Source organism: Fulvivirga sp. (genome assembly GCF_040218215.1).
Taxonomy (GTDB): Bacteria; Bacteroidota; Bacteroidia; order Cytophagales; family Cyclobacteriaceae; genus Fulvivirga.
Genome location: NZ_JAVJQL010000020.1, coordinates 1 through 57,196, shown reverse-complemented (window position 1 = coordinate 57,196; position 57,196 = coordinate 1). Strand labels below are relative to the sequence as shown.

Annotated in this window: 63 protein-coding genes; 31 read left to right on the top strand and 32 right to left on the bottom strand. The window is 38.9% G+C overall.

Annotated elements, in window-relative coordinates; all coding sequences use genetic code 11:
- Positions 1–39 precede the first annotated feature (39 nt).
- From RIB54_RS14830 to RIB54_RS14815, 4 genes are read left to right on the top strand one after another with little or no spacing between them, the layout of a single operon-like run.
- A complete protein-coding gene (locus RIB54_RS14830) occupies positions 40–1,146 on the top strand; it encodes an efflux RND transporter periplasmic adaptor subunit (protein ID WP_350101624.1) in 1,107 nt (368 codons plus the stop codon).
- A 3-nt stretch (positions 1,147–1,149) separates the two neighbouring features.
- Positions 1,150–2,409, top strand: coding sequence for an ABC transporter permease (locus tag RIB54_RS14825; RefSeq protein ID WP_350101623.1), 1,260 nt, complete (start codon positions 1,150–1,152; stop codon positions 2,407–2,409).
- Positions 2,409–3,098: an ABC transporter ATP-binding protein gene (locus tag RIB54_RS14820; RefSeq protein ID WP_350101622.1), complete on the top strand. Its 690-nt coding sequence runs from the start codon at positions 2,409–2,411 to the stop codon at positions 3,096–3,098. The genes RIB54_RS14825 and RIB54_RS14820 overlap by 1 nt, the downstream gene beginning before the upstream one ends.
- A 27-nt stretch (positions 3,099–3,125) precedes the next feature.
- On the top strand, positions 3,126–3,863 hold the full coding sequence (locus tag RIB54_RS14815) for an SDR family NAD(P)-dependent oxidoreductase (protein WP_350101621.1): 738 nt from the start codon (positions 3,126–3,128) through the stop codon (positions 3,861–3,863).
- 45 nt (positions 3,864–3,908) lie between these two features.
- Here the strand turns inward: RIB54_RS14815 and chrA are convergent, their stop codons facing one another.
- The 8 genes from chrA to RIB54_RS14775 form a co-directional block, all read right to left on the bottom strand.
- Complete coding sequence (chrA, locus tag RIB54_RS14810) at positions 3,909–5,225, bottom strand: chromate efflux transporter (protein WP_350101620.1); 1,317 nt, start codon at positions 5,223–5,225, stop codon at positions 3,909–3,911.
- 330 nt (positions 5,226–5,555) lie between these two features.
- Positions 5,556–6,380: a helix-turn-helix domain-containing protein gene (locus RIB54_RS14805; protein WP_350101619.1), complete on the bottom strand. Its 825-nt coding sequence runs from the start codon at positions 6,378–6,380 to the stop codon at positions 5,556–5,558.
- Positions 6,381–6,383: 3 nt separating this feature from the next.
- Positions 6,384–6,704 (bottom strand): YdeI/OmpD-associated family protein, encoded by a 321-nt coding sequence (locus RIB54_RS14800; protein ID WP_350101618.1) that lies wholly within the window; start codon positions 6,702–6,704, stop codon positions 6,384–6,386.
- Complete coding sequence (locus RIB54_RS14795; RefSeq protein ID WP_350101617.1) at positions 6,697–6,999, bottom strand: DUF1801 domain-containing protein; 303 nt, start codon at positions 6,997–6,999, stop codon at positions 6,697–6,699. Before RIB54_RS14795 ends, RIB54_RS14800 begins: the two co-directional genes overlap by 8 nt.
- Entirely contained in the window at positions 7,000–7,581 is a 582-nt protein-coding gene (locus tag RIB54_RS14790) for a YdeI/OmpD-associated family protein (protein WP_350101616.1), read from the bottom strand. It lies immediately after the preceding gene.
- Between the two features lie 5 nt (positions 7,582–7,586).
- Positions 7,587–7,973: a DoxX family protein gene (locus RIB54_RS14785; RefSeq protein WP_350101615.1), complete on the bottom strand. Its 387-nt coding sequence runs from the start codon at positions 7,971–7,973 to the stop codon at positions 7,587–7,589.
- A gap of 6 nt (positions 7,974–7,979) precedes the next feature.
- Complete coding sequence (locus RIB54_RS14780; protein WP_350101614.1) at positions 7,980–8,444, bottom strand: SRPBCC domain-containing protein; 465 nt, start codon at positions 8,442–8,444, stop codon at positions 7,980–7,982.
- A 1-nt stretch (position 8,445) separates the two neighbouring features.
- Entirely contained in the window at positions 8,446–8,769 is a 324-nt protein-coding gene (locus RIB54_RS14775) for an ArsR/SmtB family transcription factor (RefSeq protein ID WP_350101613.1), read from the bottom strand.
- A 181-nt stretch (positions 8,770–8,950) separates the two neighbouring features.
- On the opposite strand from RIB54_RS14775, the gene RIB54_RS14770 reads away from it, so the two are divergent.
- The 4 genes from RIB54_RS14770 to RIB54_RS14755 all read left to right on the top strand — a co-directional run bounded on the left by RIB54_RS14770 (position 8,951) and on the right by RIB54_RS14755 (position 12,745).
- Complete coding sequence (locus RIB54_RS14770; RefSeq protein WP_350101612.1) at positions 8,951–10,183, top strand: alpha/beta hydrolase; 1,233 nt, start codon at positions 8,951–8,953, stop codon at positions 10,181–10,183.
- A gap of 46 nt (positions 10,184–10,229) precedes the next feature.
- The gene (locus RIB54_RS14765; protein ID WP_350101611.1) at positions 10,230–10,484 is read left to right on the top strand and encodes a hypothetical protein; all 255 of its coding nucleotides are present in this window, start codon (positions 10,230–10,232) and stop codon (positions 10,482–10,484) included.
- Positions 10,485–10,564: 80 nt separating this feature from the next.
- Positions 10,565–11,857 (top strand): amino acid permease, encoded by a 1,293-nt coding sequence (locus RIB54_RS14760; protein WP_350101610.1) that lies wholly within the window; start codon positions 10,565–10,567, stop codon positions 11,855–11,857.
- A gap of 3 nt (positions 11,858–11,860) precedes the next feature.
- Positions 11,861–12,745, top strand: coding sequence for a dimethylarginine dimethylaminohydrolase family protein (locus tag RIB54_RS14755; protein ID WP_350101609.1), 885 nt, complete (start codon positions 11,861–11,863; stop codon positions 12,743–12,745).
- A gap of 4 nt (positions 12,746–12,749) precedes the next feature.
- On the opposite strand, the gene RIB54_RS14750 is transcribed toward RIB54_RS14755, so the two are convergent.
- From RIB54_RS14750 to RIB54_RS14740, 3 genes are all read right to left on the bottom strand, one after another.
- Positions 12,750–13,430, bottom strand: a complete 681-nt coding sequence (locus tag RIB54_RS14750; RefSeq protein WP_350101608.1) for a porin family protein — start codon at positions 13,428–13,430, stop codon at positions 12,750–12,752.
- 6 nt (positions 13,431–13,436) lie between these two features.
- Positions 13,437–14,930: a caspase family protein gene (locus RIB54_RS14745; RefSeq protein ID WP_350101607.1), complete on the bottom strand. Its 1,494-nt coding sequence runs from the start codon at positions 14,928–14,930 to the stop codon at positions 13,437–13,439.
- Positions 14,931–15,116: 186 nt separating this feature from the next.
- Complete coding sequence (locus tag RIB54_RS14740) at positions 15,117–16,178, bottom strand: bestrophin family protein (RefSeq protein ID WP_350101606.1); 1,062 nt, start codon at positions 16,176–16,178, stop codon at positions 15,117–15,119.
- Positions 16,179–16,294: 116 nt separating this feature from the next.
- Between RIB54_RS14740 and RIB54_RS14735 the strand changes: the two genes are divergently transcribed.
- Together RIB54_RS14735 and RIB54_RS14730 are read left to right on the top strand one after the other, a co-directional pair.
- A complete protein-coding gene (locus RIB54_RS14735) occupies positions 16,295–17,704 on the top strand; it encodes a DUF4403 family protein (RefSeq protein WP_350101605.1) in 1,410 nt (469 codons plus the stop codon).
- Between the two features lie 104 nt (positions 17,705–17,808).
- Entirely contained in the window at positions 17,809–18,537 is a 729-nt protein-coding gene (locus RIB54_RS14730) for a head GIN domain-containing protein (protein ID WP_350101604.1), read from the top strand.
- Positions 18,538–18,584: 47 nt separating this feature from the next.
- Here the strand turns inward: RIB54_RS14730 and RIB54_RS14725 are convergent, their stop codons facing one another.
- Genes RIB54_RS14725 through RIB54_RS14710 form a run of 4 tightly spaced genes read right to left on the bottom strand, consistent with a single transcriptional unit; the run spans position 18,585 to position 21,736 of the window.
- The gene (locus RIB54_RS14725; protein WP_350101603.1) at positions 18,585–19,613 is read right to left on the bottom strand and encodes an alpha/beta fold hydrolase; all 1,029 of its coding nucleotides are present in this window, start codon (positions 19,611–19,613) and stop codon (positions 18,585–18,587) included.
- Between the two features lie 3 nt (positions 19,614–19,616).
- A complete protein-coding gene (locus RIB54_RS14720) occupies positions 19,617–20,414 on the bottom strand; it encodes a hypothetical protein (RefSeq protein WP_350101602.1) in 798 nt (265 codons plus the stop codon).
- Positions 20,401–20,832, bottom strand: coding sequence for a hypothetical protein (locus RIB54_RS14715; RefSeq protein ID WP_350101601.1), 432 nt, complete (start codon positions 20,830–20,832; stop codon positions 20,401–20,403). Before RIB54_RS14715 ends, RIB54_RS14720 begins: the two co-directional genes overlap by 14 nt.
- A 1-nt stretch (position 20,833) precedes the next feature.
- Entirely contained in the window at positions 20,834–21,736 is a 903-nt protein-coding gene (locus RIB54_RS14710) for a hypothetical protein (protein ID WP_350101600.1), read from the bottom strand.
- Between the two features lie 134 nt (positions 21,737–21,870).
- On the opposite strand from RIB54_RS14710, the gene RIB54_RS14705 reads away from it, so the two are divergent.
- The 3 genes from RIB54_RS14705 (at position 21,871) to RIB54_RS14695 (ending at position 24,651) form a co-directional block, all read left to right on the top strand.
- Positions 21,871–22,740 carry a hypothetical protein gene (locus RIB54_RS14705; RefSeq protein WP_350101599.1) on the top strand — a complete coding sequence of 290 codons (870 nt, stop codon included), beginning with the start codon at positions 21,871–21,873 and terminating at the stop codon, positions 22,738–22,740.
- A gap of 61 nt (positions 22,741–22,801) precedes the next feature.
- Positions 22,802–23,767: a phosphotransferase gene (locus RIB54_RS14700; protein WP_350101598.1), complete on the top strand. Its 966-nt coding sequence runs from the start codon at positions 22,802–22,804 to the stop codon at positions 23,765–23,767.
- Positions 23,764–24,651 carry a 3'(2'),5'-bisphosphate nucleotidase CysQ family protein gene (locus tag RIB54_RS14695; protein ID WP_350101597.1) on the top strand — a complete coding sequence of 296 codons (888 nt, stop codon included), beginning with the start codon at positions 23,764–23,766 and terminating at the stop codon, positions 24,649–24,651. The genes RIB54_RS14700 and RIB54_RS14695 overlap by 4 nt, the downstream gene beginning before the upstream one ends.
- 135 nt (positions 24,652–24,786) lie before the next feature.
- Here the strand turns inward: RIB54_RS14695 and RIB54_RS14690 are convergent, their stop codons facing one another.
- From RIB54_RS14690 to RIB54_RS14680, 3 genes are read right to left on the bottom strand one after another with little or no spacing between them, the layout of a single operon-like run.
- Positions 24,787–25,749 (bottom strand): MlaD family protein, encoded by a 963-nt coding sequence (locus RIB54_RS14690; protein WP_350101596.1) that lies wholly within the window; start codon positions 25,747–25,749, stop codon positions 24,787–24,789.
- A gap of 7 nt (positions 25,750–25,756) precedes the next feature.
- Positions 25,757–26,551, bottom strand: a complete 795-nt coding sequence (locus RIB54_RS14685) for an ABC transporter ATP-binding protein (RefSeq protein WP_350101595.1) — start codon at positions 26,549–26,551, stop codon at positions 25,757–25,759.
- The gene (locus RIB54_RS14680; RefSeq protein WP_350101594.1) at positions 26,541–27,323 is read right to left on the bottom strand and encodes an MlaE family ABC transporter permease; all 783 of its coding nucleotides are present in this window, start codon (positions 27,321–27,323) and stop codon (positions 26,541–26,543) included. The genes RIB54_RS14685 and RIB54_RS14680 overlap by 11 nt, the downstream gene beginning before the upstream one ends.
- Positions 27,324–27,500: 177 nt before the next feature.
- Here RIB54_RS14680 and RIB54_RS14675 point away from each other — a divergent pair, with 177 nt between their 5' ends.
- Positions 27,501–28,121: an HD domain-containing protein gene (locus tag RIB54_RS14675; protein ID WP_350101593.1), complete on the top strand. Its 621-nt coding sequence runs from the start codon at positions 27,501–27,503 to the stop codon at positions 28,119–28,121.
- 107 nt (positions 28,122–28,228) lie between these two features.
- Here RIB54_RS14675 and RIB54_RS14670 read toward each other — a convergent pair whose 3' ends face one another.
- Complete coding sequence (locus RIB54_RS14670; RefSeq protein ID WP_350101592.1) at positions 28,229–28,696, bottom strand: OsmC family protein; 468 nt, start codon at positions 28,694–28,696, stop codon at positions 28,229–28,231.
- A 191-nt stretch (positions 28,697–28,887) separates the two neighbouring features.
- Between RIB54_RS14670 and RIB54_RS14665 the strand changes: the two genes are divergently transcribed.
- Positions 28,888–29,382, top strand: coding sequence for a hypothetical protein (locus RIB54_RS14665; RefSeq protein WP_350101590.1), 495 nt, complete (start codon positions 28,888–28,890; stop codon positions 29,380–29,382).
- Positions 29,383–29,431: 49 nt separating this feature from the next.
- Here RIB54_RS14665 and RIB54_RS14660 read toward each other — a convergent pair whose 3' ends face one another.
- The 3 genes from RIB54_RS14660 to RIB54_RS14650 form a co-directional block, all read right to left on the bottom strand.
- On the bottom strand, positions 29,432–30,130 hold the full coding sequence (locus RIB54_RS14660; RefSeq protein ID WP_350101589.1) for a LytR/AlgR family response regulator transcription factor: 699 nt from the start codon (positions 30,128–30,130) through the stop codon (positions 29,432–29,434).
- A gap of 4 nt (positions 30,131–30,134) precedes the next feature.
- Positions 30,135–31,820 (bottom strand): histidine kinase, encoded by a 1,686-nt coding sequence (locus RIB54_RS14655; protein ID WP_350101588.1) that lies wholly within the window; start codon positions 31,818–31,820, stop codon positions 30,135–30,137.
- A 241-nt stretch (positions 31,821–32,061) separates the two neighbouring features.
- On the bottom strand, positions 32,062–32,490 hold the full coding sequence (locus RIB54_RS14650; protein ID WP_350101587.1) for an endonuclease domain-containing protein: 429 nt from the start codon (positions 32,488–32,490) through the stop codon (positions 32,062–32,064).
- Between the two features lie 600 nt (positions 32,491–33,090).
- On the opposite strand from RIB54_RS14650, the gene RIB54_RS14645 reads away from it, so the two are divergent.
- Positions 33,091–35,589 carry a TolB family protein gene (locus RIB54_RS14645; protein ID WP_350101586.1) on the top strand — a complete coding sequence of 833 codons (2,499 nt, stop codon included), beginning with the start codon at positions 33,091–33,093 and terminating at the stop codon, positions 35,587–35,589.
- Positions 35,590–35,594: 5 nt separating this feature from the next.
- On the top strand, positions 35,595–36,479 hold the full coding sequence (locus RIB54_RS14640) for an alpha/beta hydrolase (protein WP_350101585.1): 885 nt from the start codon (positions 35,595–35,597) through the stop codon (positions 36,477–36,479).
- Here RIB54_RS14640 and RIB54_RS14635 read toward each other — a convergent pair.
- Positions 36,459–36,740, bottom strand: a complete 282-nt coding sequence (locus tag RIB54_RS14635) for a putative universal stress family protein (protein WP_350101584.1) — start codon at positions 36,738–36,740, stop codon at positions 36,459–36,461. The two genes, RIB54_RS14640 and RIB54_RS14635, sit on opposite strands and share 21 nt — an antisense overlap.
- Positions 36,741–36,813: 73 nt before the next feature.
- Positions 36,814–37,296 (bottom strand): universal stress protein, encoded by a 483-nt coding sequence (locus RIB54_RS14630; protein WP_350101583.1) that lies wholly within the window; start codon positions 37,294–37,296, stop codon positions 36,814–36,816.
- 219 nt (positions 37,297–37,515) lie between these two features.
- Between RIB54_RS14630 and RIB54_RS14625 the strand changes: the two genes are divergently transcribed.
- Genes RIB54_RS14625 through RIB54_RS14600 form a run of 6 tightly spaced genes read left to right on the top strand, consistent with a single transcriptional unit; the run spans position 37,516 to position 41,153 of the window.
- On the top strand, positions 37,516–37,755 hold the full coding sequence (locus tag RIB54_RS14625) for a hypothetical protein (RefSeq protein ID WP_350101582.1): 240 nt from the start codon (positions 37,516–37,518) through the stop codon (positions 37,753–37,755).
- Complete coding sequence (locus RIB54_RS14620) at positions 37,700–37,963, top strand: arsenate reductase family protein (protein ID WP_350101581.1); 264 nt, start codon at positions 37,700–37,702, stop codon at positions 37,961–37,963. Before RIB54_RS14625 ends, RIB54_RS14620 begins: the two co-directional genes overlap by 56 nt.
- Before the next feature lie 29 nt (positions 37,964–37,992).
- Positions 37,993–38,292, top strand: a complete 300-nt coding sequence (locus RIB54_RS14615) for a Clp protease/crotonase-like domain-containing protein (protein WP_350101580.1) — start codon at positions 37,993–37,995, stop codon at positions 38,290–38,292.
- Between the two features lie 55 nt (positions 38,293–38,347).
- Positions 38,348–38,887, top strand: a complete 540-nt coding sequence (locus tag RIB54_RS14610; RefSeq protein WP_350101579.1) for a YceI family protein — start codon at positions 38,348–38,350, stop codon at positions 38,885–38,887.
- 55 nt (positions 38,888–38,942) lie between these two features.
- Positions 38,943–39,314 (top strand): SpoIIAA family protein, encoded by a 372-nt coding sequence (locus tag RIB54_RS14605; RefSeq protein ID WP_350101578.1) that lies wholly within the window; start codon positions 38,943–38,945, stop codon positions 39,312–39,314.
- Between the two features lie 60 nt (positions 39,315–39,374).
- Positions 39,375–41,153, top strand: coding sequence for a sodium:proton antiporter (locus tag RIB54_RS14600; protein WP_350101577.1), 1,779 nt, complete (start codon positions 39,375–39,377; stop codon positions 41,151–41,153).
- Here the strand turns inward: RIB54_RS14600 and RIB54_RS14595 are convergent.
- Positions 41,128–41,493: a DUF202 domain-containing protein gene (locus tag RIB54_RS14595; RefSeq protein WP_350101576.1), complete on the bottom strand. Its 366-nt coding sequence runs from the start codon at positions 41,491–41,493 to the stop codon at positions 41,128–41,130. The two genes, RIB54_RS14600 and RIB54_RS14595, sit on opposite strands and share 26 nt — an antisense overlap.
- Before the next feature lie 31 nt (positions 41,494–41,524).
- Between RIB54_RS14595 and RIB54_RS14590 the strand changes: the two genes are divergently transcribed.
- Positions 41,525–42,382 (top strand): bile acid:sodium symporter family protein, encoded by an 858-nt coding sequence (locus tag RIB54_RS14590; protein ID WP_350101575.1) that lies wholly within the window; start codon positions 41,525–41,527, stop codon positions 42,380–42,382.
- A 12-nt stretch (positions 42,383–42,394) separates the two neighbouring features.
- Here RIB54_RS14590 and RIB54_RS14585 read toward each other — a convergent pair whose 3' ends face one another.
- Both RIB54_RS14585 and RIB54_RS14580 read right to left on the bottom strand, forming a co-directional pair.
- A complete protein-coding gene (locus RIB54_RS14585) occupies positions 42,395–42,721 on the bottom strand; it encodes a GNAT family N-acetyltransferase (RefSeq protein WP_350101574.1) in 327 nt (108 codons plus the stop codon).
- Positions 42,722–42,946: 225 nt separating this feature from the next.
- Entirely contained in the window at positions 42,947–43,786 is an 840-nt protein-coding gene (locus RIB54_RS14580; RefSeq protein WP_350101573.1) for a universal stress protein, read from the bottom strand.
- A gap of 499 nt (positions 43,787–44,285) precedes the next feature.
- On the opposite strand from RIB54_RS14580, the gene RIB54_RS14575 reads away from it, so the two are divergent.
- Both RIB54_RS14575 and RIB54_RS14570 read left to right on the top strand, forming a co-directional pair.
- Positions 44,286–44,705: a ferritin family protein gene (locus RIB54_RS14575; protein WP_350101572.1), complete on the top strand. Its 420-nt coding sequence runs from the start codon at positions 44,286–44,288 to the stop codon at positions 44,703–44,705.
- A 300-nt stretch (positions 44,706–45,005) separates the two neighbouring features.
- Complete coding sequence (locus RIB54_RS14570; protein WP_350101571.1) at positions 45,006–46,403, top strand: sigma-54-dependent transcriptional regulator; 1,398 nt, start codon at positions 45,006–45,008, stop codon at positions 46,401–46,403.
- 7 nt (positions 46,404–46,410) lie between these two features.
- On the opposite strand, the gene RIB54_RS14565 is transcribed toward RIB54_RS14570, so the two are convergent.
- The 5 genes from RIB54_RS14565 to RIB54_RS14545 all read right to left on the bottom strand — a co-directional run bounded on the left by RIB54_RS14565 (position 46,411) and on the right by RIB54_RS14545 (position 49,749).
- A complete protein-coding gene (locus RIB54_RS14565; protein ID WP_350101570.1) occupies positions 46,411–46,812 on the bottom strand; it encodes a DUF5367 family protein in 402 nt (133 codons plus the stop codon).
- A gap of 276 nt (positions 46,813–47,088) precedes the next feature.
- Positions 47,089–47,931: an NmrA family NAD(P)-binding protein gene (locus RIB54_RS14560; RefSeq protein ID WP_350101569.1), complete on the bottom strand. Its 843-nt coding sequence runs from the start codon at positions 47,929–47,931 to the stop codon at positions 47,089–47,091.
- Between the two features lie 5 nt (positions 47,932–47,936).
- Positions 47,937–48,446: an anthrone oxygenase family protein gene (locus RIB54_RS14555; protein ID WP_350101568.1), complete on the bottom strand. Its 510-nt coding sequence runs from the start codon at positions 48,444–48,446 to the stop codon at positions 47,937–47,939.
- Positions 48,447–48,448: 2 nt separating this feature from the next.
- The gene (locus RIB54_RS14550) at positions 48,449–48,802 is read right to left on the bottom strand and encodes a hypothetical protein (RefSeq protein WP_350101567.1); all 354 of its coding nucleotides are present in this window, start codon (positions 48,800–48,802) and stop codon (positions 48,449–48,451) included.
- A gap of 89 nt (positions 48,803–48,891) precedes the next feature.
- Positions 48,892–49,749 carry a helix-turn-helix domain-containing protein gene (locus RIB54_RS14545; protein WP_350101566.1) on the bottom strand — a complete coding sequence of 286 codons (858 nt, stop codon included), beginning with the start codon at positions 49,747–49,749 and terminating at the stop codon, positions 48,892–48,894.
- Between the two features lie 223 nt (positions 49,750–49,972).
- Here RIB54_RS14545 and RIB54_RS14540 point away from each other — a divergent pair, with 223 nt between their 5' ends.
- From RIB54_RS14540 to RIB54_RS14520, 5 genes are all read left to right on the top strand, one after another.
- On the top strand, positions 49,973–50,368 hold the full coding sequence (locus RIB54_RS14540; RefSeq protein ID WP_350101565.1) for a hypothetical protein: 396 nt from the start codon (positions 49,973–49,975) through the stop codon (positions 50,366–50,368).
- Positions 50,368–51,270, top strand: a complete 903-nt coding sequence (locus tag RIB54_RS14535; protein WP_350101564.1) for a hypothetical protein — start codon at positions 50,368–50,370, stop codon at positions 51,268–51,270. Before RIB54_RS14540 ends, RIB54_RS14535 begins: the two co-directional genes overlap by 1 nt.
- 380 nt (positions 51,271–51,650) lie before the next feature.
- Complete coding sequence (locus tag RIB54_RS14530; protein WP_350101563.1) at positions 51,651–52,571, top strand: hypothetical protein; 921 nt, start codon at positions 51,651–51,653, stop codon at positions 52,569–52,571.
- 613 nt (positions 52,572–53,184) lie between these two features.
- Entirely contained in the window at positions 53,185–56,388 is a 3,204-nt protein-coding gene (locus tag RIB54_RS14525; RefSeq protein ID WP_350101562.1) for an SNF2-related protein, read from the top strand.
- Between the two features lie 6 nt (positions 56,389–56,394).
- Entirely contained in the window at positions 56,395–57,066 is a 672-nt protein-coding gene (locus RIB54_RS14520; protein WP_350101561.1) for an AAA family ATPase, read from the top strand.
- Positions 57,067–57,196 lie beyond the last annotated feature (130 nt).

The window sequence follows — 57,196 nt, the reverse complement described above, 5'->3', positions numbered from 1 at the left end:
CGATATTAGTGTTATATGTTATTTACCTCAAAGACCATCATGTCTGCTATTCTGCCCTCAAAATCAAAAAATATTTCGGCTACAGTATTAATCATCATTTTAGCATTATCTGGCTGCGGGCAAAAGGAAGACACGACAAAACCTCAAATCCAACCCATTACAGAGTCTGTTTATGCCTCGGTAAATATTGAGCCTGACCAACTTTATGAAGTACATCCAGTAGTAAGTGGTATCATTTCTGAAGTTTATGTAAAAGAGGGGGATAGGATTAAAAACAATCAAGCGGTGGCTCAAATTTCCAACACATCTTCAAAACTGAATGCAGACAATGCGAGATTGGCCCTAAAACTGGCAGAAGATAACCTGTCAGGCCCTGGTTCAGTGTTGAAAACATTAAAGGACAGAATTCAAACGGCACAAATTACTCATCGTCAGGATTCAACTGACTATAAGCGTCAAAAGCGATTATGGGATCAGAATATTGGCACAGCACTTCAGTATGAACAACGGAAGCTGGCCTACGAAGTATCCAAGCAAACACTGCAGTCTTTGTATAAAGAATATGAAAGGACGGAAACAGAATTAAAAGCCATGGTCAATCAGGCGGAGAACAATTATGAAAATGCGCTGCATGGCAAGAATGACTTTACTATCACCAGTAGAATGGAAGGCAGGGTTTATAGTGTATTTAAAGAACCAGGTGAGCTCATTAGTCCGCAGGAACCCTTGGCTACTATTGGTAAAAGCGATGCATTTATCATTAAAATGCAGGTAGATGAAGTAGACATCATCAAAGTCAAAACCGGGCAAAAGGTAATTTTAAAATTGGATGCGTTTGAAGGTCAGACTTTTGATGCATCAGTCACCAGAATTTTGCCCCAAAAGAATACCCGCACACAAACCTTTATGATAGAAGCTGATTTTGTAAGTCCGCCAAACAACCTGTACTCAGGGCTGTCAGGTGAGGCCAATATTGTAGTAAGTCAAAAAAGTAATGCATTGGTCATTCCAAGAAGGTTTTTGCAAGAGGGAAACCTTGTTAAAACCGATGACGACCAGATACAGGTTGAAGTTGGAGTAATGAGCATGGAATATGCTGAAATTACTTCAGGAATAGATTCCACCACAGTTATCTATCTGCCTTAAGTCATGAATTGGACTATAATTTTATCGATTTCTAAAACTCACTTGCTGTCCCGGCTAAAGCAATCGGGTACCGCAGCGCTGGGGGTGACTTTTGGTATTGGCACGTTCATCATTTTAGTCAGTTTTATGACCGGATTGAACGGTCTGCTGGATGGGCTTATTCTTAACAGAACCCCACATATCCATATTTATAATGAAATAAAGCCCAGTGAAAAGCAGCCCATAGATTATGCTTCTGAGTTTAGTAATTCGTTGAACATAGTGCATTCCATCAAACCAAAATTCAGCCAGGAGAGAATTCATGATGCGGTGCCACTGATGAATCACCTCAAAAGTGATGAGCGAGTAAGAGGAGTGACTCCACTGGTAAGGGCTCAAGCATTCTACTCGGCAGGGTCGCTGCAAATTAATGGCATTTTAAATGGTGTAGATATTCTGGAAGAATCCCGTCTTTTCAAGCTTGATGATTATATTTTTGAAGGTGATACACAGGCTTTAAAGCGCACATCAAATGGCATATTGATGGGCATTGGTGTAGCAAAAAAGCTATCATTGAAAATCGGGGACAACGTTCAAATTATATCAAGCAAAGGAGATATCTTTCAATTGAAATTGGTGGGCTTCTATCAAAGTGGTTTGGCTGAAATTGACAATGCTCAAAGCTATATCAACCTAAAAACAGCGCAACAAGTCCTTGGCGAAGGCCAGAACTACATTACCGATATCAATGTAAAACTGCATCAATTAGATGATGCCGTGCCCATGGCTCAGGAAATTGAACACAATTTCAACCTTACTGCCATTGATATCAAAGAGGCTAATGCGCAATTTGAGACAGGCACTTCCATCAGAAATATTATCACCTATGCAGTTTCAATAACACTTCTGATAGTGGCGGGATTTGGCATATATAACATCCTGAATATGCTTATCTATGAGAAAATGAATGATATTGCCATTCTCAAGGCCACTGGTTTTTCCGGAAGGGATGTGAAATATATCTTTATTTCCCAAGCCATGCTTATTGGGCTGGCAGGTGGGGTCTTAGGCCTTGCTTTTGGTTATGGGGTTTCCGTTTTAATCGATCATACCCCTTTCGAAACTGAGGCATTACCAACCGTTAAAACCTTTCCTGTCAACTGGAATCCTATATATTACTTTATAGGAATTGCCTTTGCTTTGGTCTCCACTTTTTTGGCGGGTTACCTTCCTGCCAGAAGGGCTGAACATATTGATCCTGTAGAAATTATCCGTGGCCAGTGATGAAGAGCGACAGAGACATAATACTGAAAGCTGAAGGAGTCAATAAGTACTTTACCGATCCGGTGAAATTCCATGTTTTGAAGGACATTTCTCTTGAAATAAAAAAAGGTGAATTTGTATCTATAATGGGTAAATCGGGATGCGGAAAGTCTACTTTACTCTATATTTTATCTACTATGGATACTGATTATACCGGTAATCTTTATTTGAAGGACCAACTGTTAATGGGACAACCTGCAGATGAATTAGCCCGAATAAGAAATGAACATATCGGCTTTATTTTTCAATTTCATTACCTATTACCTGAGTTTACCATCCTCCAAAATGTGATGTTGCCTGCACTAAAACTGGGTAAAAAGACAAAAGTCGATATAGAGAAAGATGCGAAGGAAAAACTTGAATTGCTGGACATTGCCGAACAGGCGCATAAACTGGCTTCCAGGGTGTCAGGAGGACAAAAGCAGCGCGTAGCCATTGCGAGAGCCTTGATCAATAGCCCTGATATTATTATGGCCGATGAACCTACGGGAAACCTGGACAGTAAAAATTCTGACAATGTCTTTAATATTTTGAGGGAACTCAGCCACAGTGAGAAATTATCTCTCTTAGTGGTTACTCATGATGAGGATTTTGCTAAAAGAACGGATAGGGTTATTACTATGGAGGATGGAAGGATCATTTCTGATTAAAAGAATGATTTCAGTATATTTAAATTGATGGCAAGAATTTTTATTACCGGATCGGCAGATGGATTAGGTCAATTGGCCGCTAAACAATTAGTCAATGAAGGTCATGAAGTGGTATTACATGCCCGAAACGATGCAAGAGGAAAGGAAGCACTAGCAGCTGTTCTGGGTGCTCATTCGGTATTGACAGGTGATTTATCCAGTATTGAAGACACAAAACAACTGGCTGATAAAGTGAATCAACTTGGGACTTTTGATGCTGTAATTCACAATGCAGGTGTTTATCAAGCTTCTGGTGATTTGATAGTAAAGGTGAATACGTTAGCTCCATACATACTGACTTGTCTGGTCAAGCCCCCCAAACGGCTGGTTTATATGAGTTCTAGCATGCATACAGGCGGGCAACCAAAACTGGATTTATTAGCTACTGATTTCAGTAAAATAAGCTATTCAGACTCTAAGCTTCATGATTTGATCCTGGCTAAAGCGGTAGCCCGCTTTTGGCCTGATGTATATTCCAATGCCGTTGACCCTGGTTGGGTGCCCACCAAAATGGGAGGTGCAGGGGCTACCGATAATTTGCAAAAAGGATATGAAACACAAACCTGGCTTGCGGTTAGTGATGATACTGATGCTAAGGTAAGTGGCAGTTATTTCTATCACCAAAAAGCAAGGCCATATCATGATTTGGCTGATGATATTAATGTGCAGGATGAATTTCTTAAAATTTGTGAGCAGCTAACGGGAGTAAAATTTCATATACTGTAATTATGCACGCAGCCTTAGCCTCTTGATGTTTAGATTTCCTCATGATTAAAAAAATTGAGGTATTAAATAGTAAGCAAGGCCAAACAATGCGCTAACAACTATCCAGGCTATCATGTTAATTTTAAAGCGATACATAGCTATGAACGACACTACAATCCAGCCAAGGGTAATAAAATCTATAGAAGCGAGTGCCACTTCTTTTGGAAATATTACAGCCTTTCCAAGATAAATGGTAAGGTTAAGAATAACACCGACCACAGCAGCTGTAACCAGGGTAAGTGCCTGTTTGATTTTTATATTTTCCCGTGTTTTTTCAATTATAGGTGCACCTGCAAAAATGAAAAGGAAACATGGCACAAAAGTAAAAAATGTAGTGGTTATTAGTCCGAGGGAACCCATGAGAAGAGAGCCTCCATAATGATTATAGCCCGCCATAAAACCTACAAAAACTAAAACCATAACAAGAGGGCCAGGTGTTGTTTCCCCTAGTGCCAATCCGTCAATCATCTGCAACTCAGTAAGCCAATTTAATTTTTCAACACTTACCTGCGCCACATAAGGCAGTACTGCATATGCACCTCCAAATGTGATAAAGGCAGCCTTTGTAAAAAAGAGCGACAATTCCTTCCAAAAGCTAAAATCAATTGTGGATAGGTAGAACAAAGCAAATGGCACTACCCAAATTATGAAGGTGATCAATATCTGTTTAAACAACTTTGTTGCCCTAAAACCTGAGTTGGGTAAAAAATGACTTCTATTGATATAGTATTGTTCTTCATCCTTTGCGAGCTGTTCGCGGGCAGCAGCAGTTTGTGTGAATAGTTGAGGGAATATTTTGCGTAAAATAAAGGCTAAAAATAGTGATCCTATGATGATATAAGGAAAGGCAATATTGAAAAAAAACATGCAGACAAATGCAGCCCCTGCCAACAAGAAATGGAATGTAGAGTGAAGGGACTTTCTGCCAATTTTGATCAAAGCCAATATAACAATTGCCATAACGGCTGGTTTCAACCCATCAAACATGGCATATACCCACGGAATATTTCCATACATAGCATATAAGGCTGTAAGCGCCAATAGAATAAACATGGAAGGCAATACAAAGAAGATGCCCGCCACGAGCCCGCCTTTGGTACCATGTAAAAGCCAGCCCGTATAAGTTGCGAGCTGTTGAGCCTCAGGTCCGGGAAGTATCATGGTATAATTCAATGCATGAAGAAAGCGACTTTCAGAAATCCACTTTTTTCGTTCCACCAAAAACTCATGCATAATCGCAATCTGACCTGCCGGACCGCCAAAACTGATGAACCCAAGTTTTATCCAAAATTTTACAGCTTCTTTAAATGAAGGTTTTTCCATAGTTAGTGTAATCAAAAAGGTATTTTGAGAATCCTAAAGTAGCCTATGAATGAATCAAACAATGGTATATTTGAAAATAGTATGGTCTTAACCTGAACTTAATTAATAAAAACGGGCGTCATGCCTGCCCTCCGTACAACTTCGGGAGGCGGGCCGGAAAATAAAGGTTTACATTTTAAAAACCTTTATTTATCCGGTATCTCGATAATATTTACATGAGATTACGGACAATTTTCTTCATTTTGGAAAAAGGAATGAATCCCGAAAATTATCGGGACGCAATGACGATCTAGATGTATTTTCTACCAATTATTAATCGAACTCAGGTTCTTAAGTTATCTTTTGCCTAAAAGATTGAGGAGTGCAGTTGGCATGTCGTTTAAAGAACTTAATAAAATGTGAAGGGTCTTTAAACTCCAACTCATAGGCTATTTTAGAAACTGGTAGTGAGGTATATTCCAACAGTCGTTTGGCTTCATTTATGATGAATGTGGCGATGATCTGAGAAGCTGACTGTCCGGTCTGGGTTCTGCAAATAGCATTTAAATTTTGAGGGCTTGTATTGAGCATTTCTGCATAGTAGGCTACATTATTTTTGATAGTTTCTGAAGTGGAAAGCAGTTCATGAAATGCATGAAAGGTGTCATGACGATTTAGCTCACTTTTTTCTTTAGTCCTCGGAAAAGAAAGAATCTTAGCAAACAATGATTTCAGAAGTCCTTCAATCATAGGCCTTTTGTAATGATTGGCTGCTTTAAGCTCTATAGAGAGTAGCTTTAAAATTGAATCAACAGTCTCATAATCTGGAATTTGAATGCTGCATAGTGAAGACAATTTGGTAAGTAACTGACTTAATTCCCCATCGGTACTTTGATCCAAAAAATCTCTTTTAAGCATCAAAACGTAACCTTCTGGTTCGCTGGTAAGATTCCAGTAATGCAACTGCTCTCTTCGAATAAAAAATAAAATTGGAGGCATAACTTCAAAAGTTTGGTAGTCGATGCTGTGCCAACCTGATCCCTTAGACAGGAAAATGATCTCGAAGTAGTTTTTGTGCTTGTGGGGTTCGGTCTTTCGTATGTGCTTTCTAAACTCCTCTGCTTTTACTAACTCAGCCGGGGTCGATTTATCCTTTATTTCTAAACTCAATTTCATTTGCTAGTTATCAAAAAAACCTTTGCCTTCCATAATTTTAGCAATACATTTTTCTATTCTGGACGTTCTGGTTGCTGATTGCTTGGGCTGGGAGAAATGTATGATATAACCTCTCTTACGCCCAGGAGTTAATGCTTCAAAAGCTTCACTTAAAGCAGGGAAGGAGCTGAACATTTGCTTTAACTCCTCCGGGTAATCAAGTTCATCTTTTTGTCTAAAATCAACTTTTAACCCTGCCTTTTCTACTTCAATGGCCTCATAAATATAGGCTTTGATAAGATCTTCTATTTCCTCTATTTGCTTAACGCTGGTAAACTTAAACAACCTGGCTATTTTCTCCAGGTTTAACCAATATACCTTCTGCGTCTTTTAATAACGCACCCTTAAAAAAGCTTAGCGAACTGTAATCTTTAAAGGCACTTATTACTGCGACATTGGCATTTTTATATGTATAACAAGGCACTCCCCATTTCAATTCTTCAGTCAGACCACAATCCAGGACTATATGCCTCAAATAACGGAGTTCTTTAGGCCAGTTATGGACTTTGCATTCAGGAGTGCCACCAAGGGGACAACGTCCGCAGCCTTCTGCTAAATAAGTATCAATTTGTGGGTTCATTTATTGTTCATTCCAGCCTTTGCCTTCAAATATAAGTGGTATGCATTTCTCAATTCTCGATTCCCTTGTTTTAGATTGTTTTGGCTGAGAAAAGTGCAGAAGGTAACCACGCTGTCTGCCAGGTGTCAAAGCTTCAAAAGCGACTTTAAGATCAGGTTTTTTGTCCAATATTTTTTGAAATTCTTCAGGGATATTGAATTCGGCTGTTTTCTTATAGGTCACTTCAAGCCCTGCTTTTTCAACTTCAATGGCTTCGTAGATATAGCTTTTGATTACTGCCTCTGAGTTGACAATTTCCTGTAGATCTGTAAATCTCATTTGCCGCGCTGACTGTACATTTTCTGTCTGCTGAATCAGTATTCCTTCAGCATCTTTTAACAAAGCGCCTTTGTGAAATAGGAGGGCGCAATACTCTTTAAAGCCATGGATAAGTACAACATTGGATTTATTCTCGGTATAACACGGGCAACCCCATTTCAGCTCTTCAGTAAGCCCCGTATCAAGTAATATGTTTCTCAATTTCTTGTAGCACGACTGCCACTGGGAGTCTTTATTAAAAAAGAAATCAACTTTAGGATTCATTAATACTATGAATTGGTTAATGAAAATTTTCTACTCTCAGGTCTAAAATACCAAGATAGTGCTGTAAGTACAATCAGAAATAAGGAAGGAAGTATTTCAGAAATCGGATCGCTGACTGCAATATGTGAGAATGTTGCTCCCGACATGGCGAAGAAAAAGCCAGCGTAAGCCCACTCTTTTAATAACGGGTTTTTTGGAATCAATACCGCAACCACACCCAACAGCTTCCAAACACCAAGTATGGTTAAGAAATAGACAGGGTAACCTAAATATTCAGAAGTTTTTGCGACTTCATCTTCTTGTCTTATCAATTGAACAATACCTGTAGAGACCATTCCTAGTGATAACCAAAGGGTGGCTACCCAATAAATGATTTTGTTTCTTTTTGACATAATGAGTTATTTTAATTTGTTTACAATTTCCTGCAATCTGTTGTGCGCCATGTTAATGCCCTGTGCAAAAGGCAGCTTAAGTATCGCATCCCTTATGGCCACCGACCGATATATCACATGCATGGTAAGCTTGCTGGTAGTGTCATTAATACTTTCAAAATCAAGAAACTCCAGCTGCGCACCAAAATCGGCATTCTCCATTTCAAAGGTTCTGGTTATCTTTTCATTGGCCACAAACTCGTGGATAGTACCACTGAAGGGATGTTTGTTGCCCATCGGGTCTGTGGTTTCAAACTGGTAGCCACCATGTTTCTTGTTTTCTAATTTTAGGACTTTAGTACTCATCCATTGCTCTACAATCGCTGGATCTTCATAGGCTTTGAAAAGGAGTTCTAACGGCAAATCAAACTCCCTTGTAATTACCAATTCCTGTTTGCCGCTTTCGGCATGAACTTTAGTTTTTTGCTCCATTCTATTTATTAGATTTATAGTTCTTCATTACTGATTCCAGTTTATTAAACCTGTCATCCCACATTTTGCGGAATGGCTCAATAAACTCCGCTATTTCCTTCATTCCTTGTGGATTGAGGTGATAGTAAATCTCCCTGCCATTCTGTTCTTGCTTAAGCAACTCACACTCGGTGAGTATCTTAATATGCTTGGAGATAGTTTGCCTTGATGAGTCAAAGTTGCCTGCAATTGCCCCAGGTGTCATGGCCTGTATGGCCAATAATGTCAAGATTACCCTGCGGGTAGGATCGGCTATGGCCTGAAATACATCTCTTCTTAATTCCATATATGCAGCTATTTGACAGCAAATATAAATGCAGTTATTTGACTGCGCAAATGTTTTGGTAGAAAATTCTATTAGCGCAGACAAACTCATTTGTTAAAAAGATGTTAAACGACTTTAAAAGAGGGGAGAATAATACTGGAAATAAGAGTTTTATGAATCATAACTCAAACCAACAACAACCATGAAATTATTTCAACTGGCCCTATTTTTCATACCCATTGCCTTTAGTACCTCTTGTAGTGAGGCTCAAAGTCAGAAAACCAAAGAGGAGTCAAAGCAAACCTCTAATAACGAAATAGTCATTGGGCATAAGCTCAAATTTCAATCTAACGTATTGGGAGAAGAGAAGGAGCTTTATATTTCCTTACCGCCCAAGTATGACGAGCATGTTCAGAGTTACCCAGTGATCTTTACATTTGAGGCAGAGTACCTATTTGAAGCTACTCAAACCACAGCTAAATACATGGCTGCCCGTAGTAAAATGCCAGAGTCAATTGTGGTAAGTATCGCCAATAGTGAATTCAACAAAAGACATGAGGCCAGTTATGAAAGGTGGAATGGTTTACCTGATGAGTACATTCAATTTTTTGAAGAGGAGTTGATTCCTTTCATTGAAACAAAATATCGCACTAATGATTATAGAACTATCATTGGTTTGTCACCATCCACAGGCTTTTTATTTGAGTGCTTTCTAAAGCAACCAGACTTATTTAAAAGCTATATAGCGCTTTCTGCTCATCTTGAGTGGGACAGGGAATTGGGTTCTAAACTCATTGATGAGGTAATGAGTAAAAATAATGACCCTCAATATGCGGGAACTACATTTTATATGGGGCGTGCAGATAGTGATATGATTGATTTTGATGGTGCTGAAGAAGCCTATCAGGAAGCTTTTCACAGATTGGAGAACTATACACACAACAATGTTAAAATCAAGATTGACGTGCTGGAAGGTGAGGAACACTACTTAATGTCGCTGGCAGGAATAAGGTCAGGTTTGGAGGCGATTTACCCTAATACTATCTGGAGAAACCCAGGTAAAAAAGGATGGGACAAAAATGTAAACTATGCTGATGAATATTATAAACAATACTTTGATCAGCTATCTGAGCTGTATGGATTTGACATCTACCCAATAGAAACAGCGCACGGTTATGGGTTTAGTCTATCAGGCTGGATCAATAGTGCGCAGCGCTGGGGTACTGTTGACCAAATAATTCAACTAGCTGAACTAGGCATCCAATATTTCCCTAATTCAGCATACATGCACATGGCTTTAGCTGAAGCATATAAACAAAAAGGTGAAACCAATCTGGCCATTCGCTCAGGTGAAAAATCAGTGCAATTAGCTCAAGAATTTAAAAACGAAAACTTAAATCATTTGAATCAAAGACTAAATTCCTTGCGAGATTAATGCTGAACAGGTTGATTATTTAGATGTACATGATATTATTGCACCTATGTTTGAAACACAAAACTTCAGCAAATCACTTGATGAGAACCAGTTCGATTCATGGTTAGAGAATGGCAGAAATAGCAAGCTCGGTTATCAGTACATTCTCATTATTTGGGATACTATAGAAGAAGATTTTAAACCCATTTATCTGGAAGATAGAGAGAAGATTACGGAATATCATGATATTATAGCTGCTCAAGAGGTGCCTGTTGCGGCTTATGATTTGTACTCAGAATCTAAAATAAGTCTTGATCAATAAACCTTTAACTGTTTTAGTTTCAAATGCAGAATTAAATTGACATCTTTCATTTTAATTCAAACTAACCAATAGTTTCTAATTTGGCTAAAGACAACCTCCTGGGTAAATGGACCAGCACTGCTCTGGTAGTGGGCAATATGATTGGGGCAGGTGTTTTTATGATGCCTGCATTACTTGCAGCCTATGGCGGTATAAGCATTTTGGGTTGGATATTGTCTACAGCAGGTGCTTTAGCCTTGGCATTTTTATTCAAGCGTTTTACTCATTTTTTTCCAGGGGTAAAAGGTGGACCCTATGGCTTTGTGCGGGAAGGAATGGGTGATTTCTCCGGTTTCTTAGTAGCGTGGAGTTATTGGATCTCAGTATGGGTAACAGTTGCCGCTCTTGCTGCTGCATTAATCAGTTATCTGTCTTTTATATTTCCACAAATAAGTTCTAGTCCTATTTACTCTATCGGGTTTTCCATTGGCTTTATCTGGTTGCTTACTTTCTATAATTTTCTTGGATCAGGAAGAGTTGGGGTTTTGGCCGTTATCACCACAGTTCTTAAAATTTTGCCACTTATTCTAGTGGGTGTCTGTGGGTTGTTCTTCCTTGACATGGATAATTTTGAGCCTTTCAACCGGGCAGAGGAATCACCATGGAAAGTGATTATCATTACAACTACATTAACTTTCTTTTCATTTTTAGGAATAGAATCGGCCACGGTACCTGGCAGCGATGTAGAGAACCCTGAAAAGACCGTCTCCTTTGCCACGCTTTGGGGAACAATTATAGCTTCCGTGATTTATATTATAAGCTCAATGTCTGTTTTGGGATTAATTCCTGGTGAGAAGCTAGTTGCTTCACAAGCGCCTTTTAGTGCAGCAGCAGAATTTATGTGGGGTCCTGGAACAGGTATAGCCATTACTATAGGTGCCATTATTTCAGTTTTTGGCGCTTTGAATGGATGGATACTGATTCAAGGGCAAATGGCATTGGCCCTAGCTAAAGATGATCGTTTTCCTAAATCAATTAAAAAACTAAACAAGTACGGCTCTCCTGCAAACGGGCTTATTTTGTCCAGTGTTTTAGCCTCTGTTCTTATGATAATGAGGTACTCAGGTGGACTGCTTGACGTTTTTGAGTTTATGATTCTGGTATCAACTGTACTGGTTTTATTCCCTTACATACTGTGTGCCATCTCGTTCTATTACACAAAGAAGAAAAATAAGTCGCCCATTTCAGGACTGGGTTTTATGTTAATATTCATCACCATCTTATTTTGCATTGTCGCCCTTGCTGGCTCAGGGTGGGATGCTTTCATTTGGGGATCAGTATTTTTGTTAACAGGGGTTCCAGCATATTTTATATTTAAACGCATCAATGCATAATACATGAAGCACACAGCACATTCAGAATATGGAACATTGGAAAAAGTGTTAATTAAAGACTTTGATAATGCATACATCAATCAGGATTTTATAAATCGGCAATGGGAAGAATTGAATTACCTGTCACAACCCAATTTTGAAGAAGGGCAGGCTGAGTACCAAACATTTAAGCACCTGCTAAACTCCTCGGGATCAGAAGTAGCATCTTTCCCAAAGGTTTCAAATGTAGGTATGGACTCGATCTATTGTAGGGATTCATCTATAATTACAGACTTTGGTGTGATCATCTGCGCTATGGGCAAAGCAGGAAGAGTAACTGAAACTAAGGCCGTTAAGGAATATTATCTAAGCAATGGATTTGAGTTGCTAGGTGAGATTAATGATGGTGGCACAATAGAAGGAGGAGATGTGGCGTGGCTTGATGACAAAACCCTTGCCGTTGGTCGCACTTACCGAACAAATGATAAAGGGATAAGCCAGCTCAAAGCTTTACTTGAGCCCAAGGGTGTTGAAGTGATTGTGGCTGATTTACCGCACTACAAAGGAAAAAGTGATGTCTTTCACCTGATGTCAATTGTAAGTCCCGTTGACAAAGATCTGGCAGTTATTTACTCACCATTAATGCCCATCAGGTTTAGGGAATTATTGATAGAACGAGGTTTTCAATTTGTAGAGGTACCTGATGAAGAGTTTGAATCCATGGGTTGCAATGTATTGGCATTAGCCCCGAGAAATTGCCTCATGGTTGATGGAAATCCTTTGACAAAAGCACGTTTACAGGAGGCCGGTGCAAAAGTTACAACCTATAAAGGTGAAGAAATTAGCGTAAAAGGAGGGGGTGGACCAACCTGTCTCACCCGGCCTTTGTTAAGAACACTTGATGTCTAAAAGGTTATTTAGCATAAATTGGAAATCCAACGCTCAGTTGAAAAACACCCAGACCAGCCTCTAAACCGTTGCTGTCAGCGGTATATTCTTCAGTATATATATTTCCCAAACTGAATGAGTAACGTCCATTAAGACTTAGTCCTGAAGCCATTTCGTAGCCTATACCCAATCCAAACCGCGTATCTACACCATTTACAGAGTCATTGAAGTCCTCGATAAACGCTATTTCCTGAGTGTCATTACTTAGTGCATACGAAGTCTTTGCTTTTAAGAGAATGTTAAAAATGATTCCTGCTTCAGCTGTAAAACCAGAACTGGAGTGATACTTGCCTAAAACTGGAAAGGCAAGAAAACTGTACCTATCTTTTAACTCCGAATCAACCGTTCCGCCACCTAGCAAGCCTGTTCCATCAAAATCTTCACCTACCAGTCTACCGCCCTCACCCGAATACATCAATTCTACCTGAAGGCCAAAGTTATCTGCAAAGCTATACATCATAAAACCACCTAAATGGAAGCTTGATAATGGCTTCAGATCATCATTCTCAGGATCTGGTTCGAAAAAGTACCCTGAAACATTCAATCCACCTTTTACACCTAGCTTAATCTGGGCATTGGATAGCGTGGCTACAGCTAAAAAGCCAATTACAAGTACAACTGTTCTCATTGCGGTTAATTTATTCATTGTCAATCAATTAGATTCTTGATAAAAATAGAAATCTTTTACTAAAGATGATGTTTCCCAGGGAATTTGTCTGTTTAAAGATTTATTCATCACGCTAACCCTTACCCTTTTAAAAAGATCTTCTACTTTCAATCCTGGTTTATAAATATGGTTCAATATTTCCTGTGTGTATAAGCCATTGAGCCCCATGCCATCAGAGGCGGTTTTTCCGGGTGCTGTGGCAAAAGCCACTATCGTACCGGCTGGTGCATCAGTACCCGTCAGACCGTTGGTGCTATCCGAAGTTTTGGTAACAAGATTTTTAAAAGGATTGCTTCTGCATGCATCTAATATTATTACGCTGGTTTCTACATCCATGAGATCCATTTTTGTAATAAAATCTCCTGTATCTATGCATTTACTGATTACTTCACTTTCTTTTTCAAGGTTAACATCTACAGGAATGAGGTAATTTCTACCCCCATGCTGAATGCCATGTCCGGCATAAAAAACAATACCTGTTTCATATTCTTCCAATTTCAGTAAAAAATTGCCCAGCGCCTGTTTCATTTCTTCATACCCCAGGTCATTAAACTTCATTACCTCAAAATCGAGCCGCTTTAAGGCATTCTCCATGTCATTAGCGTCATTTACAGGATTAGGTAGTTTCTGAGTATACTTGTAATCACTATTGCCTAAAACCAATGCTAGCCCGCGTTTTGAGACCTGATCTTTTTCTTTATAATTAATCAGACGGGTGTAGGAAGATTCTCCATTAATATCATTGAGAAAGACTTCTATCTTATTGACTCCTGAAGACAATTGCACATTGCCGATGTAGGTGTAGGCGCACTTTTTATCGGTTACTTCAATATCGCTTACTTCATCAAAAATTTCCCCATTGTGTTTTATTATGAGGTTCAGTCGCTCAGCCTCAGAGGTAAGACATAGCTGCAAAGCAAAAATGCCAATATCAGTTTTCAGATTGTTTCTCACCGGGCTGATCCAACCCAACCCTGGTTTGGCACCATCAGGCTTTTCAATAGTTTCCATCGCACCCAGGTATATGTTCTCATCGGTCAAGGTTTTTATATCGCCTTCCATATCATCAATCACCTTGATCTTTGGACGATGGTATACCTTGGTATCTTCAAACAAGATTTTGCCCTGGTTTTCTTCTAAAGGCACAAAAGAGAGGTTCGAGCCAAAACCATCATCATAACCAGCTTTGACAAAATATTTTTGTCCCTTGACAATACCAAAACTTATTGTTTTAGAAGTAAAAACAGAAGCCTTAAGCTGCAAGTCAAGGGCTCCTTCATTATAAACACGGACTACGCTTCTTGAACCATTAGTGAGGTATAACAACTTCTCCTGATTGGCCAGCACCTGAAATGTTATTGCGCCCCCCTGAAACTGCTTAGGCCGAAATATAAAAATTTCGGCATATTCTGCTGTTTCAGGGGTGGCTGAGGTCATCAGCATCAGAACTGTTAGAAAAATCAGGCTCGCTCTTATCATTTTAACCTTTATAAGGCATCTAATTTGCTCAATTCATTAATCAAAACAAAGAGAAATGATAGTGTAGATAGTATTATTAGCAAATATTGATGGTTTCTTAATCAATTGACTAATAACTAATTACAAATTAAAATACGATTATGAATGCCTTCTTCAATTACCAAAGGTTCCTGTCCAAATAATTGATTACATCTGTACATCAAATTTAACTGGCACAGGTTCAGGAAGGTCTTCTTTTTTGGTACCGATCATCTCTAATAAATCAATTTCAATACCTCTGGATATGGTGGAAATCGGCACATCGTTGGCAGAGCCTTCAAAAGGGTTTTCCCCTACGGTACCTATCCGCTGCATGGTGTTAAATACCCATGAAACAATGGTTGAGAAAGGTATAGCTAACCATACCAAATGTGGCCCTAAAAGAGGAAAACTTTCCGTCAGGCTTATTGCTAATTTTGAAAATTCCGGGATAATGCCAAATGGTAGCAACCAAATAAACGTGTTGGTGAAATCATAACCCAGTGTGGCAAACTGGCGTGGATAGGGGAAATTTTTAATCCGTTCTGATTTACCCTGGTGGGTAATCAAATTGGAAATTGACCCTTCAAGTTCAAGAAAGGAAAACTCCCAAATCAGTCCTTTTTCCTTTAATTGCCTCAGGTGGTTAGACTGGAGCCTTAATACTGCTGCTGCCTTGTTTGTCGTATTTAATACTTGCTGATATTCGTCCTCTGATAGGTAATTTTTTAAGTCCTGCTCCAGGGTAGACTCCAACTCTGGGATGTGCAACGCATTTACCCATTCTGAATTTCTCTTATTGGTTCTATAGGTTTCCCATGGTTTAATCTGTCTCATAGCATGCCTTAGCGCTGTTAGCCACGCAATGTGCCTCATTACAATGGTTTTCTTCAGTTCAGCCAATTCTTCTTCGGATACAGGGCTTTTAGTGTACTCATTGGTGATCATGTCCAGCGCCATGATAGTAAACATCCTGGAATCGTTGACAATGCCGCCCCAGATCTGTCGGGCCTCCCATAGACGGCCATATACGGCATTACTCTGAAAGCCAATAAGAAAAGCCACGGCTGTACCTATAAGTGCCAGGGCCGTCCATGGCACCTGAAGCCATTGCAGGCCTACAACTTCAAAGAGTACTGTGACAATTAGTGACCACACGATAAAAAACCTTAGCTCCCTACGTGTCCAACGGAGCATGGTAAGGCCACTATATTTCTTTTTGATATACATATCCCGGCAATTTGGGGTTTAATTTAAAAAACATCTGTGTAACCACAATTGTTTGTGTTAATTGAAGTGTAAATTGGCCATTGTTTTTTATACTTATACAGCATAAATCCACAGTGTTGAATAAAACCTTAGTTGCTTTCATTCTCATGTCATTTTTCGCTTGCAATAAAAGCGGTGAAAAAGAGCTGAATGAAAATTCCAATAAAATAGGCAAGTATCAACCTACCACGCATAATCTGCTTGATCAATCAATGATACAGGTTCCGCTGGACTACCCAGTACTCGATTTACAAAGGATGATCAATAGAATCATGCCTGACACACTGGTTAACGACAGCATAGACTTAAATGATAAAGGTGATTATTTAGTTTTAAAAGTTATGCCCATAGGTAAATTACTATTGAGCGGCTATCAAAATAATCTGGATGCCTCTATACCGGTGAAGGCTTTGGTTTATATCAAAAAAAAGATGGTGGCTTTCAATATAAAAAACAAAAAGCCTGTTGAATTAAAACTTAGAATAGACCTTCATACGGTGCTTTCTTTGGATGAAAAATTTGATTTAAAAACCGAATGCTCTATACGAAAGGTTTATTGGATTGAAGAGCCCAAAATGAAAGTGGCGGGCATTAAGATCAATCTAAAAAAGACAGTTGATAAGCAACTTGAAAAAAACAGTGCAAAAATAGAAACAGCCATTTGCGAAGCCATAAATAAAGCCGTGCCGATTCAGAAAGAGGTAACGGCCATTTGGAAGCTCCTTAACCAATCCCATAGGGTAGCCAAACGACCAATTGACATTTGGATGACTACTGTGCCCAAAGACTTCTCAGCAAAGTTTGAAACTGATGTCTTAGACACTTTAAGGGTAATGTTATATGCTAGAACTGGAGTGCTCATAACGCCATTAAAGGGCATTGAGAATGATAGTACCAAAGAGCTTCCGGCTAATCAAAATTTCGATAAAAATGAGCAAATAGACCTTAAGGTTTCAGTTAATATGCCTTATGAGTATATGAATCTGATCATGAATAGCCGGCTTGATGGACAGGTTATTGAGTATGGTGGGTTAAAGGCAGAGCTGACTGATTTTCAAAGTAAAAGCGATAATGGCAAATTGAAACTTCATTTTAAAACCACAGGTGACATAGAAATTGACTTAGAGAGTAAAGCGAGTCCCACATTCAGTATTAATAAGGAATTGGTCTTTGATGATTTGGAATATGAGGTGATAAGTGATAATCCGTTGGTAAATTCACTGGACTGGATTTCTAACAGCTCGGTAGATGAATATTTACTTCAGCATTCAAAAATTCCACTGGCTCATATACTTGATTCATTGGACTTTAAAATAGTTAAGGCATTAGACCGATCAAAACTCAGCTCTAAATTAAAACTCGACCTCACATTTTCTAATATTCTACCAGATACCATTATCTATTACAACGACCGTTTCGAGTGGATTTTTTCTGTTGACGGGAACGCTCATGCTTACTTGAGTGATAGTTTGGTAGAAAAAAAATAGCGCATCCAGGCAGCTATTTTAAATGGCATTCGTCTTTTCATGGAAGTTGTTCAAAAACAACTCAATTCAATAACTTTTTAAATAACAACACTGAGATTCTCGTCATGAAAACTAAAATCACATCATCGCTATTAATGTTCCTTTTGTCCTTATCGCTAACATCTTGCTATTTTGATGACATAGATGGGCGAGGCCCGGTAGTAAAGCAAGAACTTGTCTTACCAACATTTGAGAGTATAGATTTCCAGATAGCTGGAGAAGTAACAATAATTCAGGGAGCAGAACAAAAAGTATTAGTCACCAGCCAAAGAAATATTATTGAGAAGCTTAGCACCAGAGTGGTGAATGACAACTGGGAGATAAGCTTAGAGCATGGTCGTTATGACTATGACGTAATGTCTATAACCATCATTGTACCAAATGTTGAAGATATACGTCTCAGCGGTTCTGGTACTATTACACTTGATGATTTTGAGGTTCAGAATAATATGGAGTTTATACTGGCAGGATCAGGAAAAATTATCATTGGTGAAATAAGCGGACCGGCATTTGTTAATGCAGAAGTGATAGGAAGCGGATCTATTATCGCCAATAAACCATTTAACGGATTACATCAACTGGATGTGGAAATTCTTGGCTCGGGCATGTTTACGGGCTTTCAAATGGAAACTGATGTATGTCATGTTGACATTACTGGTAGCGGTAGCGCGCAGGTTCACCCTAACAGTTCTTTAGTTGTAAATATTGATGGCAGTGGCTCAGTCTTCTATAAAGGAAACCCCAGTATTTCAACTTCAATCACAGGCTCTGGAAGGGTAATTGATTCAAATTGAGTTTTAGGGTTATACCAATGGGTGTTCCAATATTAGGATAGAAGTACTTATTGTAAGAATATTCTAATGGCTTCAAGCATAGGTTCCGGCTCTGTAAACATGGGCAAATGACCCGATTGCTCAAGAATTAATAGCTTTTTTCTTTCATTTGGTAATTTGAGTTCATCATAAAGATGCTGGGCATCATAATAGGGCACATTGGTGTCCAACCGACCAGCAATTAAAAGCATCAGGGAGGTAATCTCCAGGTTATTAATTAGCATTAGACTATCGAACTCAGGATGAAAATAACCTGCATTTTTAGCTTCGTTTTTAGCAGAACGAAATGGGCTTCCCGGAGCAAATAAACCATAGTGAAGCAAGTTTTTTATTGATAACAGATTGATAGGAAACTTGCTCGCCTTGTCTATTTTCTTGAATCGCTTATTTACTTTCTTTATGGTTTCTATACTATCTTGTTTACAACTTTTAAGGTTGGGAGGGCAGCTGAATTCTGAAGTTAAGTAATCATAACTATCAATATAACCTTCATCAATCCATTGCTCTAAAAATTCAATCGTGAGCTGTTGCTGATACTGACTTCTTAATTTCCTATCAAACGCACCGGCTATCATTATTGTGCCTTCTACCTGACTTTCAAATTGCCGGTTTTTGAGATATTGCAACGCAATGCTTCCTCCATAGCTGTACCCAACTAAGTAAATGCTTGCCATGTTATCTTTGGCTTTAATTGACGAAATGATCTTGTAAAGATCTATGCTGTGTTGATCTAGAGTTAATGAACTAATCGGAGGTTCTCCTTTAGCATTTCCAGAACCTCGCTGATCATAATAAACGACTTTATAATCCTTCTCCAACTTCTTAAAAAAAGGAAATACATAATGATACATTATCCCATCTCCAGCTGGTCCACCAGCAATAACAATTAAATATTGATGAGACGTTTTATCACCTTTTATCATAACTGGCAAGAGCGCTTTGTTAGATTCAATGTAATTAACTCTTCTAGCACAGTTCAACATTGAAGCACCTAATAACCCAATAAAAGCATAAAGTTTAAGTTTATGGTAGTTCATGGTTCAATAGTAATCCTCAATGGTTAGTGCTTTCAACCTGAATGTACCGGGTTTTCTTTGATTCAACCATTTTTTGAGTTGATATGATGCAGGTTTTCTGGGTGGAATAATTACTGGTGTAGGCATTTTTTTATTACAAATACTAATCAAGTAGCCGGCAACGTACTTCCACTTTCCATTAGGTGTTTTTGATAACTGACTTTTTGCTTCATCATACATTCCGAGGGTTCTCAATAATTCTGCTTTGTAAAGAAGATAGGAAGTTGAATTTAAGCTTAACTCAAGTAAAGATTGTTTAAAAACATCAAAATATGGCTCTTTAAGCCATTGATCAGCTTCTTTTCCATTATAAAAATCATGACTATAGGAGTGCTCAGCTATATAGTCATAACAGCAGGTTAACCAAAATTGCTCCAGGGCAAGCATCCGCTGTTTGTTAGATAGAGCCCCATTCTTATATAAATCAATGAAATCATCCTTAAACAGATAGTCTGGTCTTAACGGGTTATTTAATAACTTCCATGCGTCTTCAGCATTTCCCATCCTTTTACAATAGGTATTCAAACCCTCTTCTGACCAAATAATACCGTTACAAGCTTTGCATTTGCAAATAGGAGGAAATGGCACCTTCTGATATTCATCAATTTCTGTAAAATAAGTACCTACCTCAGTAGACCAGAGTATAAGATCATCTTGTCCTGGATTATTGCCGCTGCCGTCAGTAGTAAAAACATATTCTTTGCTGCAGTGTGGGCAATTCAGAGATCTGAATAGGAAAGAGGCTACATCATAACTGGTCATTGGCCTCATAATTTAGAAGTGCATGAAATGAGCCTGCATTAAGCTGATAATCCAGCGGATTTATAAAGGAGTCTATTTTTCCTATCAGTTGCTCTATTTTCTGAAATGCCTTACCCAGGTACCTATAATATTCCAGCCAAGAAGTATCTGAAGCATTTAGCCCATTGGCTTTGCACCACAAAAGATAATCCTCTGCTTCATTATATTCTTCTAAGGCATTCAAAACCAAATAGATACATACCAATTGTTTATTTGTATTGAAACAACCATATTCATTATCGATGTACAGATCCCAGTATTGAGATCCGATAAAAAAACGAGCCTTTAATAACGAGTCATCCTTTTTGTGTTCAACAGGCTCTACGTGTAGTTGATGCTTATTTTTTAGCTGAAGTAATAGTTGAACATTCTGATCCATGTTAATCGATTGACACATCTTTTACCCAACCAATAAATCTTCTATTATCCCCATCAGACCATTCGTATATAGATTTTGGAACACCTGAAACTTTATCGGTAATGACTAAATACCAGCTTTCTTCACCCTCTTGTTTCTTATCAAGAATATTGATTTTAATATCTCCAGGCAGATGAACCATGCTTATAGGATCTCCTGCTCTTAAACTTTCATGAATGACCTTATTCTGCGCTCCGAAGTAGGGATGGGTACCCCTAAAATCATTCAAAGTAGCCATAAGGTAGGCATCCTTAATGCTTCCTGACTTTAAGGCTGAAAAATCAGGAAGCCCCTTTAACCAGCCAGAGCCAATATAGGATATAGACTCCTTGAAGGTACCTTGATTATCCATTGAAAATTCATGAGTTATTATTCGGGAAATATAAGAGTCACAACATGGCCTCCAATGTGTGCTGATTAGCCAACTTGACTCCGTTTTCTCAATATCTAAAATTCCACCACGCAATGTTTTTAAAAATTCAAACTGACCCTTTTCCTGCATATATACTTTCGTGTCCCTTAGGTTCTGCCAACCTGACTGACCATCATAAAGCATGTCAAGATCACCATCAAAATCCAGATCAAGATAATGAAGCCCACTTATTTCAAATGGAAAATATCTTATATCGCCATCCTCGGCTGTTAAAGGATCATAAGTCTCGAGTTCAAACTGTACTGAATCACCATCCGGTAAAAGTGACAGTAATTCTAACTTTTCATTATCAGGTAAAGCAGGCTCTCTCCACTTTCCACTCCACTCTACCAAAGGAATGTTTGGAAGCATCTTCGACATTTGTGCCCAAGAGGTGTGAGTAATAAATATTGCCAGCAAGGTGCTAATCGCTAACACTTTAAACTTTTGCATTAACTAGTTTTGTTTAGAGCACACTTCAGAATAATATTCCGCATTTGTCATGTAGCATAAATGATATTAATTTCATCTTAAAAATACATGTTAATGCCCAATTCACTAATTTACCTTTTATTTAATAATTGACTATGAAGCACTTAGCAAAATTCATAGGGCTTGTTTTATGTATAATGGGCTTTTCTGCATTTGGTCAGCAACCGTTAACTTATCAGGTGTTGATAGCTGACAAAGCTTCAAGTCATGGCAAAGTAATAAGTCAATTCGATCAGTTGCTGCCGGGAGACACCATTGAAATTGAGAGTACAGGTTATCTTGCTTTAATAAGTAACTACTTTCATCCGCTGGAAATTGAAGGGGATACAATATTTGCATTGCCAAATTATGGAACAGAAGATCTAGGCAATGCTTTCGAAAGACCTGATCTAAGCGTTCTTTACTCAGAGCATCCATTTAATAATAAACTTGCCAATGGCGGGGTAGATCATGCTCAATATTTTATGGATTTATTGTATCCATTGACTGCTTCGCATGTGATTTCGCCCAATTCTGGTAGAGCTGTTCCGGTAATCTGGCAAGACTATAGAGACAATGATCAGCAGAATGAAGAGGCACAGATCAGCATCAGCGATATGTTTTATGAGGTAATCACTGAATTTAGCCTCAAACCAGACATGTCCTGTCTGGATTTAAGTCATTATCCTGAAGCAATTGAAATACTTAAGAAGGATGGTTTTGTGATAATAGATTTTAAACAAGATTATTTGAATGGACGTCAATTTGCCGTTAAACTATCAACTAACTCTAACTGGAAGCATCCTTTTGGACTAAAATCCTGTAAAATAAAAAGTCCTGTTTATGCACTTGCAATGGCCTTGTTTTTAGAGTATAACCATGCCGGCTATTTAGAAGCAGCAAAGAAATATTACACATTAGCCACTCAACTATCAGCGAACCCTGTTTACCAGCAATTATTAGAAGCTAATTTTAAAAGGCATTAATTGGCGCATGAATATCAATGCCTTTGCGCTTCACATAAAAAACTATCAGCTTTGAACAGGTATGCTGGATATAAATACTGAAACATTAGCGATTACAGGTGCTGCATCAATTGTAAGCACTGAAGTCGTTCAAACACTTTGGAGTGGTTATGGTGAGATTAAACGCTATGTATTGGCCGATGGTAAGTATGCAAGTGTAATCGTAAAACACATCCAATTACCAGATCAAAATAAGCACCCCAGAGGGTGGAACACTCCGTTATCACACCAACGAAAGCTCAATTCCTATCAGGTGGAACGCAAATGGTATCAGCAATATGCGAGTCAGACGGATGCCTTCTGTAAAGTACCCAAAAGCTACCATGCAGTAGAAAAAGACGCTGAACTCTTGTTAATTATGGAAGATCTGGATGCCAGCGGCTTTTCCATTCGAATGTCCCCGGAAGAGATGACCTTGGATCATGCTAAAAACTGTCTCAGATGGTTGGCGCACTTCCATGCCAAATTTATGGGTGTGGAGCCTAATGGGCTTTGGCCAATTGGTACCTATTGGCATCTGGATACCAGGCCTGATGAATTGGAGAAAATGGGAAATAAACCACTTAAAGCAGCAGCAAAAGGCATAGACACACGACTTAACGATGCAACGTATCAAACACTCGTTCATGGTGATGCGAAGCTCGCCAATTTTTGTTTTGCTGCGAATGGTGATGTGGCAGCAGTAGACTTTCAGTATGTTGGTAGAGGGTGCGGAATGAAAGATGTTGCATATTTTATTAGCAGTTGTTTTGATGAGGAAGATTGCGAAAAGTATGAAAATGAATTACTCAGTTCTTATTTCAACCAACTTCAAAAAGCATTAGATAATAATGCTGTATATCAACAAGTTAAAGAGGAGTGGATCGAGTTATACCGTTATGCCTGGGCAGACTTTTACCGATTCCTTGATGGCTGGTGTCCCGGGCATTGGAAGATGCACGATTACAGCAAAAATATCACACAACGCGTAATTGACGAATTGAAATGATATTCAGCAAACAGGATTTAGAGGCTTTATGCGAAACAGCCAAAGTAGCAGCGGTGGTAGCAGGAAAATACATCCAATCGCAGTTTGATAAGCACTATAACAAAGGAATTAAGGATGGTGCAAACTCCTTAGCAGCTCAGGTAGTCACCGAAGTTGATATAAAGGCTCAAACTATCATTTTAGAGCATTTAAAAGATAGTATTAGGGAATATGATTTGGGAGTATTGACAGAAGAATCTTCTGACGATCGATCTCGCCTGGAGAAGGACTATTTCTGGTGTATTGATCCATTGGATGGGACATTGCCATTTACTGAAGGCAGGGCAGGTTATGCTGTTTCCATTGCATTAATTACCAAATCCGGTGACCCCATTATTGGAGTTGTGTATATTCCTGATCTGGCTCTTTGCTATACTGCCGTCAAACGGTCAGGGGTTTGGGTAAATGGTGAGCCAGTTGTAAGAAAGAAACCCATTAATGATAAAACTTTACACATTTATGTTGATAGCAGTTTTATTATTACTCCCCATTTTGATGCGCTCACTAACAAATTCAGTGCTTGGGCAAAGGAACATCATTGCACCAGGGTTGAATATTATGATGGTTTTGGTGCTGTATTCAATTCAATAAGCGTGATGAATTCTAAATCAGCATGTTACTTCAAGTTTCCAAAAAAGCAAAATGGAGGTGGCAGCATTTGGGACTTTGCTGCTACCCGTCTGTTTTTTGAAGAATTGGATTTATACGTTTCCAATATTGCAGGAAACAGGCTTGACCTAAATAACACAAACTCTACCTTTATGAATGAAGAAGGGGTGATTTATGCTACTGATCAAATATTGGCAAGGTTTATTCTTGATTTGAGCGGCTATCATAGTTCATAATAATTGAATACATTTTAGTTAATCGCATGCCTCTCAAATGGCCTTGACAAATAACATAATCTGTTTTAAAAGAATTATAAACTACTTTAAACTGATCATTCAGAATCTTATAAGAAAAGCCAATGGGGGTAATTTTTATTCATTCTTTGCCTTCTCCAATTTCTTAAAATAGCTTTTGAGCAACCAATGGTGCTGCAAAGCCTCCATACTCTGATCAAACTTAATGGTTCCTGCTTTCACTTTTTCCATCGACTGTTGTAGGTCGGCATTAAAGGTGCTGTCCCGTAAAATTGTGTTGATCGCATTTTGATCTTTCTCTTCCAGTAGCTGGTTGAGCTGTTGAGAGGTGGCATATAATGCTATTGTTGATTTTTCTACATTTTCTACGGCACGGGCAATATGTCCGGTGTAGGTGGTATCCATCAATAACGTATTTACCAGCCCTTCACCTTTTTTCCACCCGTCTACCATTGTTTGCAGTTCGCTAGTAAGTGATACGGCATTGGCGGTTGTAATTTGGATATTCTTAAGTGCGAGGCTCAAATCCTTGGCAACCATGCTATCCTTCATCAATACCCCAACAGCACCTTTTCCACGGTTTACCCCTCGTGTAATAGCCAATAACTCCTCAATTAGCAGCGCCAGGTTTTCATTTGAACTGTTAAGGGTATTGATTATATCATCTGTTTTTATTTGTTCATAACTGCGTATCAGATTGCCATCTTCTACTGGGGGCAAATGACTATCACCAGGATCAATATTCACAAGCATATTGCCCATCAACCCATCTGACCCTATAGTAGCTATAGCATCCTTTTTGATAAACTCCTGCACCTGTTCCTTAATAATCATCACTACCTGAATAGTAGAATCATCAACAATACTGATGTCTTCAACGGTGCCCACATTAATGCCTGAAAACCGCACATTGTTGCCGGGTTGCAGCCCGTTAACTTGCCTGAAATTTGCATGCAGACGGAAGTTTTTGGTAAAAAGGTTCTGTCGGTTGCCTATACTGTATACGCCTACAATTAGGATCAACAGCCCAATGATTACAAAAAAACCTACTTTTATGTTAGTTGTTGTGTCCTTATCCATTGCCTTATTATTTAAAAAATGCCTGAACTTCAGGATCTGGTGAATTTATTAGTTCGTCATAACGCCCTTCAACATAATTGACCCCATCTACAAGCAGTACAATTCTATTGGCCGCAATTCTTGAGCATTGTACATCGTGGGTAATCATGATCGATGACGTCTTGTATTTATTTTGAATCTCCAATATCAAGTGGCTTATCTCTTTGGAAGTTATCGGATCAAGGCCACTTGTAGGCTCGTCATAAAATATAATCCTGGGATTGATGATCAATGTCCTGGCGAGTGCCACACGCTTTTTCATACCCCCGGACAATTCTTCCGGCATCAGGTTTTCTGTTCCCGCCAGGCCCACACTGTCCAGCACTTCTACAACTTTGTCATTTATCGATTCGCCATTGAGCCTGTCAATATGACGTCTCAGTGAGAATTCGAGGTTTTCCCTTACCGTCATGGAATCGTACAGCGCACTCCCTTGAAAAAGAAAGCCTATGTCCGTCCTCAGTTTATCCAACTCTTCCTGTGTCAGGCCTCCTATATTTTTACCCAGTACCTGTGCCATACCCGAATCATAGGGTAGGAGCCCTACCAGGCATTTTATAAGTACGGATTTTCCAGATCCTGATTTTCCCAAAACTGCCACAGTTTCGCCCGGAGATACCTTAAGGTTAAAACCCCTCAGCACATGGTTATCACCGAAGCTCTTTCTAAGGTTTTCTATGTTAATGACGGGAACGCTTTCTTCATTTACAGTAGATGCTGCTTCAATTGGTTTTGGCGATATGTTTTTGGTATTAGAGTTCATAGAAGATATCTGCGATTAAAACAGCAACAAAATCAACCACAAAAACCAGCATTGAGGCCAACACAACGGCTGTGTTTGCTGCTTTGCCCACACCTTCGGTTCCTTTTTTGGAATAATAGCCTTTATAGCAACCTACTATGCCGATCACAAATCCGAAGAAAAAGCATTTTACAAATGCTGGAATGACATCGCTAAAATGCAGATAGGCAAATACTTGTCTGAAATAAAGCTCATAGCTTACATCACCTTTGACATTTTCTACAAGCCAAGACCCGAAAAGGGCAACCGTATCCGCCATGATAACCAAAATGGGAAGCATCAGTGTTGTAGCCAATACCCGGGTTGCCACCAGGAATTTAAATGGATTCGTTCCTGATACCTCCATAGCATCAATTTGTTCGGTAACCTTCATAGAGCCCAGTTCTGCACCAATACTGGAACCTATGCGGCCGGCACAGATCAGGGCAGTGACCATAGGGCCTATTTCCCGCACAATGGCAATGCCTACCATAGAAGGCATCCATGATTCAGCGCCAAATTCTATGAGTGTGGGACGGGTTTGTAACGTTAGCACCAGACCCATGATGAAGCCCGTGGTGGCCACCAGCGTAAACGATTTATTGCCAATAAGGAAACATTGCCTTAAAAACTCTTTGACCTCATAAGGGGGCTTAAAACCGACCCTAAAGAATTTCCAGGCAAACCGGGCTATTGCACCTGTTTCTTTTAGAAATTCCTTAAAGGAAGAAGGTATTAAATCGAGTGTCATCATGCGTATTTATAGTACTAAATTTAAAGGTTCTTTACAGGTATTGGTTCAGCATGTGTCAACTCTAAAGTTGATATTTGTCATGATTGACTGATATGCGCAGTTAATGGCGCACAGCGCTATCTTTATAATTATCCTAAGGGCGCCATTAGGTTTTGTAAATACACTAAACGACAATAATTGATCAATTTAAAAACGATATGGAACAAGTTGGCATCACGGTACACTGACAACATTGATCTTGTCGACAAACTATGGAACGAGATAGAAAAGCAGTATTCAAAAGGCAAGCGGCATTATCACAACCTGGAGCATTTGGAATATATGATGGAAAAAGCCATAAAACATAAGGACAGCCTGAACGACCTGGATACTGTAATGTTTGCCATCTTCTACCACGACATTGTTTATGATACCACACGCCATGACAACGAAAAGAAAAGTGCAGACCTGGCTCATGACCGATTGGTAAAACTGGGTTTCCCTGCAGATAAAGCGGTTAAATGCCAAGGCCAAATTATGGCTACCAAAGAACATAAAGAAAGTGAGGATAATGACACCAGCTACCTGCTGGACTTCGATCTCGCTATTCTGGGTGACACGCCAGAGTGCTATAGAAACTATGCAGAAATGATTAGGGCTGAGTACTCAATCTACCCTAACTTCCTGTATAAAAAAGGGAGGCAAAAGGTACTTCAGCATATCCTTTCCCAAAAGAGAATATTTAAAACACAAGCTTTTTATGATCATTACGAACATCAGGCACGTGCCAATGTAAGATCAGAATTGGAAGGGTTGTGATTGATTATATTCGAAGTTTCAATTACCCTTTCGCACAAATGGTTATATCATTAATGAAAATCTAGCATGCTGTCTATTTCTAGTTAGGCCCATTAATTTTGGAAACTTTATTCCTTGGCTATCAACATAGGCTTCACCTGCACGTCTATCTCCATAGTAACTTTAGACTTAATGGAATTTGTAATCAGACAGGCTCTTTCAGACTTTTCTAAAACCCGAATGGCCTTTTCAGTATGATCTTCATGGTGAATAATAACGGTAGGCTTGAGTAAAATTTCACTCATCATGTATTTGCCATCTACCATTTCCAGTTTGCCTTTTGCGGAGCAACTAAAACTTTCAAACTCGAGTTTGAAATTTTCAGCAATTGCTAAAAAAGTGGTCATCAGACAACTACTCACTGCAGAGACAAATAAATGCTCTGGCGACCAGATGCCTTCTATTCCTTGCGGAAATTCAGGGGGTGTTGCCACCTCAATACAAACACCATTGTTTTCTTCTAGCTCGGGCGAGCACATTATACCTTTTCGGCTGTTCTCCCAATTTACTTCTACATTATAATAGTGCGGTTCCATGATCCTATTATTTGATTTTTTACTAATTAGACAAAGGAGGTTATATTAGAGTTGATTTACGCTGATGAAATACAGCTTCATGCCTGTTTTAAATCATAAAATTTTAAATCATAATGTAATTAGTTTGAATCCTTATAGGCACAAGCTAATAATCATTATTTGCAGTAAGCAACATAACCATAACTCAAATTATGTCGAGCTTTAGGATAAGACCAAGATTTAAGCACCAGGTAGCAGGCCAGAGGGAAGCTCTGGAAAATTTAATTAAAGAAAAATTAAAAACTCAAACACAGTTCAGATCAACCCATTTACCCGGGCATATTTACATTAGAATTCATCCTACACAACAACATTTTTGGTCGCCACAGTTACACCTCACTTTTGAACAGGAAGAGGGTCACGTGATTATCAGGGGTTTATATGGACCTAACCCAACAGTCTGGGCAGTTTTCTTTTTTGGCTATGTTATTCTCAGTTTGTTGGCTTGCTTTGTGGCCGTTTGGGGGTTTAGCCTTTGTAGCCTTAACAAACCAGTTGACGTACTGTGGGGACTACCCGTTTTGGCATTTATTGCAGCAGTCATGTACATAGCCGGCCAATTTGGACAAAAAATGGGCGCCCAACAGATGTTTGACATGCATCATTTTTATGAAAACATAATACATGATAAAGTGATAATAGATTAATTAACAGGATGCATTTTTATGCCTTTGTTCCTTTTGATAGAGCTAATACCTAAACCCACTTAGCCTTTATCTCTTTATATTTAGTTCTTCCAATTGGGATGATCTCTCCATTATTTAGCTCGGCCATATATTTACTGCCAGATTTCACAATAATCTCCTTAACCTCAGACATATTAACCAGGTAGGACTTATGAATACGTTCAAAAATAGGGGATAGTAGTTGTTCTAATTTTTCGAGCGATTTGTCGTGAAGTTCTTTACTCCCATCTGTCAAAAAGAGCTCAGTATAGGCGCCAGCCCCCTTTATATAAATCAAATCCTCTATTGGTATTAGCTGAATCTTTTGCCTTTTCTTTACTGCTAAAAACTTAGTCTCATTAGGTTCTGTTTTTTCATTTGTGATGGTCCGCTTTAAGGCTTGTTCCAATCGATCTTGGTTAAACGGTTTAGGCACAAAATCTAAAACCCCATATTCGAAAGCAGTAATGGCCTGATCTCGATAAGCAGAAATAACTATAGTGTGAAAAGATTCAGAAACAGCCGATTTCAGCATATCAAAACCATTTTCACCGTTGAGGTTCAGATCGAGAAGTACAAGATCCAATGAACCTTTTCCTATAGACTCCATAGCTCCTTGCAGCGTGTTAATATGCCTTAGCGATTGTATGGTATTGCCAAGAATGTCACGCGTCATGCGTTCTATTCTTTTGGCAATCCTTGATTCGTCTTCAACAATTAAAATGTTCATGCTCTTAAGAATAAATCATAATCTCATTTTTCCACCCATCGTCTGTTGCCTTAGAAGTAAAATTCCATTTAGAACCATAACTTTCTGTCAACCTGGCCTTAATGTACTTGATCCCAGTTCCTTCTTCGTTATTATGCGTTGCTTTGTTTACACCAGCAGCAAACGTTAAAAATGTATATGACTTGAAATCATCATTTGACTCAAAAACGAGTTTAAATCGAATGGTGTTATCTTCCAGTGGCAAACTGTGTGTAATTCCGTTCTCCAGGAGGGTGTGAAGAATAGCTGGCGGTATATTTTCATTAGGGTCAATCCCTTCTTGCTCCCAAATATAGCTTACCTCTTTCCGGTACTCCATAATCTCCAGGTGCGTGCGACATAGCTCTATTTCTTGAGCGATAGGAATTAACGTCCGGTCTTCTATCTGGTTAAATAGATCAAACTCTTTGGCAAGTGCCTCAATAAACAAAACTCCCTTTTTAGGCGATTCTTCTACCCAATCCATTAACGATGTCAGGGTATTCATCAGGAAATGAGGTTGAATATTCTTTTTGAGTAATTCTAATCGCAACCGAGTGGATTGAACCAGTGAGTTTTCATAAGCCAGTCTTTCTGATTTTCTCTGAAGTGTGAGCAAATACAGCATACTTAAAAGAATCAGGCCTAGACCAGCATACAGGCTAATGACAAAACTGGTTACAAAGTATATTACCAATGTTAGAAGTAATGTCAAGAGTGTGAGACGAGCCCCTCTTGCATTGTTATAAGCCCCGAATGAAACGATGCCAAAGGAGAAAATCCACATGCCCAGACCCATACTAACTGCAGTGAAATCGAAGGCCTGATGCTTTACAAGAAAAACCATTATTAGAATTCCAGCATATACAATCAAAAGGGGTTTTCTTTTGGGGTATGGAAACTGCTTGGAAAAGTAGAACGGAATCAAAAATGAAATACCCAATAAAAATGAACTGAGAACCTGCAACCTTATCACATGAAGGCTGTAATGCATGGGTATATATTCTTTGCTAAACACCGTCAACGTCAGGGCAAAAACAAGAAAACAGCATATACTAAAAATGAGTGTTGAATAAGCTTGTCTGTTGCTTAGGAACAGAAAAAGAAAATAGAGTGAAACGATTAAAAAGGCACCTGCATAAATGTGCATATAAGCATTTTCAACAAGGTCATCCGAGAACAAATCATCATAATAATCTATGTCTAGTTCATGTATTTTTGTATGATCCGGGAAGTAGAGCAGACTTGTTCTCAAAGCTAAAACATGCTTGCCTGCATCACTCAGGTGTGTAGGAATACCAAAAGTAGTCCATAGTTTACCTTCAGGTGGAAGTTCGGCCTCCTGTCCTGGATTTCCATTCTTTCCAATCAATACGCCATCCCAAAAAACCTCATATTCTCCATAAACTTCCAACCGAAGTCCGTATGGGCGCAGAGGCTCTGGTGTTTTCAAAATATCAATTTGGGTTCGTGACCAAAATACCTGACCAGCCTGCATTTGAGTAATACGCCCTTTCCAGTTTTGATCATTCCAGTTTTTTGAAGCCCATGCTTCTTGATCACCAATTTTGTATACGGTCTCGTGTTCTTTAAAGACAGGGCTTTGAGAACAAGATGTCACAAGCAGCAGGGAGCTTACCAGAATTAAAAGGTTAAAAGCTTTCAAGTTCATTTCAGGTGCTAAAATGTAAGCTTACAAAAAGATTCGGAAATAAGCGATCTAATAAGTGTGGCTGAGTATGGTGCTGAATATATTACCCCCCGCCAGCGGGGGAAACGTGTATCGTCCTGAAATAAGTTTACAGTTAAACATTTAATCCTGATATAAGTTGACGCCTTTTTCCTTCACAAGTACAGGTGTGCTCAGGTATGCCTATTTGTCCCCCGCTGGCGGGGGCAGGGGGTGGAAAAACCTATGACCTATTTCTATTTCGAATTCGAGGAGTAATGTCTTTTTCCTCCATAAGTTGGATCACCTCAGCTTCTATTGCGTCCCTTACTGAGTTGATGTGTTTAAGCACTTCTTCATCTGAATAACGTATGATCGTAAAACCTGCATCTTCCAACGCCTTTTGTCGGACCTTATCATTTTCGGCCACCTCTTCATAGCTGTGTGTTATACCATCCACTTCAATGATTAATTCCAGTTCCTTGCACATAAAGTCTGCAATGTATTGTAGAACTGGGCGCTGCCTACGAAATGTAAAGCCTTTCATACTTCCTGCTCTTAATACATATTTCCAAAGACACGCTTCGGCCTTGGTCATGTTCCTGCGAAGCTCTCTGGCACTAGAGGAAAGCCGCTTATTATAATGATAATTACTAAAGGAAGATGATTCCATGTTATAAAGCTAATAAAAATCCACCCCCTAAACCCCCGCCAGCGGGGGAAACTGTCTCGTTCTGAAATAAGTTTACAGGTTAAACATTTAATCCTGATATAAGTTGACACCTTTTTTATTCACAATACAGGTGCGCTCAGGTATGCCTATTTGTCCCCCGCTGGCGGGGGCAGGGGGTGGAAAAACCTATGACCTATTTCTATTTCTTATCCGCAGGGTTGGCATTAATAGATAGTCGCTTATTATAATGATAATTACTAAAGGAAGATGATTCCATGCTAGAAAGCTACTAAAAATCCACCCCCTAAACCCCCGCCTACGTGGGAAACGTGTCTCGTTCTGAAATAAGTTTACAGGTTAAACATTTAATCCTGATATAAGTTGACACCTTTTTTCTTCACAATACAGGTGTGCTCAGGTATGCCTATTTGTCCCCCGCTGGCGGGGGAAAACTGTATCGACATTTTCATGCTTTTAGAGCAGTTCATTAATGCATAGAGCAGTTGACAAATTAAACCATTTAGATCAACAACTTCCACAATAATATTGATGTATAACCTTCTCTAAGCATTCTACAATACTTTACAAAAGGAAGAAAACATGACAACAACAAAACTATTGATATTGGCAATTGCTGTATCGCTCAACACTGCCTTGGCCCAGAAAAAAGCCGAAAAAAATCCTGGATTCCCACCCTTAGAAGATCGTTACCTTGGCCAACAGCTTCCAGGATTAACCCCTGAGTTGTTTGCTGCTGGTCTCGTTTCGACAGAAGAATATTTGGAAAGTTTATTTGCGTTTACGCCAGATATGAAGGAGTTCTATTTCAGTAGGATTGGCGGAGCGTATAAAGAAACTACAGTGCTTGTAATGCAATACAAAAACAATAGATGGAGCAAGCCTTCTGTCTTGTCAAGTGATCTGGATAAATATAAAGAGCGATTTACCCCTGGTTTGTCCGAATTGAAAAGTATTGAATCTTTTAAAGATGTCCCTTTCACAGGTTTCACGGCCTCATCTAATGGTGCTTATTACTTTTATTTTTTAGAAGGGGACGGTAGTGGTCATATGAGTTATTCACGCCTTATCAACGGCAAATATGAAAAACTTCAAAAAATGAATAAGGGGATAAATTCAGGAAAATATATTGCCCATCCCTTCATTGCCCAGGATGAATCGTATTTGATGTGGGATGCAGAGAAAGAAGGTGCTTCTACCCCTGACATCTATATCAGTTTTCGAAAGCCAGATGGTTCATGGGGAGCAGCCATAAACATGGGAGACAAGTTAAACACAGCGGCTTATGAACAGCGACCGAGGGTAACTCCCGATGGGAAATATTTGTTCTTTTGGCGGGGAGATAAAAAGTTTAGGGAAGATGGAAGTACTTATTGGATAGGAAACCCTTATTGGGTGGACGCACAAATCATCGAGTCGCTGAGGCCTGCATACAGTGCCGAGGAACCGCAATTTCCACCTTTAGCAGATCGCTACTTTGGAGAGCAGCCACCCGGCTTAACGCCTAAGCTATTTGCTCCAAAAATCGTTTCACCAGACGGGCTTTTTGAAGGTGGCTCATACTCACCAGATATGAAGGAATTCTATTTTTCCAGAAAGAACGGAAAATATACAGAACGCACATTTTTTGTTATCAAATATGAAAATGATGAATGGGGAAATGAAGCTGAAACCGATATACACTATCCAAAATTTTCCAAGGATGGCAATACTATTTACCGGGGAAATAAATACAGGGATAAAACAGATAACGGGTGGTCAGAACTCAAAAGTATGGGAACACCTTTTGCCGACAAGCACATTATGGGAATATCGTTTTCGGAGAAAGGCACAGCCTTCTTTGATGAATTTGAGCGGCCAGACACCGTGGGGGCAATTAGCTTTTCCCGACTAATAGATGGTAAATATGAACCCAGACAAAAATTAGGCAAGGAGATCAATACGGGAACATGGATTGCCCACCCCCACGTTGCCCCTGATGAATCTTATTTGATATGGGATGTTAGAAGAGAAGATGGCTATGGCGGATCTGATATCTACATTAGTTTTCGAGACAAAAATGGTTCCTGGCTACCTGCAATGAATATGGGAGACAAGATAAATACAGAACTTCATGAAAGTGGTGCTGGTGTATCTGTGGATGGAAAATACCTGTTTTTTTCGAGGGGACAGTGGGAGGTTAAAGAGGATGGAAGTGAAAATTGGGTAGGAAGACCTTATTGGGTGGATGCTCAGGTAATTGAGAATCTCAGACCTTCCACGGCAAGTACTCAAGAAGATGGCTTTACATTCCCTCTGTTAGAAGGCCCCTATATGGGGCAGAAGCCTCCAGGCATGACTGCAGAACCATTTGCACCCGGCATTATCTCTAAAGAAGGCTGGGAGTTAGAGGGTGTATTCGCGCCAGGCATGAAGGAATTTTACTTCACCACCTCACATAAAGAACCTTTTAAACCTACTGTCATCGGCTTTCGCCAGCAAAACAATGTCTGGAAGAAATACATAGAATTCAGGCGGAAGGGAGAAATAGTGTTTTCTCCGGATGGAAACCGCTTACATATGGCAGAAGGGTATAAAGATCGAATAGGAGATGGCTGGTCAGAGCGCAAAAGCCTTGGGCCTATGTTTGATCGTGAAGATTGGGGCATTATGCGCTTAACGGCTTCTTCAAAGGGCACTTATGTGTTTGATGATTATAAAAGTGGTGATGTAATTCGAATTTCAACAATTAAAGACGGCAAGCGCCAAGAACCTGTTGAAATGGAGCCATTAGTCAATTCTGGTGAATGGACTGCTCATCCTTTTATAGCGCCCGATGAGAGCTATTTGATTTGGGATAGTGAGCGTGAAGGAGGTTTTGGTGATTCTGATCTGTACATCAGCTTTAAACAAAAGGATGGCTCCTGGGGACCTGCTATCAATATGGGTGAAAAGGTCAATTCTGCTTACTGGGATGCTTATGCCAGCGTCACACCAGACGGCAAATACATTCTCTTCAACAGGGGCATGGACGAAGAGAATGATAATGTTGACATCTACTGGGTAGATGCAAAAATTATTGAAACCCTTAGACCTAACTAGAAATCATGCGAATAATGAAATTGTTGTTTCTATCAACGGCTATTCTATCCCTTAATGTGGTCTTGGCCCAAGAAACCGAAACTCATGATGATATCCAAACTGTAGAAAGCTCGGATTTAAGATTGCCCAAGATACAGGTCGTTCCCATTAAGGATACTAAAACGAATAGCCAATATGAGCTATATATAAAATTACCAGAAGATTATGCTGAAAATAAAGACGCTAACTACCCTGTTCTTTATACTACTGATGCCATGTGGCACATTGAGATGTTGTCTGGAGCCACAGAGTATCTGATGGAGAATGCTATATTGGTTGGAATCTCTTGGCAGAAAGACATTTCAGAAGCCTTAAAACAAGAGGCTGGCGAACATGTGAGCAGATATCGGGACTATTCCGTAATTGAATCAAGTAACCTTGAACATCAAGCTAAATATCAGTTTGGGCAGGCCAGTAGTCACCTGGATTTTATTAGGGACGATGTTATTGAATATGTAGAAAACAACTATAGAACCGATCCTGATAATCGTAGTTATTTTGGTTATTCATTAGGCGGTTTATTTGGTGCTTACATACTGCTAAAGCAACCAGATACTTTTAAAAACTACCTCCTTGGTAGCCCATCACTTGGTGGTGACATTCCATATCTGTCAGAACTCGCATCTCATTTAAGATCAAAACTTACACCCTTAAATGCCAATGTTTTCATTTCATATGGTACGTTGGAGAAGGAATTGGGTGAGCATGCTGAAGCGTTCATTATTATCGTGAAAAACATCAACGATGAAAGTTTAATAGTACGGCAAGAGGTAATGGAAGGAACACATCAAACAGTATTTCCTATGACCGTTGTACGAAGTATTGCTTGGCTATCTATCAATCAATATTAAAATCGGTACCTGGGTTTGATATAGCAGCTCATTGGAAATGCTGCTATGAAATAACTCTTGAATGAAATTCCTGTGTCTCGGGATGGCAATTATCAAATCCGGTTGATCATGTTCAATGTGCCTTGCAATACCCTCAATGGTATTCATTCCGGCTACAGCCTTGTGCTCGTGATCTACATCTGAGAAGTAACGATGCAGCGCAGTATTCTCCATTTTTTCCTTCAGTCCGTCCTCTTCATCGCTACCAAAAACATGGAGCACAGTAAATTTGATGCTGTCTTTTCTTGCCAGATCCTTGATAAAAACCAGTGATTTATAATCTATGTTAAGTGGCTCATAATCTGCTGTAAATGTTATTTTTTAGCTTTTTAAACTCCGCCTCCAACGGTATGGCAAGCACGGGGCAATTTACCTTTTTAATAACCTCAGCGGTATGCGTGCCTAAAGTCATGCGTTCAAACGCACTTCGCTCGCGTGTCCCCATTATTATTAAATCTGGCGCTTTATCCGCTACAATTTCTTCAAGCACCTCGGTAACATTCCCTCTTTTAAAAATAGGGGTTACATCAATAAGCTCCTGCAATTCATTTGATCTTTCCGCCAACCTGGTTTTAAGTTCTTCCTTCAGGCTTTCATTTTCAATTACGGGTATTGCAGGGGTATTATTATACGGCACGAAATGCTTGTAGGCATGCACCAAATAACACTCTAATTCATTTCCGGCCAATGCTTTCGAAAAATCAATACCGTATTGAATGGCATTATCGGCAGCATCGGTAAAATCAGTTGCAAATACTATTTTCAATTCCTTGGACATACAATTTATGATTTACTCCAACATAGTGCAGTAAGCCTCGCCACGCTGGAGTTAGTGAAACATTTACAGGTATAAGGTACAAAAAGCATGCTTCTAACATCTCCTTCACTAATGATGATATGCGGTCAGATCAGGCAGGTTATCTCTTCACAACTGTGGAGATAAATCTCACTTTATTGATGGTTTTGTTGAGTAATTACCACACGCAAATATAATTGTATGCAGATAGGGCCTACTGCCAATATGGAATGGTATTGGCGCTTCATTGATTATACTACTATTAATATCAATAAGATGATGGTTGAAAAAAATGAAATACTGTTTATATATAACCCAACATCCATAAAGGATAGGGAAGCTTTGAGCTATGCCAATAGCCTCAGGCATTTTAAAACCAAAGGATATGATGTTAACAAGGGAAGTGCCTACAAAAAGGCAGCTTGTGCAGCTTGCAGATAAGCTTGGTGTGTCAATCCACAGCTTGGTTAATGAGCGATCTGAAACATTTATTGAAAAATACAAAAACGCCAATCTGGATAGAGATGACCTTTTGAAAGTGCTAACCAAGCATCCGAGCATATTGAAAACGCCAATAGCTGAGTTTAAGCATTATGCCGAGTTTGTAGATTCTACCTATACATTCATTAAAAAGGATATGGCCAGTTAGTGAATTGAATTGAATTAAAGAAAGAGACTATGGAGTTAAGCCAAAAGGAACTTGAAAACGAGCTAAATGAAGTGTTGTCCTATGCTGACAAGAAGGTTGATTCATTGCAATTGAGGATAGTAAATGCTTCAGCAGAATCAAAAAATCATTTGATGCGCACCATAGCGGGTATAATGTTGGAGAAAGAACTTGTTGAGAACAAGGCTCAGCAAATAGGAAAGCAACCAGAAAATTGGACTAAGGAAGTTGAGAATTCCAGGCAGCTGATCAAAGAAGCAAAGGCCAGAATAGATCATCTGGCCAATAATATTAAAAACCCGCTAACATAATGAAAATGCGGAATGGGTTAGAATTTGTAGTGGTAATACTTAAAACAATAGGATCATGAAAAAGTACATATTAGATACAGATAGAAGTACCATTATTTGGACAGGTAAAAACAAGAAGATGACTGTAAAAGGAGATGTCGGATTTGAGAAGGGTAATCTTTTTGTAGAACTGGATGGCAAATTAGTAGGTAAGGTAAAGGTTGACTTAGAATCCATAAAGCTTACTGGTAATGAAGCGTTGGATGAAGATCAAAAAACAAAATTCCTCAATCACTTAGCTTCAGAGGATTTTTTTGATACCAGTCAATATCCCTTTTTGGAATATGAAATTAAAGAGGTGACCGAAAAGGACAATGAACAACACCTGATTTTCGGACTTCTTAAAGTAAAGGACAATGTTTTTGGGCTTAATACTTTAGGCAAAATTGACATAGAAAAGACAGGTATAGTCGCTGAAACTTCATTCGAGATTACCAGCGTGAATGATTCAATAAAAGACGAAGTCACTGCTGGATATGATGGCGAGCCCATTGAAAGTATAAAAATTGATGCCTTCATCAGGGCAGACGCCAAAAACCCAAAAAAGGAAGGTTAATGCTTTTACCATTAAGATTTTATATCAAAAAAGTCACTCCTAAAACACTTAAGTTATGATTGAAAAAATAGATTTAAATGACCCGCATGTAATAGGGTTCAGGATAAAAGGTAAAATCGATGATGTGTCCTTTAAACAAAGCACCTATGAAGTTTTAAAAGCCATTGAGCGTGACAGCCATTTCAATATCTATATGGAGGTAGAATCTTTTGAAGGGGTCACTTTCGAGACAATCTGGGACAGTATTAAGCTGGGTCTAAATCATTTTGGTGAATATCTTAAGCAGGTAGATAAAATTGCTGTTGTAACAGATATTGGTTGGCTCAAAGGTATTACCAAAGTCGAAAATAGGTTGATTTCCAGCATCGAGGAAAAAGTCTTCAACCCCGGTGAAAGGGAAATGGCCAAAGTCTGGGTTAGTGCCTGATACATTTTTCCACTTATAACATGCCATTAAATACCTACGTAACTAACAGGAGCAATGAACATGGAAATTATTTACACGCTGATTGTCATTGTTCTGGCAATTTTTTTCTTCGTAACGGAGTATGTCCCGCTGGATGTTGTAGCTATTTCCATCATCGTTGTTCTGGTATTGACAGGCGTTATCACTGCTGAACAAGGCCTTGAGGGATTTGCAAATCAGGCGACCATCACTGTGGCGGCCATGTTTATTCTTAGTCACGCTATAATTAAAACAAATATCATTGATGCTGTCCATACTTATTTCAAGCGCATGCTGGATTGGAAGTACCCAAACACCATCCTTGGAATTGGCCTTTCTGTTGGTGGTATTTCTGCCTTTATTAATAATACGCCTATTGTCGCAGCACTCATTCCAAGCGTATCTGATGCTGCCAAAGAAAAAGGTATTTCTCCGGCCCGTTTTCTGATTCCGCTATCTTTCGCAGCCATATTTGGTGGCAGCTGCACGCTAATTGGCACTTCTACCAACCTGCTGGTAAGTAGCATAGCCAGGGAGAATGGATTACCAGGATTTTCCATTTTCCTTTTTGCCCCACTTGGATTGGTTTTTATGGCGATCGGCATCTTGTACCTCATGTTATTTGGTAAATCACTAATAGCAGAAAGAAGAAGTGAAAAAGATATAGAAGACGATCGTAAAGTTGAAAATTACCTTTTGGAAGTCAAGTTGAAAAAGATGCCTGAGGGTGATGCTACAATTAAAAATGTATTTAACCCCACCGAAAAAAGCATTGATATTTTGAGGATTAAAAGGGCAAATCACATTGAAAACAAGCCATCCTGGTCTTTTGAACTACAACAGGATGATATAGTCTTATTGAAAGGGAACATGCACCAGATCATAGACATTGTAGAAGATGACGCTTTCAGTACAACAGGTGATAATGAACTTGCCTTCCCTGAAGAAGGGACAAGGCTGATTGAAATCGTATTGTTGCCCAACTCCCCATATGTAGGAAGATCTCCGGAGTCAATTGCAAATGACAGAAGGTTCCATGCCAATGTTTTGGCCATAAAACAGCGCGGTAAAGAGCGTTTTAAGGATTTTGGTAAGCTGAAACTGCATGCAGGCGATGTATTACTGCTGCAAGCCAACCAACAAGGCGCCTTGCAGCTGCATGCCACAGAAAATGACAAACCTGCTCCGTTCATGTCCATTCGAAAACTGGGTATCGAAAGCACAAACGTGCGCCACACTATCATTACGATCATAACGCTTTTTGCTGTCATTGGCCTGGCAGCTGTTGGTTTAGTGCCCATTGCCATCAGTGCTTTAGCAGGGGTGGTGGTGCTCAACATTGCCGGGGTTATCACCATGGGTGAAGCCTATAAAGCTGTAGACTGGAAGGTGATTTTTTTGCTGGCAGGCGCATTGAGCCTGGGCACTGCTATGAATGAAAGCGGGATCTCTGCGTTGATAGGAGCGTGGCTGGTGGGGCTGGCAGATGCGCAATTAAGACCGGTGTTGATTGTATCCCTGCTTTATATTACCACTTCAATATGCACTGAACTGATGTCTAACAATGCTGCTGCGGCATTGCTTGCGCCAATTGGGATCTCCGTTGCCAGCGCCATGGACATAAGTGCCACACCGTTGCTTCTGGCCATAGCATTTGCAGGCAGTGCCAGCTTTATGACACCGGTAGGCTATCAGACCAACACTATGGTTTATAATGCCGGTAGTTATAAATTTCGTGATTTTGTGAAAGTTGGTGCACCACTCAACTTACTCTTTTGGCTGGCAGCGTCTATTCTCATTCCCGTCTTTTATCCATTTTAGCGCCCTTCCTATCATCTTCATAAAGGTTCATTAGCTTATTTCTAAGTATAGCATAACGTATTAACCCGGTGGCTATTAATGAAACGGCAATACCAAAAAGCACAAAAGAGATCCAACTTAAATTGGCAAGCTGCTCCAATTCCATAAAAGCAAAACCAGCCAGGGTGATGTACAAACTCGTGCGTATGTATGCAAATAGGGTACGTTCATTGGCCAGTGTGGTCCTTTCCAGTGCCAGAAAATCACGTAAAATGATCTTTTCCTTGTTTTCAAATTTCCGTACTCGTACCGGTAATTTTACTTTTCTGATTCTATTCATTATACTTCCAGACCTTTTCATACTTCAGGATTTAGTATTTCAACAATAGTTTATGAATAATCCAAACATTCTTATCTCCATAGGCATTGCTCTTATCATGTTTGGTATTGGACTAAATATATCGTTTAAAAGCTTTAAAAAAATTTTTATCCGACCAAAATCCATCATCACGGGCCTGACATGTCAAATGCTCATTCTTCCGGCAGTGGCTTTTTTAATAGCCTGGTGCTGGCCCATGCAGGGTGCTTATAAGGCAGGTCTCGTTTTGGTAGCTGCATGCCCTGGTGGTACCGCTTCAAACCTTGTTACCCACATGCTAAAAGGCAGGGTGGCCTTGTCGGTATCACTCACTTCCTTTAACAGTTTTCTCATTCTGCTCTCCATTCCATTTATTGTCAATTTAGCCACCAGCACATTTCTGGGAGAAGCCTACAACTTTCATTTGTCTATGGCCTCTACTGCCCTTGATATTGGCACTACAGTGCTCATTCCGGTATTAGTTGGGATGGTCGTGCATCAGTTTATACCTGAGTTGACCGATAGGCTGAAAAAATCACTGCGGTACATATTGCCAGGTATTTTGCTGGGCATGTTCTTAATTATTCTTCTCTCGTCATCAGGCAATTCCAGTATTGCACTAAATGATGGGCTGGCTTTACTGCTGCCTGCGCTGCTGCTCAACATTTCCACTATGTTTGCAGGTTTCTATATCAGTAGAAAGGTGGGCATTAAAAAAGATGGCCAATTTACAATAGCCATAGAAATGGGACTCCAAAACAGTGCTCTGGCCATCTTTATTGCCAACGCGCTGGTTCAGAATAATGAAATAGCCTTTGTGGCCATTGTATACAGCAGCTTCAGCTTCTTTACAACCTGGGCACTGGCTTATGCTTTAAAAAGGTTTGGTTGATGGTTTTTTGGTTTACTTGCCGCTATCTTCCACCAAATCCTGATACTCGGCATTTTCTTCTATATAATCCGCTACAAAAGGGCAGGTAGGTATCACTTCTAAATTCTCCTTTTTAGCATAATCCAGCACGTGATCTACCATCGTACTTCCAATTCCTTTTTCACGCACCTTCTCTGGCACAAAGGTTTCTTTCAGATCCAGTACAGACTGGTCTTCAGACTCGTATTGCACATAGGCTTGCGAATTTTGAAGGTTAACGAAAAACCTTTGGTTTTTTTGGTTGTGTTCAATTCTTAGATTGTTCAGTAACATAGTTTGATTTAAGTTTTTAGTGTTCATCTGAATTTGGTTGGTAAAAACAAACGAATAATTCTCTTAAGGCGTCATCTCGGAAATTTTATTCATTTCTTTTTCAAAATGAATAAAATTGCCCGTGATCCCTTTGCTTTAAGTGATGAGATTACCTGCCTTTGCCGGCAGGCAGGATTAATAAAGGTTTTTAAAGGTAAACCTTTATTTTCCAGGTATGACGGCAGTTTTTATCACCCAAGTTCACCGTGTTAATTATTTTAAAATCAGTGTAGGCACGCCTGCCTGATGAATCATTTGCTTTCTGATTCCAGGGTTGAAAACCCTTTTGAAAAATCCATGATCCCTGTAAAGCAATACAAGGAGATCTATCTTCTTGGTGTCAATAAAGTGATTCATTCCCTCAGAGATATCATCTTCCATCACTGTATGGTAATTAAAGTTGGTGATGTTCTGTTCAAGCATCCTTTCCTTCAAAAATGAATAGACATCATGCTGAGTAGAGGTCAATTCATCAGCTTGCTTATCGGTAACATGAAAAGCCTCCAACGATGCTGCATAGCCCGTAATGAATGGCAACAAATCATCCAAGGAAACATCTTCCTTAGCCTCACCTTCATCCAGCGCCAGGCCTATTCGGTGGTAGGGTTTAAACTCGTATCCTTCAGGTACAATGAGTGTTGAACATTTAGCCTTTCTGGAAAGCATCTCAGGCTTGGTGCCAAAAAAGGCCTCTAAGTCAGTGGCATCATCACCATTAAGTACTAGTAAATCCGAATTTAGCTCCTCATGCATGTTGGTAAGTATGGTATGCTCAGCGTAGGGCAGAACAATTAATTCATAATGGATGTCCTGCAAACCCTGAATCTCCTTCAGTTTATTCTCAGTATTCATCCGAATTCTTTCTTCATCAAATGGTTCTATTGGCGAAGCCACACCTGCAAAGCCACTTGCGGGTACCGCCTGAGGGTAAATGGGATAGCTCTGTAGCAGCGTAAGTCTGGCATTAAACTTTTTAGCCAGATTAAGTGCATAGCCTACATGGGGTGATATCGTTCCTGATAAGTCCAGAGGTATAAGTATGTTGTTAATCATAGCGCATTTTTCTTGGTTCTGCTGATATAAGGTGCAACTACTATTCCATTGAATCATCAGCCTTATTAAACAGCCATGGACTGGCATGCTGTGCTATAGTCAGGCTACAGGCGGGCATTATTTCCACAAAAGCCCAGCATAAGGTGTAGAATCCTTTGCCTATAACCCGCTATTGAAAAATGTGCTCTTTTACGCTTTGTCACAATTGTTCAAATAAGTGTAAGTGTGAAAAAAAATACCCGCGTCAGGAGCCTCAACGTAGAAGAGCTACTCGTTTCAAGGCCGTATTTATTGGCCTCTGGTCACTTTAGAGCCGATTATTAAAGAGGCATATCTTTTGGCATACTTCATAATGATTAATAATAATGTTGCCCATAGCAAGAGGATATGATAGAACCAACGGCATTTGGCAGAGACAGCCCTCATGAAGGATTTTTAACAGAAACTGCTTTAAAGAATCCGCATGGCAACCTCTCACTATTCATTCAACAATGAAGTCATGGAAATTAAAATAGCAAAATTGGAACAACTCATTGCGAAGTTGAATATGGCTGAAGAAATATATAAGCAAGCTTCAAAAAAAGTACACGATCAGCCCATGTCGGAATATTTTTCAGCTTTGGCCAGAAAGAAAAGGAATTTTATCGATACCCTGTTTACCGAAATGCACCTCATCGGACACGAAGAAAAGATTGGCTTTGAAATCAGCAGTATTGTGGTCGGGTTAAAACAATATGAGCTGCTGGACTTTTGCGGCAAGCGCGAAGAAGAGCTAATCTCAATGTATAAAAACCTGCTTAATGAATACAATGATGAAGAATACATACAAAAAATGATCCTGACCCAAATGGTAGACTCTAAAGATGTACTCATCAAACTCAGCGAGAAAAAGGCATCATCCCAATACAAATCCCGATAGGGCCGATAACCAATGTGCCAATATAATTTAACATGAGTTTTCTATGAAATACTTATGCCAGAGCGTCATTGCGGAATTTTTCTTCCAATCATTTTTTAAATGGAAGAAAAATATCCGCAATCTCCCAAATTAACGTTTGTGATACCTGCTTTTGCCGGCAGGACAACCCGTATTATATCGAAACCCACATTAATTTACCGGATTAACCATTCCGGTTTTACATGTTTTTAGTACCTTAATAATCCAATTAAAATCCCCGGGCATTGAAACAAAATGACTGCGGAGTATAGGAGGAAAATAATGATAAAACCTGCATTTAGCAATATTCTCATTATCGATGGGGATGAAAATATAAGTATTACCTTAAATAACTACCTATCGGAAAAGGGATTTAAAGTTTGGGTGGAAAGCAGTGCGCAAAATGCCCTTTCCACCATCCGCGAAAAGAAGATAGACCTGGTTATCACAGATTTCGAACTGTCAAAATACACAGGCATAGAAGTTTTGCAAAAAGTGAAAATTATCAACCCGGCCATTCAGGTCATTATTGTAACTGCCTATGCTGAAATCCGATTGGCCGTAGAGGCCTTAAAAAAAGGAGCATTTGACTACGTTACAAAACCTCTATACCCCGATGAAATCCTCGATACAATAAATCATGCCATAGAAGCCAAACACGAGGATGCTGACGGGCAGAAACCTGCTAAGCCTAAAAAAAGAAAACCCGACCAGGAATACATCAAAGGACCAAGTTATCAATCTCAATTGGTAGAAAAGCACATTGACCTGATTGCACCTACAGACATGTCGGTGATCATTAGTGGTGATACCGGTACCGGTAAAGAATATGTAGCCCGTAGCATCCACAATAAAAGCAAGCGTGCAAAAATGCCTTTTGTAGCGGTAGATTGTGGCGCACTGCCCATAGAACTTGCCAGCAGCGAGCTGTTCGGGCATGTTAAAGGCGCATTTACCGGAGCGGTGGCCGACCGCAAGGGCTGTTTTGAACGGGCCAATGGAGGTACGCTCTTTCTGGATGAAATTGGCAACCTAACCTATGAAAACCAGGTTCAGCTGTTGCGTGCATTGCAGGAAGGACTAGTGCACCCTGTAGGAGGGTCAAAGGAAATACCTGTTAATGTGCGTGTGCTTGTAGCCACCAACGAGGATTTAAAAACACTGGTAGACAAGAACCACTTCAGGGAAGATATCTACCATCGGTTAAACGAGTTTAAAATAGACCTGGCACCATTAAGGGAGCGCAATGATGACATTGAAGTTTTTGCTGCGCACTTCCTGAAATCTGCGAATGCCAAGCTCAATAAAGAGATTGATGGTTTTGAAAATGAGGTGCTTGAGAAATTTAAGGCTTACGAATGGCCCGGTAACCTCAGGGAGCTAAGAAACATCATCAAAAGGGCGGTGCTGATCTGTAAAGACAATAAAGTGACAACGTCTTGTTTGCCTCCGGAGATCACAAATGTAACTTCTTCCAATGCCCATTATGGAAGCGTAATGATCAACAACACCGGTTCAATGAGCCTGAAAGAAATTACCGAGCGCGCTGAGCGTGGTGCCATCCGGGAAGTACTCAAGCGGACAGATTATAATAAGACCAAAACTGCCCAGCTGCTGCAGGTAGACCGTAAAACCCTGTACAACAAAATGAAGGCCTTAAATATTGAAGATGAGGGTTAGCAAACTATCACCCTTTAGTGGTTTTAACCACTTTAAATCGCCAGTAACCAGCAATAATTGCGATATATTCCAAACCGATCAGCCAGAAACTGATATCACCAAAAAACGATAAGTGATCACCACCCAACGGGATGATAAAAACAGGGACAGTAATAACTGCATCAAGAATGATGGCCATTAAAAACATAAAACAGCCCAAAACAAGACCATTGGTTTTAAGTCCTTTGCGGTAGTAAATATGTGCAGCAAAATACGCTGCTGGCAACATAGCCACCATCAATGCCAGATTGGCCTGAAGGTCAGGGTCATTCATAATGGGCACATAAAATGATCCGATAAAGACTGGGATCAGCAGCACATAAACTATTATAGAACTAACAATAGCACGTTTGATATTTAGATTTTTCATAATGTTTGAATTTGAGTTTTAGTTGTTTTAAATGGAGTTGGGAATATTTTTCGTAATAGCATCTGAATTTGAGATACCTGCCTTTGCCAGCAGGCAAAACAAAACCTAACAGAAACGTCTCTTCGAAACAGAGCATAGCGGAGTGAGAAGTCTCCTTCCGAGTACTTCATATCTACATGACCAACAATAATGATTATCGTCCGTAATCTCATTTGTGTTTTTGTGAGATACCTGCCTTTGCAGGCAAGACGTCCTTGTTACTGATAGCGCACGGGTTTAGAGTATACCCGCACTTACTTTATTCCAAACCCCTGATTTAGCGGTTTCCTGAGTATAATCGCTAAAATCCTTGGGCTTCCTGCCCAGCACCTTTTCTATGTCTCCGGTAATGACATTATTACTCTCAGCATCCAGCACCTCAGTAAACAGGTAGTTGATCAACCAGATATAATCATCAGGCACATTGGCTTGTTTCAACATATTGACATAAGCATCCATTGAAATGGGAGTGAACTGTAGCTCACGACCTGCAGCAGCGGCTATTTCCTTTGTTACTTCCTCGAAAGTAAGCACTCTTGGCCCTGTCAATTCATACAGCTGTCCGTTATGCTTTTCATTGGTTAATGCCGCTACCACTACATCTGCAATATCATCAGTATTCACATAAGGCACTTTGGCCTCTGCTTTGGGCAGTGCAACATGTCCTGCTATAATAGGATCCAAAAAGAAGCTTTCGCTAAAGTTTTGCATGAACCAACTGGCGCGCACTATGGTATAATCCATTCCTGAATGGATAACCACCTGCTCACTGAGTTCAGCTTCCCGTTCGCCCTTACCAGAGAGCAATACGGCCTTTTTTACTCCACTTCTTTTAGCCAGCTTTATCAAGTCCTCAATGGCATCCAATGCACCAGGCACAGCCAAATCAGGCTGATAGGTGATGTACATCTTTTCTATGTCCTCCAAAGCATTCGTCCAGGTGGTTTGATCGTTCCAATCAAAAGACGGAGAAGCGCTTCTTGATCCTACACGCACAGGATAGTCCAGTGCTTTTAACTTTTCTACTACTTTACGGCCGGTTTTTCCCGTTCCACCAATTACTAAAATGTTGTTTTTCATAATTATTATTGATTAAAATTTGTTCTTGAATTCATAAAAACTGCCGCCAGCGCCAGGGCAAAGGATAGCACCGAAAACACGGTCCTGATCATGTGCAGCCTGTTCCATGGGGTTTCGTATTCCTTTCTCATGGTCGCCAGTTCATTCAGGCTGAACTTATTCAGCTTAAGCACCTCCAAAGCATCATTGAGGGGCACATTGCCCATGCCCGTAACGCCAATGGTTCCTATCAGATAAGTGACTGTAGCCGCCAGCAATACCCAGAAGATGCTCCCTGACTGATAGTGCTGCGCAGTGCTTATGCCCAGCAGCACCACACTGCCAAAGAAGATGATCATAAAGGCCGGGTTGATGATGGCCTTGTTGATGGACTGCATGGTTTCCAGATAAACTAAGTCCGTAATTCTTCGGGTGCCCGGTATGACAGATACTGCCCATGCGTAAAATAAGCCTGCCGACAAGCCCGTAAGTAAAACCCCGATAAACAGGGTTATTTGTTTTGTTGTTAGTTCCATATTTATATTGAGTTAGTTGTTGTAATCCATTTTTTAAGGGTACTGACTTCACTGTCAGTCAGCTGAACTTTATTGCCCTTGGGCATTCTCTTTTTCACGAAAACCTGTTCATAGATCTTTGCGGCATAGCTAGCCATATTGCTTTGGGTGAAAACCTTGCGGGGATTCTGCTTTTGGTGACAGATATTGCATTTGGTTTGCAACACTTTCAAAGCCTCTTCCTTGAGGCTGAAGACCTCTACAGGCCAAACTGGTGCGCTGCTGATCTCTTCCGAGTGATATTGGAAGGAAAACAGAAAAAGGGCAGCTACAGCCAGGGCTATAATGGTTCTCGTTTTTGAATTTAATGGTCTCATGCGTTCTTAGTTTAAGATGATGAGACAAAGCTGGGGCTTATCCTACCGTTTCATTTGTTTGAAACGGAGCATGATTTGTTCGAAAAGGATTAGTGTTTTATTTCGCTGGGGCGGAAGCCGAATTTCTTGGCAAAGGCATTGGAGAAAGAGCTTAAACTATCATAGCCCACATGCCAGGCCACTTCCTGAATAGAAAGCTTATCGTTCTTTATAAGATGGTGCGCTGTGGTCAGCCGCTCATTTTGGAGGTATTTAAAGACCGGCACACCAAACAGCTCCTTGAAGTTCTTCTTGAGCTTAAAGGTATTGAGGCCAATTTCCCTGGAGAGTTCCGAAAGGGAGGGAGGGTTGTCTAAATTACTGGTAAGTATCTCCTTGGCATGTTGTAGCCGCTGCCTTTCATCTGCCGAAATGGTCTCCTCGCTTATAATAGACAGCTGACCAAAGAAGTGTGCCAATAATGAAGTGATCTGGCTTTTAAAGAACAGCATCTTGGTTTTACCCTCATACCGATTGTTAAATATCTGATCAATGATGTTCTGCATCTCGGGGGACATAAAGAAGCTGGGTCCTTCTACATAAGGTGCTTTGGGGTTAACAAGCTGCTGAAGCATTTCACTAAACAGCTCACCTTCCTGATTGGGAAGCTTGTCCAGACTTCTGATGGAAGTGGCGATAACAATGCACTCCAGCGGCTTAAGGGCAGAGACGGTGTGAATAAACTCCACCTCATTACTGGCATAGAAAGCCAACGCCAAGCCTTTGGTGTAGTTGTATGCCTTTTGTTTGTTACCATACTTTACAGTAAGATCAACATTGCCTGACCCATAAAATGCAACAGCTATTAAAGGCTCGTCAAAAAAGCATGAGTCCACCGTTTCCTGCTCGGTATTAGCCGTTTCTACCAAAATGGTAAAGTCATTAATATCTATGATGTCTCTGGTCATAACGGCTGTTTGCTACCCTTAACTTACTGCAATTCCTTAAAATTTGTTCATTTTTTTGCTTTTAGGAAGGTTAAAAAAAGACCAGCCAACTGTGCTTTGCGGTAAATTAATATAAATAAACCAAGTTTTGATTAAAATATACCCAAGGTTGGGTATTTCCAAGCTTCAAGCCTTATGCCACATTTACAATTACTTAATATTAATAGTTACTAAAAATTGTAAAATGAAAATACACTTCGAAATTGAAGCAAATGAAGCTCCTCTTCTGATAAATGCACTAGACCTTGCACTTCAAAGCGTTAACAATCCAGCACATAAGGCCTCGATTCAAAAAATCAAGAGCGAAGTGGTTAGTGACATTAATGCAGATCAGGTAATCAGGAATAATGTTATTTCTGCAATATCCCATTGGACCAAAGTTCGCCCTATCCTTACAACATCAAATTTGAGGTTTGGATTAAGTCTAACTAAGGGGTTTATGCAAAATCATCTACATCAGCTTTGCAATAAAATATTAATTTCCATTAGTCCCAATCACAAAAGTAAAGTCAGCCGCGAAGGAGCCAATAAATGTGAGACAATACAGGACATAATCAACATAATTCAAACCAATATCTAATGTTACTTCGACTTACTATTATAGTCTATTTTTGCGTAATAGCTCAAACATTTGCTCAGCTAAAAGTTGAGCTAGGAGAAACTTTCAGTGACAAACACAAAAGAAATGAGCCAGCCATTGTCTACTTTAACTTTCAAAATAATGATACTACAAGTGATACATTTGTGGCTGACATGGCACTAGGACTAACCTTTGAAGATGTCATTTGGAATGGATTATCTTTATCATTTGTCAGTGAGTGGCATCGCAATACACAGATCAAAAATAAAAGACATGTTCAACAGCTTGGATTGAATCTCAAAAAGCCATTTGATTTTCAAAATAGCTCGCATTTTACACTTGAGCTGAACGCTAATGGAAAATATTCACATGACTTGAGAGCCACTGAGGGGGCAGGTGAAACAGGCATTTATTCAGCCTACATTAACCCATACTGGTCAGGAGTATTACCAAATAACTTTCTAAACTATTTACGTCCTGGCGCAATTATGCCCGATACAACAACTAAGGCATCATATATTATTCAATATGAATATTTATTTGGAGGCGGACTTGAGTATATAAAACATGATGATTTGCTTATCGGAAACGTCAATGCACAATTAATTCTATACCCTGCGAGCAAGGCACTCGCTAGGTTGCTAAACCAAACTGAATTCATTAAAATTCAAGCAAATATCACCGAAAGAACAAATCACACCAATAACGATAGCCTGGAATTATCTGGCTTCTTTTTCAGCTATCAAATAGGCGTTCAATATAAACTACCCGATAAAAAAGGGTTGATCGGGTTGTCACTGGATTACATAAATGGAGCAAATCCGCTTATTGCACAGATTGAACAGAATTATCATCAAGTAACAATCAAAACTAAGTTATCACTTAGCAGTAATAACAAATAACAACTTTATTTTATAATGTCCTGCGTTATGTTATTAAGCTTTGGGTTGAGTGTTGGCTTTATGATTGCATGGCAGCCCCCTCCGGCTTTTCAGACTCTTCTCATTATTTCTTAATGTGCATTAAACACTCTTTCGGCACTCCTTGCTACAAGAAGTCACCGTACCGCAGGCAAGACATTGGCCTCGCAGGCAAGAAGAGTGGTAAACGCGTACGATTTAGTACCACAAAACTATTCAATTACACTTATTTTATTGAAAAATACCCAAGGTTGGGTATTGAATAATGCATGATACAATGACTAAGTTTAATAATTATTAAACTTAAATGAGCACAAATAGGGACTATAAAAAATATCAACAACCCAACTAAAAAGATTGAAATGGCTAAAAACGAAGAATTAGAAAAATTAGTTGATTCGAAATTTTTTGAATATCTCATAAATGAAAAACTAAATGAAGAAATTCAAAAAAAATATAAAAAATATAAAGGCATTGCTTTTTCCGTTATTTCATTCTTAATATTGATTCTAGGTTACTTAGGTTATGACAATATTCAAACGAATGCAATCCTAGAGATTAACAAATCAAAAGTGGATAGTTTAAACAGTTCCATTGAGCAGTTAAATGTTGAAGTCGAAATAAAGTTTGATGAACTATTTAAAAAACACGATTACCTTCTTCAAAATAAAAGTGATTCTTTTAATCTGTACCTTAGGGATATTCAAATTCAACATGGCTATGTAGGTCGTCAAAATGATCTATTATCTCGAGCATTATCTTACAATAAAGAGAATTTAGACTCAAAAGATTTAATCTTTAGAGAGAGGTTAGAATCGATAATAAAAACGTCTAGAGAAATCCAGAAAGCAAGCACACAGGTAGATACTTTATTGTCATCTTATAAAAACAGATTAAACCTCTTAGATTCTTCTGAACTTATAACTCGACTCGTCACGGTTGATAGTCTCGATAGTAGGATAAAACTATTAGAAAAAAGCCAAGACGAATATTTTTCACTTGATGAAGGACAGGATTATAATGTAGTAATTGAAAGTGTAAATTTTAACATTGAAAATATTACAACTAAATCTGATCAATCCACCATCCTTATTAATGGGAAGAAATTGAGTCTTGTCAAAGGTGAAACCACTTTGATTAACAGTTCCAAGACAAGTGTCTATCTTGAATTAATAGAATCTTCAAAAGGGGGACTTTTTAGCAAAGGGAAAGCTAGGTATAAGATCTTCTCAAGATATAATTCTAAATTAACCACCTTATCGTCTTCAGTATCTTATCCTTAATTGTGTTCATATGATAGCTAAAAATTGATTCTCATATTTTAGAATTTCAACATTTGGCATAAAATATCCAGTAATTTTAGATAAAATCATGTGATGTGTATAACGTTCATTTATTTATAACAGGCAAGCCCATTCGGGATTATTCTCAAAATTTATCCGACAACTTCATGATCACAAGGGTTGATGAATCGAGATTTTTAAGCTTTCTTATTCTCTTGAATTTTAGACAGCATTTGATTGTATATTATTGAAATAATTCGTAACAGAAAGGCTGAAAATACAAAAATATGAAGAAAATTAAAGCATCTATCTGTCGTCCTATAATTGATAAATCCATTGTAAAAGTCCCAGCAAAAAGTAGAAGACAAACCCCACCTTGAAATCTCAGAGCGGGAAAGTATAGAGCAGTGGATTCAGGTGAATAATATTTATATGGAATGAATTTGGTTAGGACAGAAGTAAGCGTTTTTTCATTTCAGGGTAGGAGACACACTCGTATTTTGGCTGGGCTTCGAGACTTCTTAGTTTGATAACGTTATTTGTAATTACTTAATATAATTAGCATTTTTATAAATGTTTAAACATAAAATTTAACTGAACGCTAAACTTATAAATGGATGGCCATCAATATATTCTCGATTTAAAAACCAAGAATTGGCCAGATCAGTCTAAGTATCCACTAAATAGGGAATATCTCACCGTTGAAAACGAAATTGTTAAAGATCTTGAGTTTTCAAAGTCATATTTAGTGATTACTGGTTTTACTTCGCTTTCATACATCATTGACCTATATACCAAATTCGAGTACCTCTCAGATAAGCATTTACGCATTGTATTAGGATTTGATCCTATCATTAGAACTAGGAAAAAATGGCCAAGAAGAAGCTTTTCTTTAGACATTAAAAATTATTGGTTAGAAAAAGGTATTTCCCCTTTACAATCTGGTGGAGTTATTCATTTAATAGAATTAATTCGGGCTCAAAAAGTTGAGTTTCGCTGCTCTGAAAAGATTCATGCTAAGATTTATGTTGGTGACTCAAACGCAGTATTGGGCTCGTCAAACTTCAGTATAAATGGACTTCGAAAACAGAAAGAAGCGAATATTAGAGCTGAGAACAGTTTAGTAGAATCCTTCAAAAACCAGCAATACGGGGATATCAAATTGATTGCTGAAAATTTTTATAAAGAAAGTGATGACTATACGGATAAGATAATTGAGCTTTTAAGTCAATTATTAAAGCTTTCGGAATGGCCAGAAGCACTTGCTCGTGCTATTTCTGAACTACTTGACGATAATTGGTTAAGTAAGTATCCTGATATTTTGTCCCATATTGATAATATTAATTTATGGCCGACTCAAGAAATGGCAATAGGTCAAACATTAAACATTATTGAAAATCAAGGAAGTGTTTTAATTGCAGACCCAACTGGTTCTGGAAAGACCAAACTTGTGACTAGCATTTTATTAGCATTAATAAACAGACGATGGTCTATTGGACGTGGTTACAGAACAAACTCTTTAACTATATGTCCACCTTCAGTAATTGATAATTGGTCTAATGAATATGAGAAATTACGATTTTCTCAGCAAAATCCATTGTCTAACGGAATTCTGAGTTATGAAAATTCAAAAAAACACGAAGCTGCGTTGACAAAAATTAAGAACGGTAACATTCTAGTTATAGATGAAGCACACAATTATTTGAGTAGAAATTCCAATCGAAGCCACTCAATTGAAAATAGTCTGGCTGATTGTATATTATTAGTAACTGCAACTCCAATAAATAAAAAAGCCGAAGATTTACTGCGATTGATTGAGCTGTTAGACATCGATAATCTTAATGATGATGAATTAGAGCAATACAAGGAACTACGAAAGTCTAAAGGTATAAAACGGAGTGAAGATTTTGAAGAACTCAAAGAGTATATCACAAAGTTCACGGTTCGAAGAACAAAGAAACAATTGAATCAATATGTCGATATACAACCTGATAAATACAAAAGCAAACTTGGTAAGCCATGTAAATATCCAGAACACATATGTAAAACTTACTCTACTGGTGAAAGTAAGCAAGATCGAGAGATAGCTACTATAATAAATCAAGAAGCTTCCAAACTTCTTGGCTTGATAAACCTTCGTAAATTAACTTTTCCCAAATATGAAAGGTCACCTGATATTGAACGACAAAAAACTCTTGTTGCTAATAGATTAATAACGGCTAAAGCATTGGCCAAGCATCATGTCTTAGCTAAATTAAGATCATCTAAGGTTGCACTTGTTGAACATATTGAAGGTACCAATGAATCTTGTGAATATTTTGAATTTCAACATGCTAAAAATACCACAGGAAATGTTATTCGAACTTTATTAAAGTATAAAGATTCTTTACCAAACACCAAAGCATTTTCCAAGGAGCTAATCCCTGATTATATGTTGGATTTGGATGTTTATCAAAAACATATCGATAAAGAAATAAATATTTATAGAATAATAACTGGACTGGCTAAAACCTTATCAAATAATAGAGAAGATTTCAAAATTGCCGCAATTAAGAAACAATTTGAAAGCCATAATTTAATATTAGCTTTTGATAGTACACCTCTGACACTTCATTACTTAGAACATTTAATCAAAGAGCGAGGTGAAGATTTTGAGCCATTGGTAGTTAGTGGAGCCAATAATAAAAATAAAATCTTAGCTAAAGAGTATTTCGGGTTGGGCTCGAAACATAAAAAAATATTAGGATTATGTTCTGATGCTATGGCTGAAGGGGTCAATTTACAACAAGCATCTGCAATAATATTACTTGATATGCCAAGTGTATTAAGAATTGCAGAACAAAGAATCGGTAGAATAGACAGAATGGATAGCCCGTTTGATTCTATATATGCTTACTGGCCTAATGATAGTGAACAGTTCGCTCTTAAAACGGATAAAAAGCTTGTCAATATAAGTATGATAGCAGATCAACTGATTGGCTCCAATTTAGATTTACCTGAAGAACTAATGGGAAGGCACTTGGAGCAAACTATTAAAGCCAAGGAAATGATTGATATGTACAAACAAAACGAGAATCAAGAGAATTTAAAGGACGGTATTTTTGACGCCTTTCAGCCAGTTAGAAACTTGTATCAGGGTAATGAGTCAATAGTCACCGAACAGGAATATTTAGAGCTAAAAGGTATTTCAGCTTCTGTAAGATGTAAGGTAAGTGTAGTTAATTCAGATACGACTTTCGGCTTTTTTGCTTTTAAAGCAACTGATAAATTTTCTTCGAAATGGGTTTTCGTAGATTCTGAGGGCAATATCGATGATGATCTAAAATTGATATGCCAGAAACTTAGGTCGTCATTAAAACATACATCTAGTGGAAACTGGGATAAATTGGCCATAGATCAAATGGAAAAATGTATTGACATCATTGAAAAGGAGGAAATAAACCTGTTATCGAATAAAAAGAGAAGAGCCTTTAATTTATTGAAAAAATTACTTGTTTATTATTCAAAAAAAGAAATTGATGAAGATCGAAAAGATTTAATCGCAATGCTAATCAGCGAAATTGATAGGCCTAAGACAGGAGAGGAGAGTTTAGACTTAATTTATTTATTGGATACTTGGATAGAGATTGTCCAGCCACATTTGAATGAAATAAGAACTAAAAACAGAGTTCCCAAAGTGATTTCAGATTTACTGCCCTATTTTAAGAAAAACCCTATTAAAACTAAAGAATTAGAAAGTTTAGTTAATTCAATTGAATATTCGGAAAGGTTAGGTAATCGAATAGCAGCATGTATAATTGGTGTTAAATTAAACTAATAGATAATGGTAAGTCCCTATATATCTCGTGTTGAGATTGAAAATTTCAGAAACTTTAAGTCGATCGATGTCAGGTTAGGTCACAAGCAAGTAATTGTTGGAGAGAACAATGTTGGTAAGACGAATTTTTTAAGAGCAATACAGTTAATCCTTGATCCTTCTTTTTCTGATACAGATAGAAAATTGAGCAAAAGTGACTTCCATGATAGCATTGAAAATCCATTAGAAAGCGGTGAAGTAATTAAAATAGCTATCGAATTGAAAGGTTATGAAAAGATACTTCAACTAGTTGCAAACTTGAGAGATGCAGTGATTAGTGATGATCCTCCAACCTTAAGACTGGTCTATGTTTTTCAACCAATCCTAGATGAGAACAAAGAGATAATCCGCTACGATTACCTTATATATCAAGGAAATAACCCTGAAAATTCTTTTACGCATCAAAATCGCAGCTTGTTAAATATAAAAGTTATTCGAGCATTGAGAGACGTTGAACGTGAACTAAAGTCGCTCAAAAAATCGCCTATTTTTCAATTGGTCAATCAATTTGAAATTCCTAAAAGTGAATTAGAAGATATTGCAATTGAGCTGAAAAAAGCTGCGGATACTGTCATGGATTTGGACGAAATTAAAATAGTTCAAAGCTTATTAGTAAATAAATTTCAAACGGTAGTGTAATCTAAACTCTGTCTGGTGATGTCCTAGCTCAATGATCAGCGCCCCACCAAAGGGCTAGCTGATCAAATCGAGCGGCAATCGTTCTCCAAATTTAATGGCTAATTGTTGTACTGTCAAACCCCAGTTGTGT

Bases quoted from the DNA above. Each gene is read 5' to 3' on its own strand.
- RIB54_RS14525 (WP_350101562.1), top strand. From the start codon at position 53,185: ATGGATGGCCATCAATATATTCTCGATTTAAAAACCAAGAATTGGCCA.
- RIB54_RS14665 (WP_350101590.1), top strand. From the start codon at position 28,888: ATGTCGAGCTTTAGGATAAGACCAAGATTTAAGCACCAGGTAGCAGGC.
- RIB54_RS14600 (WP_350101577.1), top strand. From the start codon at position 39,375: ATGGAAATTATTTACACGCTGATTGTCATTGTTCTGGCAATTTTTTTC.
- RIB54_RS14550 (WP_350101567.1), bottom strand. From the start codon at position 48,802: ATGAGACCATTAAATTCAAAAACGAGAACCATTATAGCCCTGGCTGTA.
- RIB54_RS14750 (WP_350101608.1), bottom strand. From the start codon at position 13,430: ATGAATAAATTAACCGCAATGAGAACAGTTGTACTTGTAATTGGCTTT.
- chrA (WP_350101620.1), bottom strand. From the start codon at position 5,225: ATGGAAAAACCTTCATTTAAAGAAGCTGTAAAATTTTGGATAAAACTT.
- RIB54_RS14700 (WP_350101598.1), top strand. From the start codon at position 22,802: ATGCTGGATATAAATACTGAAACATTAGCGATTACAGGTGCTGCATCA.
- RIB54_RS14545 (WP_350101566.1), bottom strand. From the start codon at position 49,749: ATGACCAGAGACATCATAGATATTAATGACTTTACCATTTTGGTAGAA.
- RIB54_RS14680 (WP_350101594.1), bottom strand. From the start codon at position 27,323: ATGATGACACTCGATTTAATACCTTCTTCCTTTAAGGAATTTCTAAAA.
- RIB54_RS14520 (WP_350101561.1), top strand. From the start codon at position 56,395: ATGGTAAGTCCCTATATATCTCGTGTTGAGATTGAAAATTTCAGAAAC.
- RIB54_RS14645 (WP_350101586.1), top strand. From the start codon at position 33,091: ATGACAACAACAAAACTATTGATATTGGCAATTGCTGTATCGCTCAAC.
- RIB54_RS14625 (WP_350101582.1), top strand. From the start codon at position 37,516: ATGCAGATAGGGCCTACTGCCAATATGGAATGGTATTGGCGCTTCATT.
- RIB54_RS14560 (WP_350101569.1), bottom strand. From the start codon at position 47,931: ATGAAAAACAACATTTTAGTAATTGGTGGAACGGGAAAAACCGGCCGT.
- RIB54_RS14745 (WP_350101607.1), bottom strand. From the start codon at position 14,930: ATGATAAGAGCGAGCCTGATTTTTCTAACAGTTCTGATGCTGATGACC.
- RIB54_RS14790 (WP_350101616.1), bottom strand. From the start codon at position 7,581: ATGAATCCTAAAGTTGATTTCTTTTTTAATAAAGACTCCCAGTGGCAG.
- RIB54_RS14630 (WP_350101583.1), bottom strand. From the start codon at position 37,296: ATGTCCAAGGAATTGAAAATAGTATTTGCAACTGATTTTACCGATGCT.
- RIB54_RS14830 (WP_350101624.1), top strand. From the start codon at position 40: ATGTCTGCTATTCTGCCCTCAAAATCAAAAAATATTTCGGCTACAGTA.
- RIB54_RS14585 (WP_350101574.1), bottom strand. From the start codon at position 42,721: ATGAACACTAAAAACTTAAATCAAACTATGTTACTGAACAATCTAAGA.
- RIB54_RS14670 (WP_350101592.1), bottom strand. From the start codon at position 28,696: ATGGAACCGCACTATTATAATGTAGAAGTAAATTGGGAGAACAGCCGA.
- RIB54_RS14570 (WP_350101571.1), top strand. From the start codon at position 45,006: ATGATAAAACCTGCATTTAGCAATATTCTCATTATCGATGGGGATGAA.
- RIB54_RS14535 (WP_350101564.1), top strand. From the start codon at position 50,368: ATGTTACTTCGACTTACTATTATAGTCTATTTTTGCGTAATAGCTCAA.
- RIB54_RS14710 (WP_350101600.1), bottom strand. From the start codon at position 21,736: ATGCAAAAGTTTAAAGTGTTAGCGATTAGCACCTTGCTGGCAATATTT.
- RIB54_RS14780 (WP_350101614.1), bottom strand. From the start codon at position 8,444: ATGGAGCAAAAAACTAAAGTTCATGCCGAAAGCGGCAAACAGGAATTG.
- RIB54_RS14720 (WP_350101602.1), bottom strand. From the start codon at position 20,414: ATGACCAGTTATGATGTAGCCTCTTTCCTATTCAGATCTCTGAATTGC.
- RIB54_RS14770 (WP_350101612.1), top strand. From the start codon at position 8,951: ATGAAATTATTTCAACTGGCCCTATTTTTCATACCCATTGCCTTTAGT.
- RIB54_RS14685 (WP_350101595.1), bottom strand. From the start codon at position 26,551: ATGAACTCTAATACCAAAAACATATCGCCAAAACCAATTGAAGCAGCA.
- RIB54_RS14530 (WP_350101563.1), top strand. From the start codon at position 51,651: ATGGCTAAAAACGAAGAATTAGAAAAATTAGTTGATTCGAAATTTTTT.
- RIB54_RS14615 (WP_350101580.1), top strand. From the start codon at position 37,993: ATGGAGTTAAGCCAAAAGGAACTTGAAAACGAGCTAAATGAAGTGTTG.
- RIB54_RS14610 (WP_350101579.1), top strand. From the start codon at position 38,348: ATGAAAAAGTACATATTAGATACAGATAGAAGTACCATTATTTGGACA.
- RIB54_RS14715 (WP_350101601.1), bottom strand. From the start codon at position 20,832: ATGGATCAGAATGTTCAACTATTACTTCAGCTAAAAAATAAGCATCAA.
- RIB54_RS14555 (WP_350101568.1), bottom strand. From the start codon at position 48,446: ATGGAACTAACAACAAAACAAATAACCCTGTTTATCGGGGTTTTACTT.
- RIB54_RS14650 (WP_350101587.1), bottom strand. From the start codon at position 32,490: ATGGAATCATCTTCCTTTAGTAATTATCATTATAATAAGCGGCTTTCC.
- RIB54_RS14690 (WP_350101596.1), bottom strand. From the start codon at position 25,749: ATGGATAAGGACACAACAACTAACATAAAAGTAGGTTTTTTTGTAATC.
- RIB54_RS14605 (WP_350101578.1), top strand. From the start codon at position 38,943: ATGATTGAAAAAATAGATTTAAATGACCCGCATGTAATAGGGTTCAGG.
- RIB54_RS14815 (WP_350101621.1), top strand. From the start codon at position 3,126: ATGGCAAGAATTTTTATTACCGGATCGGCAGATGGATTAGGTCAATTG.
- RIB54_RS14795 (WP_350101617.1), bottom strand. From the start codon at position 6,999: ATGAACCCACAAATTGATACTTATTTAGCAGAAGGCTGCGGACGTTGT.
- RIB54_RS14740 (WP_350101606.1), bottom strand. From the start codon at position 16,178: ATGTATATCAAAAAGAAATATAGTGGCCTTACCATGCTCCGTTGGACA.
- RIB54_RS14820 (WP_350101622.1), top strand. From the start codon at position 2,409: ATGAAGAGCGACAGAGACATAATACTGAAAGCTGAAGGAGTCAATAAG.
- RIB54_RS14660 (WP_350101589.1), bottom strand. From the start codon at position 30,130: ATGAACATTTTAATTGTTGAAGACGAATCAAGGATTGCCAAAAGAATA.
- RIB54_RS14580 (WP_350101573.1), bottom strand. From the start codon at position 43,786: ATGATTAACAACATACTTATACCTCTGGACTTATCAGGAACGATATCA.
- RIB54_RS14725 (WP_350101603.1), bottom strand. From the start codon at position 19,613: ATGAACTACCATAAACTTAAACTTTATGCTTTTATTGGGTTATTAGGT.
- RIB54_RS14655 (WP_350101588.1), bottom strand. From the start codon at position 31,820: ATGAACTTGAAAGCTTTTAACCTTTTAATTCTGGTAAGCTCCCTGCTG.
- RIB54_RS14775 (WP_350101613.1), bottom strand. From the start codon at position 8,769: ATGGAATTAAGAAGAGATGTATTTCAGGCCATAGCCGATCCTACCCGC.
- RIB54_RS14825 (WP_350101623.1), top strand. From the start codon at position 1,150: ATGAATTGGACTATAATTTTATCGATTTCTAAAACTCACTTGCTGTCC.
- RIB54_RS14785 (WP_350101615.1), bottom strand. From the start codon at position 7,973: ATGTCAAAAAGAAACAAAATCATTTATTGGGTAGCCACCCTTTGGTTA.
- RIB54_RS14540 (WP_350101565.1), top strand. From the start codon at position 49,973: ATGAAAATACACTTCGAAATTGAAGCAAATGAAGCTCCTCTTCTGATA.
- RIB54_RS14730 (WP_350101604.1), top strand. From the start codon at position 17,809: ATGAAAACTAAAATCACATCATCGCTATTAATGTTCCTTTTGTCCTTA.
- RIB54_RS14755 (WP_350101609.1), top strand. From the start codon at position 11,861: ATGAAGCACACAGCACATTCAGAATATGGAACATTGGAAAAAGTGTTA.
- RIB54_RS14705 (WP_350101599.1), top strand. From the start codon at position 21,871: ATGAAGCACTTAGCAAAATTCATAGGGCTTGTTTTATGTATAATGGGC.
- RIB54_RS14590 (WP_350101575.1), top strand. From the start codon at position 41,525: ATGAATAATCCAAACATTCTTATCTCCATAGGCATTGCTCTTATCATG.
- RIB54_RS14640 (WP_350101585.1), top strand. From the start codon at position 35,595: ATGCGAATAATGAAATTGTTGTTTCTATCAACGGCTATTCTATCCCTT.
- RIB54_RS14595 (WP_350101576.1), bottom strand. From the start codon at position 41,493: ATGAAAAGGTCTGGAAGTATAATGAATAGAATCAGAAAAGTAAAATTA.
- RIB54_RS14565 (WP_350101570.1), bottom strand. From the start codon at position 46,812: ATGAAAAATCTAAATATCAAACGTGCTATTGTTAGTTCTATAATAGTT.
- RIB54_RS14805 (WP_350101619.1), bottom strand. From the start codon at position 6,380: ATGAAATTGAGTTTAGAAATAAAGGATAAATCGACCCCGGCTGAGTTA.
- RIB54_RS14695 (WP_350101597.1), top strand. From the start codon at position 23,764: ATGATATTCAGCAAACAGGATTTAGAGGCTTTATGCGAAACAGCCAAA.
- RIB54_RS14765 (WP_350101611.1), top strand. From the start codon at position 10,230: ATGTTTGAAACACAAAACTTCAGCAAATCACTTGATGAGAACCAGTTC.
- RIB54_RS14620 (WP_350101581.1), top strand. From the start codon at position 37,700: ATGATGTTAACAAGGGAAGTGCCTACAAAAAGGCAGCTTGTGCAGCTT.
- RIB54_RS14575 (WP_350101572.1), top strand. From the start codon at position 44,286: ATGGAAATTAAAATAGCAAAATTGGAACAACTCATTGCGAAGTTGAAT.